The following is a 49277-nucleotide window of genomic DNA, read 5'->3' on the forward strand; positions in this document are numbered from 1 at the left end:
CGGCCGGACGATCGCGGTCTCCGCGTTACTTCGCCTTCAGGAACTCGCCGACTTCGAGCAGGATCAACTCGTTGTCGTCGGCCTTCTTCGGGTCGCGCGAGGAGGAGAACGGCAGGTTGTTGTCGTTGCCGACTACGATGTGGGTGGCGTCGACGACGTCCACGTCCTCGATGGTGAAGAACGGGAAGGCGAGTTTGCCGTCGGTGAGCGGCTTGCGGGACTTCTTGTCCGGGTCGGCAATGGCCATCAGGTCGATATGGCCGATCTTGCGCACCAGCCCGCCGGCATTGGCGTCGGTCAGCTCGATCTTGTAGATGCGCTTGAACCTGGCGAGGTCGTGGAAGCAGTCCGGCCCCCTGGTGCCGGCGGCACAGGCCTTGTCGGCGGTGCCTTCGCCATTGTCGCGCTCGATGATCAGGCCGGTGGTGGCGTCGATCATGTTGAAATCGCCGATGGCGTTGCCGTTCTGCTCCAGCGGGTACTGCCAGATGCGGCCGGTCCACTTCTGGCCGGCGACGTCGAATTCGAGGATCGGCAGGAATTCCTTGCCCTCGGCGGTCTTCTGCCAATCCTTTTTCGCCGCATCCCACAGCGGGCCTTCCAGCAGCGCGTAGAGGAACTTGCCGTCCTTGGAGGCGGCCATGCCCTCATAGCCCTTGGAGCGGCGGGCGTTGAACTCGGCGGTGGCGTTCGGCGCGCCGGGTGAGGTGACGGCGTAATGATCGGGCGAGCGCACCGGGGTTTCCCCGGCCACCGTCTCGAAGACGCCGAGTACCTTGCCGCTCTTGTCGGTACGGATCAGGTAGGGGCCGAATTCCTCGCCGATCCAAAAGTCGTCGCCGATGATCTGGAAGCTCTCGGGATCGAAGTCGGCACCGGTGAGATAGCGCTTCTCGGTACCCTCATGGACGATGCGGAACGGCACCTTCTTGTCCGGATCGGTAAGGAAGACGGTCTCGAGGCGCTCGAACCGGCCGGTCTGCCAGTCAATCTTGTAGCGGTTGAGGTAGAGCGCCGAATCCGGGCTGTTGGCCTTGGCGCCCATGCCGTTGTCGGTGATGATCCAAAACGAGCCATCCGCCATCACCTTGATGCCGGAATGGCCCTGAAGCGGCTGTCCCTTGAACGGCACCGACACGCCGGTGGGGCGCCCGGCCGATTTGCCTTCCACTGTGCCGATCGCCTCGACCCGTTTGCCGGTGGTGTATTTGCCGGAGGTCTTGAGGTCGGCCGGAGCGTCGGCGGGCACCTCGATAAAGCTCTCGGCCGGCAGCACGGCATGGCCGGCGAGCGTGGCGGGAAAGGCCTGGTCGGCGTGCGCGGCCGGCGCCAGCGCGACCAGTGCCAGGGCGGCACCGGCGAGCAGGGACGCACGGAACGAGGTGCGGGTCATGGCAGGTCTCCTGAAGGAATGTGCGGCACGCGCGCCGCGATGTCCCTCCTGTGACGCCGGAGCATGTCGGTGACGTAACGCCCCGATGACGCGCCGGTGACGCCGCGCCCGCCGCTCAGGCCGCCTGCTGCGCCGGCAGGCAGGCGACGCAGATCTGCTCGATGTGCCGGTAGTCGGTGCCGCAGCAGCCGCCGAGCACCGTGAGATGGCGCATCCGCTCCCGCAGGCTGCGATATTGCTGGCCCAGCTGCACCGGATCACCGGCATCGAGATCGGGCGCCGCATCGAGCTCGGCATGGCTGCGGGAGGACGCGTTGGCCCGGACCCCGCGCACCCGGTCGAGCCAGTCGCCACCGGCGGCGATCAGGCTCTCGAAATGGGTCGGGTGGGCGCAGTTGATCATGAAATAGGCTGGCGCGCCGCCGCTCTCGGCATCCACCTGTTCCACCGCCTCGCGCAGGTTCTGGCCGGAAGGAAGCCGCCCGTCGGTCTCCAGCGTGAAGGAGATCACCGACGGTAGGTCCGCCGCCTTGGCGGCCAGCGCGATGCCGACCGCCTCCTCCACATAGTTGAGCGTATAGGCGCCCACCATGTCGGCCTCGCTGCCGGCGAAGGTCTCGATCTGCGCGGCGTGGTATTGCGCCGCCTGCTCGGCGGTCATGAGGATGCCGGTCTGGTAGCCGTCGCCGCGCGGCCCGACCACGCCGCTCACCACCATGCGCGAGGCGGGGGTCTCGTAGCGCTGCCGCAGCTCGACCAGCAGGTCGATGGCCCGGCGGTTCACATCGGCGAGGGCGGCGGCATCGAAGCCGAGCCTGGCGCCCCAATCGGCATTGGCCCGCCAGGTCGGCGCGTCGAGAACGAAGCCGACGCCCCGCGCGCGGGCGAGTTCGGCGTAGCGCGCATAATAGGCCCGCAGTCGCTCGCGGCCGTCCTCATCCTTCATCAGGTCGAAGGACGCGAAACAGGGCAGGTCGATGCCTTCGTGAAAGATGAAGGTGGTCTCCATGCCGCCATCCATGATGAAGACGTCGTCGGACAGCAGCGGCAGGGCGTGGCGATACTTGGACATTCTGATCCTCCCGGCGATCATTGGGCGGTGCGGCGCCCCCGGTTTCGCGGCGGATTATGCCGGATCGAGCCGCCGCGCCTAGCGTTCGCATGGTCCAGTGCCGGCCGGTTCGCGATTTCGCGCACCAGCACAGCTATTTACGACGACATCGCGCCCGTGGGCCGATTGCTTGCCCGCCGGGCGGGTGCGGCGAGCTTTACCTATGGTACAGTAAGCTCATGTCCTCGTCCCAATTCGAGCCACTGTCGCGACGGCGCAGCGTCGACACGCGCAAGCGCCTGCTCGATCTCGCCGAGCAGCAGGTGCTGGCGAAGGGATTCGTCGCCACCTCGATCGAGGAACTGGTGGCCGGGGTCGGCATCACCAAGAGCGGCTTCTTCTATCATTTCAAGGACAAGAACGACCTGGCGCGGGCACTGCTGGAGCGGCACATCGTGCGTGAGCGCGAACTGCTCGACGACCTGTTCCGCCGTGCGGACGAACTCAATGACGACCCTCTGCATGGCTTCCTGGTGGCGCTGCGCCTGTTCGCGGAAATGATGGCGGCGCTGCCGGAGGCGCATCCGGGCTGTATCGCCGCGACGCTCTGCTACCAGGACCAACTGTTCGACCGCACGATCCATGAACTGAACGCGCAGAGCGTGCTGTCCTGGCGGGTGCGGTTCCGCGAGCGGTTCGCCCGGATCATTGCGGCCTATCCGCCGGCGGAGCCGGTCGATCTCAATGCCCTCGCCGACATGATGTCGACGCTGATCGAAGGCGGGCTGGTAATGGGACGGGCACTGCGCGACCCCTCGATCCTGCCGCGGCAAGTGTTGCTGTTCCGCGATTTCGTGCGCCAGACCTTCCGCCCCTGAGGCGAGGGCCTCGACGCGGCGCCGTCGTTGGGGCTCTATGCAGCCATGAGTCTCGACCTTCCCCTCGCTCCGCCGCCGGCCCGCGCCTTTCTCGGCGTCGCCCGCTCGGCGACCGGCCGCTTCTGGCGCGATCGGCTCGATGCGCGCGGTACTTCGCTCGCGCTTGCCATCGCCCAGCGTCATGGCGTGCCGGAACTGCTCGCCCGCGTGCTCGCCGGCCGCGGCGTCGGCCTCGACGAGGTGCCGGCCTATCTCGACCCGACGGTCAAGCATCTGCTGCCCGATCCCGACACGCTGACCGACATGCCGCCGGCGGTGGCGCGGCTCGCCGATGCGGTGATGGGCGGCGAGAAGGTGGCGGTCTTCGGCGACTATGATGTCGACGGCGCCACCGCCACCGCGCTGCTGGTGGAGGTGCTGCGCGCCGGCGGGCTCGACCCGGCTTTCCATATTCCCGATCGCATCTTCGAGGGTTACGGACCGAACGTTCCGGCCATCGAGGCGCTGCGGGCCGCCGGGGCAAGCCTGCTGGTCACCGTCGACTGCGGCACCATGAGCTTCGAGCCCTTCGCCCGCGCCGCCGAGATCGGCCTCGATGTGGTGGTGGTGGATCATCATCAGGCCGGGGAGGCGCTGCCGCCGGTGGCGGCGCTGGTGAATCCCAACCGGGTCGACGACCTTTCCGGCCTCGGCCATCTCTGTGCGGCCGGCCTCGTCTTCGTCACCGTCGTCGGGCTGGTGCGCGAATTGCGCCGGCGCGGCTGGTGGACGACCGAGCGGCCGGCGCCGGACCTGCTCGCCATGCTGGACCTGGTGGCCTTGGGCACGGTGGCCGACGTGGTGCCGCTGACCGGCCTCAACCGCGCCTTCGTCACCAAGGGCCTCGCGGTGTTGCGCCGGCGCGACCGGCCGGGGTTGACGGCGCTGATGGACGCGGCGCGGCTCTCCGGCCCGCCCAGGGCCTGGCATCTCGGCTTCCTGCTGGGGCCGCGCATCAATGCCGGCGGGCGGATCGGCGACGCCGCGCTGGGCACGAGGCTGCTGCTGAGCCACGACCCGATCGAGGCGGGCGCGCTCGCCGCCGAACTCGACCGGCTGAATGCCGAGCGGCAGGTGGTGGAAAAGGCGATCGTCGCCCAGGCCGAGGCCGAAGCGGAGGCCGCGCTCGGCCGCGAGGGGACAAGCCCGGTGATCCTGGCGAGCGGGCAGGGCTGGCACCCCGGCGTGGTCGGGCTGGTGGCGGCCCGGCTGAAGGAGAAGTTCGGCCGCCCGGCCCTCGCCATCGCCTTCACCGGTGCGCATGGCGCCGGCTCGGCGCGCTCGATTCCCGGCGTCGATATCGGCCGCGCCGTGCGCGGGGCGGTGGAGCGCGGGCTGCTGGTAAAGGGCGGCGGCCACGCCATGGCGGCCGGGCTCACCGTGGAGCGCGAGCAACTCGGGGCGTTGCGCGCCTATCTGGAAGAGGAACTGGCAAGCCCGGTGGAGCGCGCGCGCCATATCGACGAGACGGTGGTCGATGGTGCCCTGTCGGCCGGCGCGGCGACGCCCGAACTGATCGAGCTGGTCGAGCGCGCCGGTCCCTATGGTGCCGGCAATCCGTCGCCGGTCTTCGCCTTTCCCGCGCATCGCATCGTCTATGCCGAGGCCGGCAGTGCTGACCAGGTGCGGGTGCGTCTGCGCGCCGCCGACGGTTCGGTGCTCTCCGGCGTGGCCTTTCGGGCGGCGGCGACGTCGCTTGGCGAGGCGTTGCTGGGCAGCCGGGGGGAAACCCGCCACGTCGCCGGCATGCTGGAGGTCGACAGCTGGCAGGGGAGGGCGCAGCCGAGCCTGCGCATCTGCGATGTCGCCGACCCGCAAAAGACGTGACCGGCCAAGGGGCTGCCGGGAGACGCGGAATCAGTTCCTCCGCGGCCGCCGCTCCGGCGTTGCGCGGCGGAGGAGCGCTCCGAGCCGCCGCTGCCAAGCCTTTGGTTCGTCTCGATGAAGCCTGCCCGCCCGCCTCTGCCTGCCTTGTCCTGATTCAAAGCTTCAGCCGATGGTGCCAATGACCGGAAACGACTCGCCTTTCACCGCCCGTCCCGTCGTGTCGATCATCGGCGCCGGGCCGGCCGGCCTCCTCGCGGCCGAGGTGCTCGTCCAGGCGGGGGCGCAGGTGACGGTTCACGACCGGATGGCGGCCCCGGCGCGCAAATTCCTGATGGCCGGTCGCGGCGGCCTCAACCTCACCCATTCCGAGCCGCGCGAGCGCTTCCTCGCCCGCTATGGCACGGCGACGGACTGGCTTGCCCCGATGATCGATGCCTTCCCGCCGGCCCGCCTGCGCGGCTGGATGGAGGACTTGGGCGAGCCGAGCTTCGTCGGCTCCAGCGGCCGGGTGTTTCCGAGAAGCTTCAAGGCCTCGCCGCTGCTGCGCGCCTGGCTGCGGCGGCTCGACGGGCTCGGCGTGACCTTCGCGCCGCGCCAGCTCTGGCTGGGGTGGGACGAGGCCGGGCGACTGCGTTTTTCGACCCCCGAGGGCGAGATCGCGCTGGCCGCCGACGCCACGCTGCTGGCGCTTGGTGGGGCGAGCTGGCCGCGGCTCGGCACCGATGGCGGCTGGGTGCCGCTGCTGGCAGAGATGGGAGCCGAACTGCGACCGCTGCGGCCGGCCAATGCCGGCGTGGTGGTGGCGTGGAGTGAGATGTTCCGCCAGCGCTTCGCCGGCGAGCCGCTGAAGCGCATCGGCCTCGCCGCCGGCGGGCGGCAATTGCGCGGCGAAGCGGTCATCACCGCGCAGGGGCTGGAAGGCGGCGGCATCTATGCGCTCACCGACCGGCTGCGCGACGCTTTGGCGGCGGGCGAGGCGACGCTTACCCTCGATCTGCGGCCCGATCTCGCCGCCGAGGTGCTGGCGCAGCGCATTGCCGAGGGACGCAAGGGCGAAACGCTGTCCAACCGGCTGCGCAAAGCCGGGCTGCCTGCCGTGGCGCTGGGACTGATGCGCGAGGCCGCGTCGCAGCTCCCCGCCGATCCGGCCGGCCTCGCCGCGCTGGCCAAGGCGGTGCCGCTGCGGATCGCCGCCCTCGCCGGTATCCAGCGGGCGATCTCCTCTGCCGGTGGCGTCACCCGGCCGGCCCTGACCGACGAATTGATGCTGCGGGCGCGGCCGGGCGTGTTCGCCGCCGGCGAGATGCTGGACTGGGAGGCGCCTACCGGCGGCTATCTGCTGCAGGGCTGCTTCGCCACCGGCTGGCGAGCGGCGACCGGCATGGCGCATCGGCTGGGCCTGCCCGCACCGGCGGCGTGGCAAGGAGATTGGGATGCGGCCGACAGCCAGGGGAGCGAAGGAATGGCGCGGGACGGCAGCTGAGGGAGCGCGTGCCACCGTCCCGCGCAGCTCACGAGACCAGCCGGGAAAACGGCCTCGCGAACGGTTCGATCCAAGGTCCTCTTCAGCGGTCACGGTGCCGTCGAGGACTTGATGATTTGATTACTCGACGATTCCGGCAGGCACAATGATTATCTTCAACGATTATTATAGTTCTAAACTGGATTCCGAGTTTATTACTTTGACCTGTTCCAGTAACCGCGCCGTCGCTTGCGGTGCAGCGAGGGTGGGCTTACCTGTTTGATCAATGGCGCCGGTTGCCGGCTGGCGGCGCGGCGTGGCGGGAGGAATGCATGGCGCGGCTGTTTTTCCGGAGCGGACGTTCCGCCGAGGCGGCGCCGGACGCGGCGCGGGAGCTTGCGGCGAAGGCGCGGCGGCTGCTGGGCGCCGACGACGACACCACGATTTCCATCAGCGAGATCGCCTGCGGCGATCCGGCGTGCGGCGGTGCAGAGACCGTCATCCTGATCATGCGCCCCGGCCGCCGGACCGAGGCGGCGAAGATATTGCGGCCGCTGGCCGAGGTGATCGAGGGCGACCTCGTCGAAGCGCTGGCGGACTTTGCAGCGGGTAAATAATTTGACGCGCCGTAGTATTTGATGTCGTTTCAAGGAATTTTGCTGCTGACCTAAGGTAGCTATAGAGTATAATGGTTCTAAGGTAGATTTGACATCTTGCGATTGCTTGGTGCGGTGGCGTAGGACTCGCGTCCATGGACAGGGGCCGCCCTGTGGCGGCGGGAGGAAATCCGAATGCGAGCCAGTCTCACGAAATTCGTCGCGCCGAAGAAGTTCACCACGGTGCTGATGGCGGCGGTCGCCTTCGGGGCGCTGGTTGCCGCCGGTCCGGCCGACGCCCAGCCGGCGCCGAAGGTGCGCGACGTCGTCGTCACCTACGCCAATATCGCCGAGGCGATGTATTCCGACGCCCTCACCACCGCCAAGGCGCTGCAGGTGGCGGTCGACGCCTTCATCGCCGAGCCGACCCAGGCCAATCTCGACAAGGCCCGCACCGCGTGGAAGGCCGCCCGCGTGCCCTATCAGCAGACCGAGGGCTTCCGCTTTGGCAACGCGCTGGTCGATGACTGGGAGGGCCGGGTGAATGCCTGGCCGCTCGACGAAGGGCTGATCGACTATGTCGACAAGGGCTACGGCACCACCTCCGACGAGAACCCGCTCTACACCGCCAACGTGATCGCCAACACCAAGATCCGCGTCGGCAAGAAGACCATCGACGCCACCAAGATCAACGCCAAGCTGCTCGAAAGCCTGCAGGAGGCCGGCGGCGTCGAATCCAACGTCGCCATCGGCTACCATGCTATCGAGTTCCTGTTGTGGGGGCAGGACCTGAACGGCACCGGGCCGGGCGCCGGCAACCGTCCCGCCAGCGACTACGACACCAAGAACTGCACCAACGGCCATTGCGACCGGCGTGCCGCCTATCTCAAGGCCGCCACCGACCTGCTGGTCAGCGACCTGCAGGACATGACCAAGGCGTGGGGTGCCAAGGGCAAGGCCCGCGCGGTGGTGCTGAAGCAGAAGGACAAGGCGGCGCTCGGCACCATTCTGACCGGTCTCGGCTCGCTCTCCTATGGCGAACTCGCCGGCGAGCGCATGAAGCTCGGCCTCATCCTGCACGACCCGGAGGAGGAGCATGACTGCTTCTCCGACAACACCCACAACTCGCATTTCTATGACGAGCTGGGCATCGCCTCAATCTATCGCGGCAAATACACCCGCGTCGACGGCAGCGTCGTCGAGGGACCGTCGGTCGCCGCCTATGCCGCGGCGCTGGCGCCGAAGCCGGCCGAGGAGGCCGAAGGCAAGATCGACGCCGCCCTGGCGGCGCTCAAGGCGATCAAGGACGAGGCCGACAGCGGCAAGCAGGCCTATGACCAGATGATTGGCGAGGGCAACACGGAGGGCAACGCCCTGGTGCAGAAGGGCGTCGATTCGCTGGTCGCCCAGACCCGCGCCATCGAGGGCGTGGTCGCGGCGCTGAAGCTGAAGATCAAAGTGGAAGGCTCCGACAGCCTCGACGATCCCTCCAAGGTCGGCGAGTGAGGAAACGGCAATGACAGCGGGCGCGGCCATCTCGCGCCGCGCCCTGCTGGCCGCAGGAGCGGCCGTCGGCATCGGCGGGACGCTGATGCCGGCACGCACCGGGCTCGCCCGCGTGCCGGCGGCGTTCGAGCCGACGCAGCGTCTCACCCTTTCCGCCGGCGAGACCGAACTGCGGCTGCTCGGCCCCGACAGGCCGGCGACGCGCATCTATGCCTATGACGGCGACCAGTTCCGGCTGGTGCGCGTGCCGCGCGGCACGCGGCTGGAGGCGCGTTTCGAGAACGGCCTGTCCGAGGCCTCGACCGTGCATTTCCATGGCATCCGCATGCCGAACGAATATGACGGCGTGCCGACGCTGACCCAGCCGGTGGTTCAGCCGGGCGGCAGTTTCACCTACCGCATTCCGTTCGACGACCCCGGCACGTTCTTCTTCCACCCGCATTGCGACGAGACCGGGCAGGCCGGGCGCGGCCTTGTCGGGGTGCTGCTGGTCGAAGACCCGCGCGATCCGGCCTTCGACACCGAGCACGTGCTGTGCCTGAAGGATTGGCGGCTGGACGACCGGGGCGGGTTCCTGCCGATGTCCGAGCCGGACGGCGCCGCCAAGGCCGGCACCTTCGGCGCCACCCGCACGGTGAACGGCCGGGTGCATCTCGACCTGACCGCGCCGGCCGGCGGCGACGTGCGGCTGCGCATTCTCAACGTCGATTCCACCCGCGTCATGGATATCGGCGTCGAGGGCGCCGAGGCGTGGCTGATCGCCATAGACGGCCACGCTTTGCCGCCGGTGCCGATGGACACGCTGCCGGACGGCATCTGGCGGATGGGGCCGGCGCAGCGCATCGACGTGCAGGTGCGGATGCCGATGGAGGGCGGCCCGGTAACCATCGGCGATTATCGCGCCTCCGACGTCTTCACCTTCGCCACGATCGCCGCGGCGGGGCGGGTGCGCCGGCCTCGGCGCGGGGGCCCGCTCGCCTTGCCGCCACCGAAGCTGCCGCTGCCCGATCTCAAGGCGGCCGAGTTCCACTCCTTCACGCTGCAGCAGGCGACCGATGCGGCGGTGAAGGACACCGGCCTGCCGCCGGAAGATCCGCTGGCCAAGGCGCTGATCGACAGCCTCTGCGTCGGCGGGGCGACTTACTGGTCGATCGCCCAGCAATCCTGGCCGACCGGCGAGGCGCGTCATCTGCCGCCGCCGCTGGCACGGATGGAGGCGGGGAAAAGCTACCGGATCGAGATCAAGAACGAGACGCGCTACCCGCATCCGGTGCATCTGCACGGCCATGCCTTCGCGGTGCTCGGCTCCTCGAAAGGGCGGCTGCCGAAGCATTTCGCCGATACCGTGCTGACCCAGCCGGGGGAGGCGGTGGAGATCGCCTTCGTCGCCGCGCCGGGCGACTGGGTGTTCCACTGCCACATCCTCGAACATATGGAGACCGGCATGATGGGCTGGTTCCGCGTGGTCTGAGATGACGGCATGGGCGGTTGCCGCCGCCGCAGCACTGCTGATGCTCGGCACCGTGCCGGCGACCGCGGAGGAGGCGGGCCTCGACCGCGCCATCGGCAAGGCGCTGTTCGAGCGGCCCTGGGTGCCGGCGCCGAACTCCACCCGCGCCAATGACGGGCTCGGCCCGCTCTTCGACGCCCGGTCCTGTTCGGCCTGTCATCCGGGGGCGGGGCCGGGCGTGACCCGCACCGACGCGCACGGCCTGCCCGAGGGGCTCGGGCAGGTGCTGTCGCTGTTTCGTGCCGACGGCTCCGGCGATCCGGTCTATGGCCACCGGCTGGAGACGATGACGCTGCCGGGCGTGCCGGCCGAGGGAAGCTTCCGTGTGGCGACCCGGAACGGCCGGCCGGTGCCGCAGCCTCAGTCACTCGGCTATGGGCCGTTCGATCCGGCGACGCACGTATCGCTGAGGGCGGCACCTGAACTGCGTGGGCGCGGCCGGCTCGAACAGGTGCCCGACGCGGCGATCCTGGCGCTGGAGGACCCCGAGGACCGCGACGGCGACGGCGTGCGCGGCCGGGCGCGCCGCTTCGACACGCCGGAAGCCGGCTCGCGCATCGGACGCTTCGGCTGGAAGGCCAGCCATCCGACGCTGGCCGGCCAGACGGCCGAAGCCTTCGCGCTCGATCTCGGCCTGTCGACGCCGCTGCGGATGGAGCCCTGGGGGGATTGCACGGAAGCGCAGACCGCCTGCCGCAGCGCGCCGCACGGCCCCGACGCCGAGGGCGAGCCGGAGATTTCCGCCGCTATCGTCGAACGTATCGTCGCCTATCTGCGCGGCCTGAAGGTGCCGGAGGCGCAGCCGGATGCCGCCGGCGCCCGCCTTTTCGCCGCGACCGGCTGTGCCGCCTGCCATCGGCCGGCACTGCCGACGGCGGATGGCGGCACGGTGGCGCTGTTCACCGACGTGCTGCTGCACGACATGGGCGAGGGGCTGGCCGATCCGGCCGGCGTGCCCGGCGCCGCCGCTGCCGAGTGGCGCACCGCGCCGCTTGCCGGCCTGTTGCGTACGCTGGAAAAGCGCGCCGGCCTGCTGCATGACGGCCGCGCCGCCGATGTTGCCGCCGCCATCAGCTGGCATGCCGGCGAGGCGGCGGGCGCCCGTACGCGTTTCGATGCGCTCGGCGCCCGCGACCGCCAGCGCCTGATCGACTACGTTTCTCGTTTGTGACCGCCTTCCGCGAACCGGGGATTTCCTCATGCGCCGTTCACCCTTCGCCCTGGTCCTCGCCTTCGCCTCGCAAATGGGGCATGTGGCGCATGGCGTGCCTGCCGCCGCCGTGGCGGCCGCCTCGCTGCTGACGACCATCTTCGTCGGCCGCGCCAATGCCGCCGCCCCCTCGGCGCCGGAGGTGGTCGAAGCCTGGCTGCTGCCGCGCTACGACGCGCTGGTCGCGGGCGCCCGGGCCAATCGCGAAGCATGGCAAGGTTTCTGCGCCGCGCCGAGCGAGGCCGGGATCGCGGTACTTCAGCAGCGCTTCGGCGCGGTCTCGGATGCGTGGGCGGCGGTGGAGTTCATCACCTTCGGGCCGGTGATGCTGTCCCTGCGCCCCGACCGGATGAACCTGTTTCCCGAACGGCGCAATGCCATCGGCCGCTCGGTGGCGGAACTGATCGGCGACCCAACCGACGAGCGGCTCAAGCCGGAGCGCTTCGGGCGGCTCAGCGCCGCCGCGCAGGGCCTGCCGGCGCTGGAGCGCCTTCTCTTCGACGACGGCGCCGCGGCGGCGCTGCTGGCGGGACCGGAAGCCGGACGCCGTTGCGCCATCGGGCTGGCGATCGCCACCAATATCGAGACCATCGCTACCGAGATCCGCCAGGGCTGGGGAGACCGCAAGGACGGCCTGCTCGCCCAATTGGTCGCCGGCACCTCGGACCCGGTGTTCTTTCCCGATCCGACGGCACTGATGAGCCAGATCGTGACCGATCTCGCCGGTGCCTATCAGCGGGTGGTCGACCAGCGCCTGCTCGCCGTTCTCGGCAAGACGCCGGACGACGCCAAGCCGCTTGCCGCCGACCGCCGCCGCAGCGGCCGCTCCAAGGAGACCATCGTGGCGATGATCGCCAGCGCCGATTCACTCGGGCGGCAACTGGGCGCCGCGCTCGATCCCAAGGGACGTGCCGCGCTCGACAAGGCACTCGATGCCGCCGACGCGGCCGCCGCCGGGCTACCGGACGATATCGGCGAGGCCGCCCAGTCCGCGGCGGGGCGCAAGGCGCTTCAGGAGGCCGCCGCGACCTTCAAGGCGGCGCAGGCGAGCATCGCCAACCCGCTCGCCGCCGGGCTAGGTGTCGCGCTCGGCTTCAATGCCCTCGACGGCGATTGAGGAGGTCACATGCCCGCCACCCGCCGCTCCCTGCTCGCCGGCCTCAGCGGCCTTGCTGCCATGCCCCGCTTCCTGTTCGGCGCCGCCCATGCACAGGACCACCTGCTCGATGCCGAATGGCTGGCGACCGCCGGTGTCGAGGGCGGCTTTGCCCCGGTGGTGCTCTCCGCCGGCTTCGACGCCACGGCCGTCGGGCATGGTGCCCAGCGCCTGCACTGGGTGGAGCCGAGCCCGGATGGGCGCACCGCCGTGGCGGTGGCGCGCCGCCCCGGCACCACGGCGGTGCTGTTCGACCGCCGCGCCGGCAAGGTGCTCGCCAGTTTCGAGCCCGGCGCAGGCCGGGTGTTCTCCGGTCATGGCCGCTTCGTCGAGGCCGGCCGGCGCTTCTACGCCGTCGAGATCGAGCGGGCGAGCGGCCAGGGGATCGTTTCGCTGCGCGAGGTGGCGGACGGATTTTCCGTGGTGGCGGAATGGGCGTCCGCCGGCATAGGGCCGCATGACATGCTGCCAGGCCTCGGCGGCCTGGTGGTCGCCAATGGCGGCATCGAGCCGCATACGCCGGAAGCATTCGGCGCCGAGGTGGCGCATGCCGGCGTCGCCATTCTCGATCCGGGCAGCGGGCAGACCCGCGCCGTCGGCACGCTGGAGGGCGATCTCGTCTCGCTGTCGCTGCGTCATCTGGCGCGGGCGGAGGATGGGCTGGTGGTGGTTGCCGCACAGGACTTGCTGAACGATTCCATCGCCCGGCCACTGGTCTATGCGGTGGATCCGGATGGACGGCTGCAGGCCTTCGATGCGCCGGACGAGGAATGGCGCGGCTTCCGCACCTATGTCGGCTCGATCGCGGTCGACCGCTCCGGCCGCTATGTCGCCGCCGCCAGCCCGCGCGGCAACCGCGTGGCGATATGGACGCGCGAGGGGCGGTTCCTCGGCGGCGTGCCGCTTGTCGACGGCTGCGGCCTTGCCGCCACCCATGAGGGTGGGCGCTTCCTCGCCACGTCCGGCCTCGGCGAGGTGATCCTCATCGCCGCCGATGAGGAGGGGGTAGGGGTGGTCGCGCGCCGTTCCGGCGGGCCACGGTTCGACAATCACGCGGTGCTCGTTGGAGCGTGAGGCGGCGCCCCGACGGCGGCCGCGACCGGGACGGCTCTTCACTTTTGCCGGCGACAGTCCGATAAGACAGTGGCGCGATGTCAGATCGCCTGGATTCACGTGGACGTTCTGTAGATGAATTCGATCTTTGCCGGCCTTTCCACCACCGTCTTCGAGGCCATGTCGCAGCTGGCACGCCAGCATGGAGCGGTGAATCTCGGTCAGGGCTTCCCGGATGATCCCGGCCCGCGCGACGTGCGCGAAAAGGCGGCCGAAGCGGTGCTGGACGGCTGGAACCAGTATCCGCCGATGATGGGCGTGCCGGAGCTGCGACAGGCGGCGGCAGCGCATTATCGTCACTGGCAGGGGCTGGAGCTCGACCCGACAACGGAGATCATGGTGACCTCCGGCGCCACCGAGGCGCTGGCCGGCGCGCTGCTGGCGCTGATCGAGCCGGGCGACGAGGTGGTGCTGTTCCAGCCGCTCTACGACGCCTATCTGCCGCTGGTTCGGCGTGCCGGCGGCGTGCCGCGCCTTGCCCGCCTTACGCCGCCGCGCTGGCGGCTGACCGAGGAGGTGCTGGCCAGTGCCTTCACGCCCAAGACCCGCGTCGTGCTGTTCAATAACCCGCACAACCCCACCGGCCGCGTCTTCGAGAGCGAGGAACTAGAACTGCTGGCGGCATTCTGCCGGCGCTCCGGCGCGGTGCTGGTGGCCGACGAGGTGTGGGAGCATGTGGTGTTCGACGGCCGGCGGCATGTCTCGGTGCTGTCCTTGCCGGGCCTGCGCGAACGCAGCGTCAAGATCGCCTCCGCCGGCAAGATCTTCGGCATGACCGGCTGGAAGGTCGGCATGGTGTGCGCGGCGCCGGAGCTGATGAAGGGTCTCTCCAAGGCACACCAGTTCCTCACCTTCACCACCCCGCCGGCGTTGCAGCACGCCGTCGCCTATGGGCTGGGCAAAGAACCGGTCTGGTTCGAGGGCATGCGCGCCGGGTTGCAACGCTCGCGCGACCGGCTGGCGGACGGCCTCGCCGCGCTCGGCCTGACGCCGCTGCCCAGCGCCGGCACCTATTTCCTCAATGTCGATCTCGCCGCCCTCGACCCGCGGCTCGACGACGAGGCGTTCTGCCGTGACATGGTGGAGCGCCACGGTGTCGCCGCCATTCCCGTCTCGGCCTTCTATGCGCGCGAGGCGGTCACCAGCGTGGTGCGCTTCTGTTTCGCCAAGACCGACGCCACCCTTGACGAGGCGCTGGGACGGTTGGAGCGACTGCACCGGGCGGCCTGAGCCGTCCGCTCGGCCTGCCGACCGTTTGTGCGCGTCGTCCCCTTTCGCATACAGGGCGCATAGGCAGGCAGCATTTGCTCAAATTTTGATCTAATCGGCGACTAATGCTTCCAGCTGCGTCATTCGACGTATTGCATTTCCCAAAACGGGTTTTGGCACGGGCGTTGCAACCCCGCCTGTCTGGCACGCGGACGGGGGTCCTGCGTGTGAACTCCAGAAGGGAACGAATATGTCTAATCTGTTCTCCCATGCGCGCCGGCTGGCTGGCCGCGCGGTGGCCGGCGCGGCTGCGCTGGCGATCGCCGGTGCCGCCCTGCCCGCCGCAGCCCAGGAAACGATCAAGGTTGGCGTCCTCCACTCTCTGTCCGGCACCATGGCCATTTCGGAGACGACGCTGAAGGACACCGTGCTGTTCATGATCGACCAGCAGAACGCCGCGGGCGGCGTTCTCGGCAAGAAGCTGACGCCGGTCGTCGTCGATCCCGCCTCCAACTGGCCGCTCTTCGCCGAGAAGGCGCGCGAGCTGCTGGCCAAGGAGAAGGTCGCCGTGGTGTTCGGCTGCTGGACCTCGGTCTCGCGCAAGTCGGTGCTGCCGGTATTCAAGGAACTCAACGGCATCCTGTTCTACCCCGTCCAGTACGAGGGCGAGGAGAGCGAGCGCAACGTGTTCTACACCGGCGCCGCCCCGAACCAGCAGGCGATCCCCGCCGTCGATTACCTCGCCGAGAACGAAGGCGTGAAGCGCTGGGTGCTGGCCGGCACCGACTACGTCTACCCGCGCACCACCAACAAGATCCTCGAGGCCTATCTGAAGTCCAAGGGCGTCGCCGCCGAGGACATCATGATCAACTACACGCCGTTCGGTCATTCCGACTGGCAGACCATCGTCGCCGACATCAAGAAATTCGGCTCGGCGGGCAAGAAGACTGCCGTGGTCTCCACCATCAATGGCGACGCCAACGTGCCGTTCTACAAGGAACTCGGCAACCAGGGCATCAAGGCGACCGACATTCCGGTCGTGGCCTTCTCGGTGGGTGAGGAAGAACTTGCCGGCATCGACACCAAGCCGCTGGTCGGCCATCTCGCCGCCTGGAACTACTTCCAGTCGGTCGACGTGCCGGAGAATGCCGACTTCATCAAGAAGTGGCGCGCGTTCATCAAGAACGACAAGCGCGTGACCAACGACCCGATGGAAGCCACCGTCATCGGCTTCAACATGTGGGTCAAGGCGGTCGAAAAGGCCGGCACCACCGATCCGGACGCCGTCATCCCGGCGCTGATCGGCGTCTCGGTGCCGAACCTGTCGGGCGGCTTCTCCACCATGATGCCGAACCACCACATCACCAAGCCGGTGCTGATCGGCGAGATCAAGGATGACGGCCAGTTCGACATCGTCGAGCAGACCCCTGGCCTGATCGTCGCCGAGGAATGGTCCCCCTATCTGGAAGGCTCCAAGGACCTGATCGCCGATTGGCGCGCGCCGATGAACTGCGGCAACTTCAACGTCAAGACAGGTAAGTGCGGCGCCCAGTGAGGCGAGGCCGATGAGGTGTATGGTCAGATCGGATGTCGCCCGGGGCGGCTGACCTGACCCACCTTCCCGATCGACCCGGCGGCGGGCGGCGTGCCCGTCGGCCGCCGGGCGACCCGCCGCCGGAACGCTTCCGGCTCCATCCGCACTCGCACCGACGGATGACGATGATTTCCCCTGGCCTCCTCAGCCGTCCCGGCTGCGTGCTGCTCCTCGCCCTCGGCCTCCTCGCCGGCGCCCTGCTGCTGCCGCGAGCCGCCTTCGCCCAGGGATCGGCGCCCGATATCGGCGCCCCGCTGGCACAGTTCACCACCGACAAATATGACGACACCGAAGCGGCCCTCAACGCGCTCGCCGTCAGCGGCAGTCCCGCGGCCGCCGGCATCGTCGCGGCCCTGGCCGACGGCCGGCTGTTCTTCAGCCCGGCGACCAAGCAGGTGCTGATCCGCACCGCGGCGGGCGGCTATATCGACGCCGCCGGCGGGCAGCCGGTCGCCGAGGCGCCGCCGGGGCTGAAGGCTGTGCGTGTCAACAACCGCATCCGTCGCGCCATCGAGGCGGCCAGCGGTGCGCTGGCGCTGGTCAGCCCCGATCCGGCCAAGCGGCTGGAGGCGGCCGGCGCGGTGATGCGCGCCCGCGACGAGGCGGCGCTGCCGGCGCTCGACGCCGCGCTCGCCAAGGAAACCGACGCCAAGGTGAAGTCGGCGCTGACGCTCGCCCGCGCCGCCATCCTGATCGGCAAGGCCGGAGTCTCCGACGCCGACCGCATCGCCGCCATCGAGACCGTGGGCGAGGAGGGCAACCAGGACGCGCTCGCCGTGCTGCGCAGCGTGCCGGCCGGGGCCGCCCCGGCGGTGAAGGCGGCCGCCGATGCCGCCATCGCCGGCATCGAATACAATCTGGCCATCTGGTCGGTCGGCCAGAACGTCTGGTACGGCGTGTCGCTCGGCTCGGTGCTGCTGCTCGCCGCCATCGGCCTCGCCATCACCTTCGGCGTGATGGGCGTCATCAACATGGCGCATGGCGAGATGGTGATGCTCGGCGCCTACACCACCTTCGTGGTGCAGGAGCTGATCCGCACCTACAACCCGGCGCTGTTCGACGCCTCGCTGCTCATCGCCATCCCGATCGCCTTCGTGTTCACCGGCCTCATCGGCATCCTCATCGAGCGCACGGTGATCCGCTTCCTGTATGGACGGGCGCTGGAAACCCTGCTCGCCACCTGGGGCATCTCACTGATCCTGCAGCAGGCGATCCGCACCATGTTCGGCCCGACCAACCGCGAGGTCGGCGCGCCGAGCTGGATGTCCGGCGCCTTCGAACTCGGCCAGCTCTCCATCACCTATGGCCGGCTATGGATCATCATCTTCGCCATGCTGGTGTTCGTGGCGCTGCTGGCGACGCTGCGGCTGACGCGCATCGGGCTGGAGATGCGCGCGGTGACGCAGAACCGCCGCATGGCCGCCTCCATGGGCATCCGCACCAACTGGGTGGACGCCATGACCTTCGGCCTCGGTTCCGGCATCGCCGGCATCGCCGGGGTGGCGCTCAGCCAGATCGACAACGTGTCGCCCAATCTCGGCCAGAGCTACATCATCGACAGCTTCCTCGTCGTGGTGTTCGGCGGGGTGGGCAATCTGTGGGGCACGCTGGTCGGCGCGATGTCGCTCGGCATCGCCAACAAGATGCTGGAGCCCTATGCCGGCGCGGTGCTGGGCAAGATCGCGCTGCTGGTCATCGTCATCCTGTTCATCCAGAAGCGGCCGCGCGGCCTCTTCGCTCTCAAGGGCCGGGCGATCGAAACATGAGCACCGCCACCACCACCCAGCCGGCGCTGCTCGGCAAGAGCGGCCTCATCTTCCTCGCCGTCGTGCTCGGCGCCGCCGTGCTGGTGCCGGCGCTGAACCTTCTGACCTCGCCGGACTCGGCGCTGCACGTGCCGACCTATGTTGTTTCGCTGCTCGGCAAATACCTGACCTATGCGCTGCTCGCGCTCTCGGTCGACCTGATCTGGGGCTATGTCGGCATCCTCTCGCTCGGCCAGGGCGCCTTCTTCGCGCTCGGCGGCTACGCGATGGGCATGTACCTGATGCGGCAGATCGGTCCGCGCGGGGTCTATGGCGACCCGGTGCTGCCCGATTTCATGGTGTTCCTGAACTGGAAGGAACTGCCGTGGTTCTGGTACGGCTTCGACATGTTCCCGTTCGCGGCGCTGATGGTGGTGCTGGCGCCGGGCCTCCTCGCTCTGGTGTTCGGCTGGTTCGCCTTCCGCTCGCGGGTCACCGGCGTCTATCTGTCGATCATCACCCAGGCGATGACCTTCGCGCTGCTGCTGGCGTTCTTCCGCAACGACATGGGCTTCGGCGGCAATAACGGCCTCACCGACTTCAAGGACATTCTCGGCTTCAACATCCAGGCCGACGGCACCCGGCTCACCCTGTTCGTGCTCTCGGCGCTGGCGCTGGTGCTCGGCTATGTGCTGTGCCGCTTTCTGGTGCGCTCGCATTTCGGCAAGGTGCTGATCGCCATTCGCGACGCCGAGACGCGGGTGCGCTTCACCGGCTACCGGGCAGAGAACTACAAGGTCGTCGCCTTCGTGGTCTCGGCCATGCTGGCGGGCATCGCCGGGGCGCTCTACGTACCGCAGGTCGGCATCATCAACCCCAGCGAATTCTCTCCGGCCAATTCGATCGAGATCATCGTCTGGGTGGCGGTGGGCGGGCGCGGCACGCTGATCGGCGCGGCGCTCGGCGCGGTGCTGGTCAATTATGCCAAGACCTATTTCACCTCCGGCATGCTGGCGCCCTACTGGCTGTTCATGCTCGGCGGGCTGTTCGTGGCGGTGACGCTGTTCCTGCCCAAGGGCATCGTTGGCACCTTCTACGACTGGCGCAGCCGGCGTTCGCCCGCGCCCTCCGATCTGGCGCCTTCCGATCTGGCGCCGCCCGGCAAGGCGTTGCCCGAACCCAAGCCGGCCGAGTGAGGGGACCGACATGAGCGCAGCCGACACGCTTGAACCCGACGCCCCGGAATCGAATGACCCCGTCTTGGCCATCGCCAAGAAGGATCTGACCGAGGCGCTGCTCTATCTCGACGGCGTCACCGTGACCTTCGACGGCTTCCGGGCGCTGAACGCGCTGTCCTTCACCGTCGATCCCGGCGAGATGCGGGCGATCATCGGCCCGAACGGCGCCGGCAAGACCACGATGATGGACGTGATCACCGGCAAGACCCGCCCCGACAAGGGCGACGTGTTCTTCGCCGGCGGCACCACCGACCTGACCAAGCTGGACGAGACGCAGATCGCCACGCTCGGCATCGGCCGCAAGTTCCAGAAGCCGACCGTGTTCGAGATGCACACGGTGATCGACAATCTGCGTCTGGCGCTGAAGGGGCAGCGCGGCGCGCTGGCCAACATCTTCAAGCGCGAGACCGCCGCCGAGCGCGACAAGATCGACGAGATCTTCGAGACCATCAAGCTGAGCGAGCATCGCGACCGGCTCGGCGGCGCGCTGTCGCACGGGCAGAAGCAGTGGCTGGAGATCGGCATGCTGCTGGCGCAGGACCCGAAGCTGCTGCTGGTCGACGAGCCGGTCGCCGGCATGACCGATGCCGAGACGGCGCAGACCGCCGAATTGCTGCGCGAGATCAACGCCAACGGCCATTCGGTGGTGGTGGTGGAGCACGACATGACCTTCGTGCGCGACCTCGGCGTGCGGGTGATGTGCCTGCACGAAGGATCGGTGCTCGCCGAAGGCACGCTCGACCAGGTCAGCGCCAATGAGCGCGTCATCGAAGTCTATCTGGGGCGCTGAGTTCATGCTGGAAGTCCAGGATATCGACCTGTTCTACGGTGCGGCGCAGTCGCTGCGCGGGGTCTCGCTGAAGGCGGAGCCGGGCAAGGTGACCTGCGTGCTCGGCCGCAACGGGGTGGGCAAGACCAGCCTGATGCGCGCCATCGTCGGCCAGCAGCCGGTGGCGAAAGGGGCGATCCGCTTCGACGGCGAGGACATCACCGCGATGAAGCCGGCCGATCGCGCGCGGCGCGGCATCGCCTTCGTGCCGCAGGGCCGCGAGATCTTCCCGCTGCTCACCGTCTCGGAAAACCTGCAGACCGGCTTCGCGCCGCTGAAGCGCCCCGAGCGCTTCATCCCCGACGACGTGTTCTCGCTGTTCCCGGTGCTGGATTCCATGCTGCGCCGGCGCGGCGGCGACCTCTCCGGCGGCCAGCAGCAGCAGCTCGCCATCGGCCGGGCGCTGGTGATGCGGCCCAAGGTGCTGGTGCTCGACGAGCCGACCGAGGGCATCCAGCCCTCGATCATCAAGGACATCGGCAACGCCATCCGCTACTTGCGGAGCAAGGGCGATATGGCCATCGTGCTGGTCGAACAGTATTTCGACTTCGCCAAGGAACTCGCGGACCATTTCATCGTGATGGAGCGCGGGGCGGTGGTGATGTCGGGCGATGGCGCCGCCCTCGAGGATCCGGATGTACGTAACCGCATTGCCGTGTGAACCCGCCGCCGGGGAGACCATCCCCGGCGAGCTGCGTTCACGCGGCCGACTGCTCCTTCATGCCCGTTTTGCCGACGGACGCACGATTCCCGACCGCATCGAGGAACAAGGCCCCACCCGCATCCGGTTTCCGGCGGCGGCGCGGCGCGGCCGCTCGCTGGAAGGCATCATCCTCAACACCGGCGGTGGCATCGCCGGCGGCGATCACGTCGCGGCCGCCATGCGGGCGGGCGAGGGCGCGCGGCTGGTGCTCACCTCGCAGGCGGCGGAGAAGTGCTACCGCTCCGATGGCGGACTGTCGCGCCTGTCGGTCGAGCTCGCGGTGGAGGCCGGCGCCTCGCTCGACTGGCTGCCGCAGGCCACCATCCTGTTCGACGGCGCCCGCGTCGCCCGGACCATCCGCGCCGAGGTGGCGGAGGGCGCGCGGCTGCTGCTGATGGAATCGGTAGTGCTCGGGCGCACCGCGCGCGGCGAGCGCTTCACCTATGGGCGGCTGACCGATTCGTGGCGGATCCGCCGCGGCGGCCGGCTCATCTATGCCGACGGTCTCAGCCTCGACGGCGCGGTGGGCGGCGTGCTCGGCCGGCCCGCCTGCGCGCAGGGTTGGGCGGCCTTCGCCACCGGGCTGCTGGTGGCGCCCGACGCCATGGGTCGGCTCGACGCGCTGCGGGAGGTTGCCGAGGCGGTCCACGCGGCGCGGACGGATGTCGAGATCGGCGTCAGCGCCTGGGACGGCATGGCGTCCGTGCGGCTGCTGGCGCGCGACGGCGCCGGGCTCGAAGCGGCCATCCGCCGCCTCATCGCGCCGCTGGGCGTTGGCGATCCGCCGCGCATCTGGCATTTCTGATGCATTCCATCCTCGCCCGACCTTGTCTCGCCCGTATCCTTCCGGAGGTGACCGATGAACCTGAGCCCGCGCGAAAAGGACAAGCTGCTCGTCGCCATGGCGGCGATGGTGGCCCGCCGGCGGCTGGAACGGGGCGTGAAGCTCAACCATCCCGAGGCGGTGGCGCTGATCACCGACGTGGTGGTCGAGGGCGCGCGTGACGGCAAGACGGTGGCCGAGCTGATGACGCTCGGCGCCACCGTGCTCACCGCCGAGCAGGTGATGCCGGGCGTCGCCGACATGATCCACGACGTGCAGGTCGAGGCGACCTTCCCGGACGGGACCAAGCTCGTCACCGTGCACGAGCCGATCCGCCGGCTGTTCGCCGGCCCGGTGCCGGGCGAGATCCTCACCGAGGAGGGCGAGATCGAGCTGCTCGCCGGCCGCGCGACGGTGACGCTCACCGTCGCCAATACCGGCGACCGGCCGATCCAGGTCGGCAGCCATTACCACTTCTTCGAGACCAACCCGGCGCTCGCCTTCGACCGCGAGCTGGCGCGCGGCAAGCGGCTCGCCATCCCCAGCGGTACGGCGGTGCGCTTCGAGCCCGGCCAGTCGCGCGAGGTCACGCTGGTGGAGCTTGCCGGCAAGAAGGAGGTCTACGGCTTCCGACAGGCGGTGATGGGCCGTCTCTGACCGCACCCGCCCGTCTCGCCCGTCCCACACCCCGATCGGATTCAGTTCATGGCCCTCAAGATTTCCCGCGCCTTCTATTCCGAGCTGTTCGGCCCGACCACCGGCGACCGCATCCGCCTCGCCGACACCGCGCTGGTCATCGAGGTGGAGAAGGACTTCACCGTCTATGGCGAGGAGGTGAAGTTCGGCGGCGGCAAGACCATCCGCGACGGCATGGGCCAGGCGCAGACCACCCGCGCGCAGGGCTCGGTCGACACCGTCATCACCAATGCGGTGATCCTCGACCATTGGGGGATCGTGAAGGCGGATATCGGCCTGCGCGACGGCCGGATCCACGCCATCGGCAAGGCCGGCAACCCGGACATCCAGCCGGGCGTCGACATCGTCATCGGGCCGGGCACCGAGGTGATCGCCGGCGAGGGCAAGATCGTCACCGCCGGCGGCTTCGACAGCCACATCCATTTCATCTGCCCGCAGCAGATCGAGCACGCGCTGATGAGCGGCGTGACAACCATGCTGGGCGGCGGCACCGGTCCTTCGGCGGGCACCAACGCCACCACCTGCACCCCCGGCGCCTGGCACATCGAGATGATGCTGCGCGCCTTCGACTCATTTCCGGTGAACCTCGCTCTGTCGAGCAAGGGCAATGCCTCGCTGCCGGGCGCGCTGGTCGAGATGATCGAGGCCGGCGCCTGCGCCATGAAGCTGCACGAGGACTGGGGCACCACCCCGGCCGCCATCGACAACTGCCTCACCGTCGCCGACGAATACGACGTGCAGGTGATGATCCACACCGACACGCTGAACGAGAGCGGCTTCGTCGAGGACACCGTCGCCGCCTTCAAGGGGCGCACCATCCACGCCTTCCATACCGAGGGCGCCGGCGGCGGCCACGCGCCGGACATCATGACGGTGGTCGGGCTGCCGCATGTGCTGCCGTCCTCCACCAACCCGACCCGGCCGTTCACGATCAACACGCTCGACGAGCATCTCGACATGCTGATGGTGTGCCACCATCTCGACCCCGAGATCGCCGAGGACCTCGCCTTCGCCGAGAGCCGCATCCGCAAGGAGACCATCGCGGCCGAGGACATACTGCACGATCTCGGCGCCATCTCGATGATGAGCTCGGACAGCCAGGCGATGGGCCGGCTCGGCGAGGTGATCACCCGCACCTGGCAGACCGCGCACAAGATGAAGCTGCAGCGCGGCCTGCTGCCGGGCGACAGCGAGCGCAACGACAATGCCCGCGCCAAGCGCTATGTGGCGAAATACACCATCAATCCCTCCATCGCCCATGGCGTCTCCCGCCATATCGGCTCGGTGGAGCCGGGCAAGCTGGCCGACCTCGTGATCTGGTCGCCGGCCTTCTTCGGCACCAAGCCGGACATGGTGATCAAGGGCGGCGCCATCGTCGCGGCGCGGATGGGCGACCCGAACGCCTCGATCCCGACGCCGCAGCCGGTGCATTACCGCCAGATGTGGGGCGCCTATGGCAAGGCGCGCACCGCGACCTCGCTCACCTTCGTCTCCAAGGCGGCGGTGGAGCTCGGCGTCGGCGCCCGGCTGGGGCTGGAGAAGAAGGTGGTCGGCATCGAGAATGTGCGCGGCGGCATCTCCAAGGCCTCGATGATCCACAACGACGCCACCCCGCATCTGGAGATCGACCCGGAAACCTATGAGGTGCGGGCGGACGGCGAATTGCTGACCTGCGCGCCGGCCACCGAACTGCCGATGGCGCAGCGCTACTTCCTGTTCTAAGACTGGGGCAGAGCGCGTGGCTGGAGCATCCTTCGAGGCTCGCTCTGCTCGCAGCTCGGGATGAGGTTCGTCCTTTCGCGGCCACATCCCGAGGTGCCGGCCGAAGGCGGGCCTCGAAGGATGCCAGCCGGGCGCCATGTCAATTCAGGAGACGACCATGATCCGCGCTCGCACGCTTGTTCCCGCCGGCAGCTGGGATGCGTCCATCGCCGCCGACAAGGTGGTCCTGCCGCATGACGGGCGGCACCGCCGCCGCATCGCCATGCGCGGGGAGGGCGATGTCGTGTTCCTGCTCGATCTCGCCGAAGCCACCCGGATGAAGGACGGCGACGGCATCGCGCTGGAAGACGGGCGCATGGTGGCGGTGGTCGCCGCCGAGGAGCCGGTGGCGGAGATCATCGCCAGGGATTCGCATCATCTGGCGCGGCTTGCCTGGCATCTCGGCAACCGCCATGTGGCGGCGCAGCTGCTTGCCGACCGCATCCGCATCGCCCGCGATCCGGTGCTGGAGGAGATGGCGCGCGGGCTCGGCGCCACGGTCGCCATCGTCGAGGCGTCGTTCGAGCCGGAGGGCGGCGCCTATGAGGCCGCCGAGGCGCATGGCCACCACGACCACGGCCATCACGACCACGGTCACCATGATCATGACCATCACGATCATGGTCATCATGATCACGGTCATGCGCACCACGCGCATCATGATCACGCGCATGGCGAGGCCTGCGGCTGCGGCCATGATCACGGCGACCATGCGCATCATCACCAGCACGATGTGATCCATATCGGCAGCGCGCCGGCGAGCGAGGCGGGCCACGCACCTCACGACCACGATCATGCCCACGATCATGCCCACGCGCACGATCATGCCCATGGCGAGGCTTGCGGTTGCGGCCACACGCATCACGATCACGATCACGAGCATCACGATCATTCCCACGAGCCCGCTCACCGCAAGGGCCATGGCCACTCCCATGGCTGACGCCGCGGCGGCCGCCGGCCTCGCGCCGGCCGCCGCGCCCGACCTCATCGCCCTGTTTGTCTGGCTCTCGCCGGCCTATCCGGTCGGCGCCTTTGCCTATTCGCACGGTCTGGAATGGGCGGTGGAGGCCGGTGACATAAGCGATGCCGCCAGCCTTGCCGGCTGGGTCGACGACCTGCTGCGTCATGGCGGCCCGTTCACCGACGCCGTCCTGCTGGCTCGGGCCTGGCGGGCGGCGGGCGCCGGCGATACCGCCGCCTTCGCCGAGGTGGCCGAGCTTGCCGGCGCTTTCGCGCCCTCGCGCGAGCGGCAGATGGAGACGCTGAACCAGGGCGACGCCTTCCTCGCCGCGACGCGCGCCGCCTGGCCGTCGCCCGGCTTCGACCAGCTGTCGGCCGCCTGGAGCGGACGCCTCGCCTATCCGGTGGCGGTCGGCGCGGCGGCGGCGATCCACCGCCTGCCGCTGCCGGCGACGCTGACCGCCTTCCTGACGGCGGTTGCGGCCAACCTCGTCTCCGCCGCGGTGCGGCTGGTGCCGCTCGGCCAGACCGACGGCAACCGCGCGCTCGCCGGCTGCGCGGCGACGATCCGCGACATCGCCGCTGCGGCGCCGCATCTCGATCCCGACGCGCTCGGCGGCGCGGCCTTGCGCTCCGACATCGCCTCGATGCGCCACGAAACCCAATACACACGCCTGTTCCGCAGCTAGCGCCGGCCCGGCGGCAGCCGGCAGGCCCCGCCACGGAACCGGCATCCGCACGATCGAATCGAGAGGAGCGCATTCATGAACGAGGGCAACGGCCCGCTGCGGGTCGGCATTGGCGGCCCGGTCGGATCGGGCAAGACGGCGCTGATGGAGGCGCTGTGCCGCCTGTTCCGCGACCGCTACGATTTGTGCGCCATCACCAACGACATCTACACCAAGGAGGATGCCGAGATCCTCACCCGCGCCGGGGCGCTGCCGGCCGAGCGCATCATGGGCGTGGAGACCGGCGGCTGCCCGCACACCGCCATCCGCGAGGACGCCTCGGCCAATCTCGCCGCCATTGCCGAGATGCGCGGCCACTTCCCGCATCTCGACCTGATCCTGATCGAATCCGGCGGCGACAACCTCGCCGCCACCTTCTCGCCCGAGCTCGCCGACCTCACCATCTACGTGATCGACGTGTCGGCCGGCGAGAAGATCCCCCGCAAGGGCGGGCCGGGCATCACCCGCTCCGACCTGCTGGTGATCAACAAGATCGACCTCGCGCCGCATGTCGGCGCCTCGCTGGAGGTGATGGACCGGGATTCGGCGCGCATGCGCGGGCGGCGGCCCTATGTGTTCGCCAATGTGCGGGCCGGGCAGGGCGTCGAGGACGTGGCGCGCTTCATCGAGGAAGCCGGCGGGCTGGCGGCCGCGCCGGTCGCCGAGGCGTCACTTTCCTAAAGAGGCCGTCACTTTCCCAGATCGGAAGCCTCGGCCGGCGCCAGGTGCCGTAGGCCCTGTTCGAGATCGGCGATCAGATCGGCAGGGTCTTCGAGGCCGATATGCAGCCGCACCGTCGGCCCGCCCGGCGCCCAATGCGTGGCGCTGCGGTAGGTCGAGCAGTCGAACGGGATGGCGAGGCTCTCGAAGCCGCCCCAGCTGTAGCCGAGGCCGAACAGCGCCAGCGAATCGAGGAAGGCGTCGACGCTCGGCTTGGTTGCCGGATTGAGCACCACGCTGAACAAGCCTGAGGCACCGGTGAAGTCGCGGGACCAGATGGCATGGCCGGGATCCTCCGGCAGCGCGGGATGCAGCACCCGCCGCACTTCCGGCCGCCCAGCCAGCCAGCGGGCGACCGTCAGCGCCGATTGCTGGTGGCGGGCGAGCCGCACCGACAGGGTGCGCAGGCCGCGCGCCGCCAGGAAGGCGTCCTCCGGCGCCACGGTGATGCCGAGATCGCCATGGGTGGTGCGCAGCCGCCGGTAGCAGCGCTCATTCGCCGAGATGGTGCCGAGATTGAGATCGGAATGGCCGCCGAGATATTTGGTGCCGGCCTGGATGGAGAGGTCGACGCCGAAATCGTGCGGCCGGAAATATAGCGGCGTCGCCCAGGTGTTGTCGATCAGCGTGACGATGCCCGCTTTGGCGGCAGCGGCGGCGATGGCCGGCACGTCCTGAATCTCGAAGGACTGCGAGCCGGGCGATTCCATGAACACCGCCCGGGTGTTCGGCCGGAACAGCGCGGCGATGCCGCTGCCGACCAGCGGATCGTAGAAGGTCGTTTCGATATTGAGCCGGCGCAGCACCTCATTGCAGATCCGCCGGGTGGGCTGATAGGCGGTATCGACCATCAGCAGGTGATCGCCGGCCTCCAGCACCGACAGCAGCGCGATGCTCACCGCCGACAGGCCGGATGGCGTGAGCACCACGCCCGCGCCGCCCTCAAGTTCGGCCAGCGCCGTTTCGAGCGCCTCGACGGAGGGGTTTCCGCGCCGCCCATAGGTGTATCGCCCGGTGTGATGCTCGAGATCGTGTACCGTCGGCGACAGCACGGTCGAGCCGCGCACCACCGGTACATTCACAAAGCCGTCAAATCTCTGTGGATCACGACCGGCATTGACGAGGGTCGTATCGGGCGCATAGGCGGGCCGGTTGGTGCCCTGGGGCTGTTTCGACATGGACTGCAAGGGTTCTCTTCGGTCGGGGGCGTCATTGAGAGGAAGCGCCGGGTCCGCGTCAAGCGCTTGACCGCATCAGAATACATCGTTCTGATGACCCTACGGCCGCACGACACGTCATGCGAGCAGCCGTGCGTCTAGACGAACGGCGCACGCCCTTGCGGCATGTCCAGGTGTCGAGCGGCATGCGACTTGCTTCGCTCTCCATTCGCATCATCTGCGACCCAGATATGCGCCCGATCAAAAACCGATGAACAGGGCTGACATTATGAAACGCCTCCTCTCCACTTTCGCCCTTGCCGGCGCCTTCGGCCTCGCCGCGGTCGGTGCCCAGGCCGCGAAGCTCGATCAGGTGAAGGCCAAGGGCTTCATCCAGTGCGGCGTCAGCCAGGGCCTGCCGGGCTTCTCCAACCCCGACGACAAGGGCAACTGGACCGGTCTCGACGTCGACTTCTGCCGCGCGGTGGCGGCGGCGGTGTTCGGCGACCCGACCAAGGTAAAGTTCACCCCCCTGTCGGCCAAGGATCGCTTCACCGCCCTGCAGTCGGGCGACATCGACATCCTGTCGCGCAACACCACCTGGACGATCTCGCGCGACACCTCGCTTGGCCTCAACTTCACCGGCGTGACCTATTATGACGGCCAGGGCTTCATGATCCGCAAGGACAAGAAGGTGAACTCGGCGCTCGAACTGTCCGGCGCCTCGGTCTGCACCCAGACCGGCACCACCACCGAGCAGAACGTCGCTGACTTCTTCCGCGCCAACAACATGCAGTACGAGGTCATCGCCTTCGCCACGGCCGACGAAACCATCAAGGCGTATGATTCCGGCCGCTGCGATGTCTACACCACCGACCGCTCCGGCCTCGCCGCCGAGCGCCTCAAGCTGACGAACCCGGACGACCACGTCGTCCTGCCCGAGATCATCTCCAAGGAGCCGCTCGGCCCGGTGGTCAGCCATGGCGACGACCAGTGGTTCGACATCGTCAAGTGGGTGCTGTTCGCGCAGGTCAATGCCGAGGAACTGGGCATCACCTCCAAGAACGCCGACGAGATGCTGAAGTCGAACAACCCCGAGATCAAGCGCGTGGTCGGCACCGAGGGCAAGTTCGGCGAAGGCCTCGGCCTCGGCAATGACTGGGCGCTCCAGATCGTCAAGCTGGTCGGCAATTATGGCGAGATGTACGACCGCAATGTCGGCCCGGACACCCCGCTGAAGCTGGCGCGCGGCACCAACGCGCTGTGGACCAAGGGCGGCCTTCAGTACGCTCCGCCGATCCGCTGATCGACAAGGTGTCCCCCGGCGCAGGCCGGGGGACGCTCTGCGACGGAAGTGCGGGAACATAACCCGGCTCGAGATCGGGTCCCGACGCTTTCATGAAATGGGGCCTCCACGAGGCGAGGGGATTTATGGCGGATTGGGTCGAGCCGGCGGCCAAGCATGGTCGTACGTCGTTCATGAACGACCCGAAGGTACGAAGCATCGTCCTTCAGGTCGTCGCGTTGGTACTGGTGATCGTCCTCGGCTGGATGTTCATCGACAATGCGCGGGAGAATCTCGCCGCGCAGAAAATAGCCACCGGCTTCGGCTTCATGGAGAACACCGCCGGCTTCGGCATCAGCCAGACGCTGGTCAGCTACTCCGAGACATCGACCTATGGCCGCGCCTTTCTGGTCGGCATACTCAACACCCTTCTGGTGGCGGTGATCGGCATCTTCTTCGCCACCATCATCGGCTTCCTGGTCGGCATCGGCCGGCTGTCGAAGAACTTCGTCATCCGCCTGATCTGCAGCTGCTATGTCGAACTGCTGCGCAACCTGCCGCCGCTGTTCCAGATCCTGTTCTGGTACCTGGCCGTGCTCAGCGCCATGCCGAACCCGCGCCAGAGCATCTCCATCTTCGGCGAAGCCTTCATCTCCAATCGCGGCATCGTCGTGCCGCGTCCGCTGTTCGGCGAGGGCACCGGCCTGGTCCTGTGGACCTTCGGCTTCGCCGTGCTGGCGACGGTGCTCATCGGCGCCTGGGGCCGCCAGCGCCGCGAGGAGACCGGCCGGCCGTTCCCGATGCTGTGGATCGGCCTCGGGCTGATCGTCGGGCTGCCGCTGGCCGCCATGATCGCCACCGGCTTTCCCATCACCTTCGAGGCGCCCGAGCTCAAGGGCTTCAACTTCGTCGGCGGGGTGCGGGTCGTTCCGGAATTCGTGGCGCTGACGGTCGGCCTCGCCACCTATACCGCCGCCTTCATCGCCGAGAATGTGCGCGCCGGCATCAAGTCGGTGAGCCACGGCCAGACCGAGGCGGCGAACTCGCTCGGCCTGCGCGCCGGCTACACCATGCGGCTGGTGGTGATCCCGCAGGCGATGCGGGTGATCATCCCGCCGCTGACCAGCCAGTATCTCAACCTGACCAAGAACTCCTCGCTGGCGGTGGCGATCGGCTACCCCGACCTCGTCGCGGTGTTCGCCGGCACCACGCTGAACCAGACCGGCCAGGCCATCGAGATCATCGCCATCACCATGGGCGTCTATCTGGTCATCTCGATCATCACCTCGGTGATCATGAACGCCTACAACAAGCGCGTCGCGCTCGTGGAACGGTGAGGAGCGCGCGATGAGCCTGACCTTCGACGACGGTACCTTCATCCGTTCGCAGATGCAGACGCCGCTGCCGCCGCCCAGCCGCAATGTCGGCGTGATCGGCTGGGTGCGGCAGAACCTGTTCTCCTCCATCACCAATGGCGTGCTGACCATTCTCGGCATCCTGCTGGTGGCGTGGGTGCTGCCGCCGATGATCCGCTTCCTGCTGATCGACGCGGTGTGGACCGGCGACAGCCGCGAGGCCTGCCTCGGCGCCCAGGTGGGCGCCTGCTGGCCGTTCATCAAGGCGAAGTTCGCGCAGCTGATCTACGGCTTCTACCCGGCCGACGAGCGCTGGCGCGTCAACCTCGTCTTCTTCCTCGGCGTCGTGCTGCTGGTGCCGCTGCTGGTGCTGTCCTGGCCGCACAAGCGGTTGAACTCCTTCCTGTTCTTCGTCGCCTATCCGATACTCGCCTTCATCCTGCTCACCGGCGGCAATATCGGCGCCTCGAATTTCCTGCTCGGGCATTTCGGCCTGATGCAGGCGGTTGCCGGCGATGCCACCGTGGCGGGGCTGCGGCTGGGCTTCTGGCTGGACTTCCTCATCACCACGGCACTGTGTGTCGCGGTGGCCTATCTCATCGGCAGGCTGGCCACCGGCAGCGGCCGCGGCGCGGCGACGATGACCGCCTATGTCTTTGCCGGGTTCGGCATCATCACCCTGCTCTGGGACATCGATTTCGGCCTCGAGCGGGTGGAGACCCGGCAATGGGGCGGGCTGCTGGTGACGCTGGTGATCGCGGTGACCGGCATCGTCGCCTCGATGCCGCTGGGCATCGCGCTGGCGCTCGGCCGGCGCTCCAAGATGCCGATCGTGCGGCTGCTCAGCGTGATCTTCATCGAGTTCTGGCGTGGCGTGCCGCTGATCACCGTGCTGTTTTTCGCCACCTACATGCTGCCGCTGTTCCTGCCGGTGGGAGTGAACCCGGACGGGCTCCTGCGCGCGCTGGTCGGCGTCGCGCTGTTCACCGCCGCCTACATCGCCGAGGTGGTGCGCGGCGGTCTTCAGGCCATCCCCAAGGGCCAGTACGAGGGCGCGATGGCGATGGGCCTGACCTGGAGCCAGATGATGCGGCTGATCATCCTGCCGCAGGCGCTGACGCTGGTGATCCCCGGCATCGTCAACAGCTTCATCAGCCTGTTCAAGGACACCACGCTGGTGCTGATCGTCTCGATCTTCGACTTCCTCGGCCAGCTGCGCGCCGCCTTCACCGACCCCAACTGGGCGACGCCGGTCACGCTCTATACCGGCTTCGCCTTCGCCGGCATCGTCTACTTCATCTTCTGCTTCGGCATGTCGCGCTACTCGCTGTTCGTGGAGCGCCGGCTGAACACCTCCCACAGACACTGAACGACGGAGACCGCCATGACCGAAGCCCATTCCATCGTTCCCAGCGACGAGCTCCCCGCGGTGCATACCCCGCCGGGACGCGAGGTCGCGGTGGAACTCGTCGGCGTCCACAAATGGTACGGCGAGTTCCATGTGCTGAAGGACATCAACCTCAAGGTGAAGCGCGGCGAGCGCATCGTCATCTGCGGGCCGTCCGGCTCCGGCAAATCGACCATGATCCGCTGCATCAACCGGCTGGAGGAGCACCAGCAGGGCTCGATCGTCGTCGACGGCGTCGAGCTCACCAACGACCTCAAGCGCATCGACGAGATCCGCCGCGAGGTCGGCATGTGCTTCCAGCACTTCAACCTGTTCCCGCACCTCACCATTCTGGAGAACTGCACGCTGGCGCCGATCTGGGTCCGCAAGATGCCCAAGAAGGACGCAGAGGAACTGGCGATGCACTTCCTGAAGAAGGTGAAGATCCCCGAGCAGGCGGGGAAGTATCCCGGCCAGCTCTCCGGCGGCCAGCAGCAGCGCGTCGCCATCGCCCGCGCCTTGTGCATGAAGCCGAAGATCATGCTGTTCGACGAGCCGACCTCGGCGCTCGATCCGGAAATGGTGAAGGAAGTGCTGGAGACCATGGTCAGCCTCGCCGAAGAGGGGATGACCATGCTGTGCGTGACCCACGAGATGGGCTTCGCGCGGCAGGTGGCGAACCGGGTCATCTTTATGGATGCCGGGCAGATCATCGAATCGAACGAGCCGAACGCGTTCTTCTCCAACCCGCAGCACGAGCGTACCAAGCTGTTCCTCAGCCAGATCCTGCACTGAAGGCGCCGCGACCCCGCGGGAGCCGGAACGCGAACGGCCGCCAGGAGGCGGCCGTTTTCGTTGGTGGTCGCTGGTGGCGGCAGGTGCCTGGTGTGGCGCTCGCCAGAGGCCGGAGCGGGCTCACCCCTCGCAAACCCGCTTCGCGGGCCACCTCTGCCCAACGGGGAGAGGGCAGGAAGGGCGGGCTCGGGATGGGGGCAGTGATGGCTCGTAGACGGGGCTCCGAGGCGAGAATGTGGACTCGACAGCTCGGAGGTAAGGGCTCTCTCGGTTCGCCAGAAGACCGGTTGCCGGCGGTCAGGCCGGCCCGATGGCGATCAGCCGCTCCGAGGAGCCCCATTCGGCCCAGGAGCCGTCATAGAGCGCCACCGGCGGGGTGCCGAGACTGTCCAGCGCCATCCAGAGGATGGCGGCGGTGACGCCGGAACCGCAGCTGGTGATCACCGGCTTGCCGGTGTCGACGCCCGCCGCGGCGACGACGGCGCGCAGCTCCTCGGCATCGCGCAGCCGGCCATTCGCCACCACCTCCGAGGACGGCAGGTTGAGCGCGCCCGGTATGTGGCCGGCGCGCACGCCCGGCCGCGGATCCGGCGCCTCGCCGCGAAAGCGGTCGCCGGGACGGGCATCGAGGATCTGCGCCCCGCCATTCTCGCTCACCTGCGCCATATCGTCGGCGCCAGCAACCCGGCTGCGGTCAAGGCGGGCGGTGAAACGGGCCGGCGGACGCTGTACCTCGCCGCTTTCGAGCGGCCGACCCTCGTCCCGCCATTGCGGCAGCCCGCCCTCGAGCACGAAGACGTTGGCGGCGCCGAACACGAAGAAGGTCCACCAGCCGCGCGCGGCCGAGAACAGGCCGAGGCTGTCATAGACCACGATGGTCATGCCGTCGCCGATGCCCAGCGCACCGACCGCTTCGCTGAATGCCTGTTCCGTGGGCAGCATGTGCGGCAGGCCGCTCGACCGGTCGGCGACGGCATCGATGTCGAAGAACACCGCGCCGGGGATATGAGCGTCGAGATATTCGGCCCGCGCCGCGCGGCCGGCGGTCGGCAGATGCCAGGAGGCATCGACGACGACGACATCGGGAGCATTGAGGTGCTCGGCCAGCCACTGGGTGGTGACGAAGCGGCTGTTGGTCGGGACGGCCGAAGCGGTGGTCATGGGCGTGATCCCTGTGTGGTCCTATGGGGCGAGCGCTGCAACCGCGCTCAGGCGAGGGTGAGCCGGACGCGGCGGTTCTGCTGGCCCTTCTTCTCGATCTTGCTGACGATAACCGGCCCGATCTCGCTCAGCCGGCGCACATGGGTGCCGCCGCAGGGCTGCAGGTCGATCGGTTCGGCGTCAATGTCGCCGATCCGCACCAGCCTTACCCGGCCCGAGCCCCGCGGCGGCTTGACCGACAGGGTCTTCACCAGACCCGGATTAGCGTCGAGCTCGGCGTCGGTGATCCAGCTCTCGGTGACGGCGGCATCGCTGGCGATCAGCTCGTTGACGCGGGCGGTGACGGCATCCTTGTCGAGGCCGGCATCGGGAATGTCGAAATCGAGCCGGCTTTCCCGCTCGCCGATCGAACCGCCCGTCACCGGATAGGGCAGGGCGACCGACAGCAGGTGCAGCGCCGTGTGCATGCGCATGCGGTTGTAGCGCGGCACCCAGTCGAGGCGGGCGACCAGCGTGTCGCCCGGCGCCGGGCGGGCAGCATCGGGCGCCAGGAGATGGACGATGTCCTGCTTGTCCGCCGACCAGACCGCGCCGGCGACCGCGGTCTCAGTGCCATCGGCGCCGACCAGCCAGCCCGTATCGCCCGGCTGGCCGCCGGCGGTGGCATAGAACACCGAGCGATCCAGCACGATGCCACCTTCCGGCGTCAGCCCGACCACCGTCGCCGGGGTCTCGGCGAGATAGGCGTCGTGGCGGAACAGCAGCTCGGTCGGCATCACAGCATCACGTCGGGTATGTCGACCCCACGCTCCAGCCAGCCGGGAACCGGCAGGCCCTTCTCGCGCAGGAAGCTCGGGTTGAACAGCTTCGACTGGTAGCGGGTGCCGAAGTCGCACAGGATGGTCGCGATGGTGTGGCCGGGGCCGAGCTCCTTCGCCAGACGGATGGCGCCGGCGATGTTGATGCCCGAGGAGCCGCCGAGGCACAGGCCCTCGAACTCCAGGAGGTCGAACACGATCTGCACCGCCTCGGCATCGGGGATCTGGTAGGCGATGTCGATGGGAGCGCCTTCCAGATTGGCGGTGATGCGGCCCTGGCCGATGCCCTCGGTGATGGAGGAGCCTTCGGATTTCAGCTCGCCGGTGGTGTAGTAGCTGTAGAGCGCGGCGCCGAACGGATCGGCCAGCGCGATCTTGACCTTCGGGTTGCGCTCCTTCAGCGCGATGGCGACGCCGGCCAGCGTGCCACCGGTGCCGACCGCGCTGACGAAGCCGTCGACCTTGCCGTCGGTCTGCGCCCAGATTTCCGGGCCGGTGGTCTCGATATGCGCCTGCCGGTTGGCGACGTTATCGAACTGGTTGGCCCAGACGGCGCCGTTGGGCTCGCTCGATGCCAGCGCCTCGGCGAGGCGGCCGGAGACCTTCACGTAATTGTTCGGATTGGCGTAGGCCACGGCGGGCACCTCGACCAGCGTGGCGCCGGCCAGCCGCAGCATATCCTTCTTTTCCTGGCTCTGCGTCTCGGGAATGACGATCACCGAGCGGAAGCCGAGCGCGTTGCCGACCAGAGCGAGGCCGATGCCGGTATTGCCGGCGGTACCCTCGACGATGACGCCGCCGGGCTTGAGCTGGCCCTTGTTCACCGCATCCTGGATGATGAACAGCGCCGCGCGGTCCTTTACCGACTGTCCGGGATTGAGAAATTCCGCCTTGCCGAGAATGGTGCAGCCGGTCTCCTCCGAGGCGCGCTTGAGTTTGATGAGCGGCGTTTTGCCGATCGCCTCGACAAGACCGTTCCGGATATCCATGGTGCTGATTTCATATGTCGGTTCAAGGGGCTCCAAAAATAGTAGCGGGAAACCGGCTCGGCAACCTTTGTCGCCGTCATTCCTCGCCGCTGCGTTGATAAGTGGCGAGAGCCCGCTCGCGTGCGGCCCCATGTTCCACCAGCGGGTGCGGGTAGCTGGCGCCGAGGGTGACGCCGGCCCGGGCCAGCACCTCCGGCTTCGCCCGCCAGGGCTGATGGATGACATCCGCCGGCAGCTCCGCCAGCTCCGGCACGAAACGGCGGACATAGGCGCCGTCGGGGTCGAATTTCTCGCCCTGCAACACCGGGTTGAAGATGCGGAAATAAGGGGCGGCATCGGCGCCGGAGCCGGCGACCCATTGCCAGCTGGCGGGATTATTGGCCGGATCGGCATCGACCAGCGTATCCCAGAACCAGGCTTCGCCGCGCCGCCAATCGACGAGGCCGTGCTTGATGAGGAAGGAGGCGGCGATCATCCGCACCCGGTTGTGCATCCAGCCGGTCTGCCACAGCTGGCGCATGCCGGCATCGACGATCGGATAGCCGGTGCGGCCGCGCCGCCAGGCCCGCTCGAAGGCGCGGTCGTCGCGCCATGCGAAGCTGTCGAAGCGATCGTTGAAGTTCTTGGTGGCGAGGTCCGGGTTGTGGAACAGCAGGTGGTAGGAGAATTCCCGCCAGTACACTTCGCTGCGGAACTTTTCGACGTCGCGGCCCTGCGCCTCGCCTGAATCGGCGGCATGGCGGAGGGTGGCCAGCGCCTGCACCGGCGAGAGATTGCCGAAGCGCAGGAAGGGCGACAGCCGCGACGTGTGCGCGCTGTCCGGGTGGTCGCGCCGGTCGGCATAACCATGGATGCCGTGATCGAGAAAGCCGAGCAGCGCCTCATGCGCGCCGGCTTCGCCCGGTTGCCAGGTTGCGCGCAGGCCGCCGGCCCAGTCGGGCCTCGCGGGTTCGAGTTGCCACGCCGCGAGCGCCTCGCCGGGCAGGTCTGGGCCGGGCAGCAATGTTCGCGGCCGGGGGACGATCGCGCGCGGGCCGAGCGGCGCGGCGGCACGGTAGAACGGGGTGAAGACGCGATACGGTCCGCCGGTTTTGGTCCGCAGCGTCCAGGGTTCGTGCAGCAGCGTGGCCGAATGGCTGGCCACCTCGACGCCGGCCCGCGTCAGCTCGGCCTTGAGGCGGCTGTCGAGGGCGATGGCGCCGGCCTCGTAGCGCCGGTTCCAATGCACCGAGGCGACGCCGGCCTCGCGGACGAGATCGCGCAGCACCTCGTCGGCCGGGCCACGCCGCAGCAGCAGGTGTCCGCCGGCCCGTTCGATGTCGGCGGCGAGGGCCGCCAGCGAGCGGCCGAGCCACCAGCGGGCGGCGCCGCCGAGGGGACGCAGGCCCGGCGTCTCCTCATCCAGCACATAAAGCAGGATCAGCGGCCGCTCCTGCGCCAGCGCGGCGGCGAGCGCCGGATTGTCGGCGAGGCGCAGATCGTCGCGGAACCAGACGAGAGCAGGGGCGGAAGCGGTGTGGCTCATGTGCGGTCCATTGGCGCGGAACAGGCGGGAGCTTCTACGCGGCGGCCGGTCGGATGGATCGTGCGATGGCGAAAAGCGGGTGACGGGGCGGCTTGCGGATTATTCATGTCGATCATACTGTAAATCCGAACCCGGCGGTGCGCCGCCATTTCCCGTGAGGCTATCATGTCGTCCCCCATCCCATCCGGCACCGCCCTCGTCACCGGCTCCTCGTCCGGTATCGGCAAGAGCTACGCGCAGCAGCTCGCCCGCCGCGGCCACGATCTCGTCCTCGTCGCCCGCGACGCGGCGCGGCTGGAGGCGCTCGCCGCCGAGCTTCGCGCCGAGACCGGCCGCAAGGTCGATGTGCTGCCGGCCGATCTCGCCGTGGCCGGCGATGTCGAACGCGTCGCCGCCCGGATCGAGGCCGATCCGACGATCACGCTGGTCGTCAACAATGCCGGCATCGGCACCGGCAGAGGCGTGACCAGCGGCGACCTCGCCACCACCATGGCGATGGTGCAGCTGAACGTGACGGCGCTGACCCGGCTGTCCTTCGCCGCGGTGAACGCATTCGCCGCGCGGGGCAACGGCACGCTGGTGAACGTCGCCTCGGTGGTGGCGCTGGCGTCAGAGGCGTTCGCGGGCGCCTATGCCGCGACCAAGGCCTATGTGCTGTCGTTCACCCAGTCGCTGAACGGCGAACTGAAGGACGGGCCGGTGCGGGTGCAGGCGGTGTTGCCGGGCTATACCCGCACCGAATTCTTCGATCGTGCCGGCATCGATCCCGCCCGGCTGCCGGCCGATATGGTGATGCCGGTCGACGACCTCGTCGCGGCGGCGCTGAAGGGGCTCGAGCTCGGCGAGCTGGTGACCATTCCCTCGCTCCGCGACCTCGACAAATGGAAGGCGTTCGAAGCCGCACGGTCGGCGCTGCATCCCGAATTGTCGCTTGCCAGCCCGGCGGAACGCTACCGCGCCGCGTGATCGGCGGTCGGTCGGTGCCGGCCGCCCGGTGGTCGCCGGCCAGGGCCTTCGCCGCTCAGTAGTCCCACTGGGCGCCGATGCCGACTTCCGCCGCGCCACCGGCCGAGGTGGCGCCCTGCAGGCGGATGTTCTTGGTGACGTCGACATCGACCGTCACCTTGCTGGAGTTGGCGCTCGTGCCCTGCCGCACGCCGAGATAGATGTTGTCGTTGAGCCGCCGGCCGACGCCGACCTGCCCGCCGGTGCCGGCAGCGTCGGTGCCGACCACGAGGCTATCGACCCCGAGCGAGCGGCGCACATCGTTGAGCACCCCCGAGCCGCCGGAGAACTGGGCGACGGTCTGGGCGATCTGCAGTGCCTGACCGGATGAGAGCTGGCCGACCGAGCGGCCGAACAGCAGCCGCGACAGCACTTCATCCTGCGGCAGGGTGGGGGTGGAGGTGAAGTCGACCTCCGGCGCCGAGGCCGGGCCGGTGACGATGATGCGGGCGGTGACGTCGCTGGCCGTGGTCTCCGCCACGAAATCGAGCTCGGGATCGGTGGTGCCGGTGAAGGTCACCCGGCCGCGGGTGAAGGAAAGGCGGCGGCCGACGAAATCGAAATTGCCGCGCCGCATCTCGAAGCCGCCCATTGCCACGGGTGCCCTCGAGGTGCCGCGCAGCTGGATGTCGCCGCCGAGCTCGGCCTCGATTCCCATGCCGCGCACAAACACGTTGTTCGGCGCCGAAATGGTGAGATCGAGCGGGATGCCGGCATCCGCCGCCCGCGCCTCGCGCCGTGCGGCGCGGGCGGCGCCGGGCACCGAGCGCTTGCCGGCATTGACGTGACGAACATTGAGGCTTTGCACGCCGCCCGGCAGCCGGTCGGGGATGTTGACGTCCAGCGCGCGCACCACCATCCGGCCGGTGACGCGCGGATTGTTGAGGAAGGCGCCTTCCACCGCGATCCGCCCCTCGGTGACCAGCCGCATCAACTCGCTGTTCACCAACTGGGCGTTGGTCATGTCGATCTCGATCCGTCCGGGAAAGCCGGCGGCGGGATCGAGGCCGATAGTGCCGCGACCGACGAGGCTGCCGCCATTGCCGGTGCGGGCGGAGAAGGAGGTGAGCGTGACGGTACGCTGGTTGCCGGTGAGCACCGCCTCGATGCGGTCGAGATTGATGCCGGTGAGGCTGTCGACATAGCGCCCGCTGGTGATGCGGATGGTGCCGCCGGCATTGGGCGCGCTCGCCGTGCCGGTGACGGTGGCGTTGATCGCCGCATTGCCGACCACCTGGGCGCCGGTGGTCGCCAGCATCGGGTTGAGGATGCCAAGATCGACTCCGCCGCGAATGGCGAGATCGAGCGTGCCGGCACCGAGCGGCACCGAGCCGTTGATGGTCAGCGCCTGAAGAAACCGGCCCCTTATCTCCGAGCGCACCGTGGCGCGGCCGCCGCCGAGATCGCCGCGCGCCGTGATGTCGAACGGGCCGGCGCCGCTGCGGGCGACGTCCGGCGTCGATAGCCGGGTGATGGTGAGCTGGTAGTTGCCGGTCGGCGCCGCCGCGGTGCCGGTGACGCGGGCATTGCCGGCCAGCGTGCCGGTAAGGTTCAGTCCCGGGGCGGCAAGCTCGGCGAGCGAGAGCGGGATCGCCCGCAGATCCGCTGTCAGATCAAGGCGTTCGCCGGCGCTGCCGGCCACGGTGACGGTGCCGCCGCCGGCGTTCAGGGCGAGGCGATCAATGGTCACCGTGCCACCGGCATAGGTGATGTTGGCCGGCGCGGTGGTGGCGATGGTGGTGCTGCCGCGGGTGGCGGAGAGGCGGTCGAGCCGTAGCCGGGCGCCATCGCCCTGCCGGGCCAGCCGGCCGGCGGCGCGCAGGGCGGTGTTCTGCACCGTCGCCTCGATTGTGAGATCGGTGGCGTCCGGACCGCCCTTGCCACGAATCGTCGCGTTCTCAATGACTTGGCCGGAGACATTGGCGCCGCGGATCTCGACGCTGCCGTCGAGGGCGGGCACGCCGATGGGGTCGATCACTGTGGCATCGATGCGGGCCATGGCGACGGACTGGCCGGCGGCGGCGACGCGCTCGGCATTGCCTTTCACCGCAACCCGTTGACGGCCCTCGCTTATATCGAGGGTGACATCGGCATTCAGGCTGCCGGCCAGCTCGGTGAGCACCAGCGGCGAGATGTCGGCGAGGTTGGGGGCCGCAAGCGTCAGGTGGCCGGTGGCGAGGCTGGCGTCGGTGATGGTGACGCCGCCGGTGGCCCGCGCCGATCCGATAGCGATATCAAGGTTTTGCACCTCGAACCTGTCGTCCGGGGCGCTGGCGAAGGTGCCGCTGCCGGTCGCCGGCTGCCCGGCAAGGGTACCGTTCAGGCGAAAGGTCGCGCTCGGGTTGCCAGTGATGTCGTTGCCGGTGACATCCAGCGTAAGCCCTTGAATCGGCTTGCCCATTGCCGTGCCGGAGGGGATCGACACCTGCGCGGTCGCCTTCAGGGCGTCGAGCGTGCCGGAGAAGGTGCCGCGCGCCTCCACGGCGCCGGTGATGCGGGGGTCGAGGCGGGCGAGGTCGGAGAGGTTCAGCGTCGCGTTGAGATCGGCGGCGGAGGTGTCGAGACGGCCGTCCACAACAAAGGCCAGTCCTTCCGCATTCATCCGCAAATTATTGATCGAAATCGCATTTTCGCCGGAGCGGGCAATGGTTCCGGTCAGCGTCGCCACCCGGCCGAAGAAGCCGTCGGCGGTGGGGACGCCGGTTTTCAGGCCCTGCGTGCGCCCGTCTATGGTCAGCGACAGGCGGGAGAGGTCGCTGCTGGCGTCGATGCCGACATCGATCTGCGCCTCACCGGAAATATCGCGCTCGATCAAGGGGATGAGCGTGGCGAGGTCGAGGCGCTCGATGTTCAGCCGCCCGTTCACCGCCTGCGGGTCGGCCTGCCCCGTGAAGCGGGCGGTCAGACCGGTGAGGTGTACGGTGAGGTCGGTCAGGCGCGAAAGCGCGAAATCGCCGGCCGGCACCAGGCCGGCCGCCTGGAAGCGGGCGGTCGAACCCAGCGCGGCGGCCACCTGCGGTTCGGTGGCGGTGAGGCCCTGCGCCTCGCCCTCGGCGGTGAGCGCCAGGTTGCCTTCCGTGTCGGGGCGGGTGGTGGCGTCGAGGGTCAGGGTGCCGGTGCCGTAGCCGGCGCCGGCGAGACCCGCCGCCACCACATGCACATCGACCGCCGGGGCGGCGATGTTGCCCTTCACCGTGCCTTCGAGAGTGCCGGATTGCCAGCTTATGCCGGGCGCCAGCGCCGCGAAGCGGGCATTGTCGGGGACGCGCGCCTGGAAGCTGAGATCGGCGATGCGGCTGTCGAGATCGAAGCTGCCCTTCACCGCGGCGCCGAAACCGGCCGCCCGCACGCTGGAGCTCTCGACGGCGAGGCGGTTGGCGGTATCGAGCGTGGCGGCGGCGGCAAGCTCGGTGCGACCTTCGAACAGCGGTGCGATATCGGCGGGCAGCAGCCGGGCGATATCGGCATCGATGGCAGCGGTGAAGCGATGGCCCTCGGTGACGGCGCGGATGCCGGCGGCGCCGGACGCCTGTGCCAGAGTGCCGGCCTGAAGCGCGAGATGGCCATCCCATTGGTCGAGCGTGCCGCTGCCCTTGAGCGAGGCGGTAAGTTCCGGCAGGCCGTCCATCCCGGCGGCGCGGGCAATGAGGCCGCCGCTGGGCTCGTCGGCGGAAAGGTCGAGGTCGAGCTGCCCGCTCTCCGGCGCATAGGCGGCGGTGCCGGCAATGCGGCCGGGGGCGTCGCGGCGATCGATCTCGAATTTCAACGCGACCGCGCGGGTCGCCGCCGAGAGATCCGCCGAGGCGGTGAGGCCGAGCGTGGCGGCGTGGCCGAGCACCGGCGCGGCGAGGATGATCTCGTCGATGGCGAGCCGTTCAAGCCGCACCGGCAGCCGCGGGAAGCCGGACGAGGAGGAGGGCGGCGGCGCGGGCTGTTCCGCCGGCGGCAGCGGGCGGCGCAATATCTCGACCTTGGCGGCTTCCAGCGCCGAGACCTCGATGGAGCGGTTGATCAGCGCCAGCGGGCTCCAGGAGAGCCGGGCGCCGGAAATGCTGGCGAACGGGCCTTCCTCATCGGACAGGATGATGCGCTCCATCCCGATATCGGAGGGGACGAAGCCGGTTATGCCCTCGATGCTGACGGCGACGCCGGGGGTGGAGGCGAGCGAGGAAGCGAGGCGGGCCAGCACCGCCTTGCCCGGCGGGGTCTGGATGGCGCCGAAGGCGACCAGCACCAGCAGCACCAGCCCGAGCAGGGCATAGATGAGAAAGCCGAGAAAGCGCACCACCATCAGAAGGCCTGCCCCAAGCTGACATAGATGCCGTAACTGCCGTCGTCCGGCCCCGGATTGAGCGGGAAGGCGACGTCGAACCGCAACGGGCCGATCGCGGTGTAGTAGCGAAGGCCGATGCCGGCCGAATATTTCATCTCATCGAAATCCGGCGCTTCGCTGGCGAAAGCCGAACCCATGTCGAAGAACGGCACCACGCCGATGGTGTCGGTGACCCGGATGCGCGCCTCGAAGGAGGCCTCGAAATAGGAGCGGCCGCCGATGATGATGCCGTCCTCGTTGCGCGGCGAGGCGGACTGGTAGTCATAGCCGCGCAGCGAGCCGCCGCCGCCGACATAGAAGCGCCGCTGCGGCGGGATGTCGTACAGATCGGCGCCGAGCATGCTGCCGGCGGCGACGCGGCCGGCGAGGATGTATTTCTTCGCCTCGTCGAGTGCGTAATAGGTCGAGAAGCGGGCATTGAGCAGCGTCGGCACGCCATTGGCGTCGCCGAGCTGGGCGAAGGGCTCGGCAGTGCCGGTGAAGCGGAAGCCCTTGGACGGGTCGAGCCGGTTGTCGGTGTTGTCGTAATTGAACTCGAACGGCACGCCGGCGATGAAATAGTCGTTGATGCCGGTGGTGTCCTCCACCCGCGACTGTTCGAGATCGATGCTGACCTGCAGCGACGCCTCGTCGTTGAAGCGATGGCGGATGCCGGCGAGGAAGGTGCCGGCCTCGCGCACATAGGCGTTGGTGACCTCGCGCAGCACCGCCGCCGAGGCGAGGAGATCGTCGCGGGCGGTGATGATGCCCGGCTTCATGAAGGTGGCGGCGACCTTGTAGCCGAAGGGATCGGCGTCCGGCACCGCCTCCGACTTCTGGCCGAACCAGGAGACCTGCGCATCGAGGCGCAGGGTTTCGCCGCCGCCGAATAGGTTGCGCGCCCCCCAATAGCCGTTGATCGCCGAGCCGTCCGTGGAGGAATAGCTGGCCGAGAAGCCGATATAATGCGGCTTGCGGGGCGATACCTCGATGGTGACCGGCAGCGAGCCGTCCGGATCGAGATGGTCGGCCTCGATGATCCGCACGCTGGCGATGGCTTCATATTCCAGCAGCCGCCGGCGCAGCCGGTTCAGCACATCCGGCGAATAGGGCGTGCCGGGGGCGATGTCGATGCGGTCCTCGATGAAACGCGGCGTGAGGAAATCGGCGCCGTTGACGGTGAAGCGGCCGAAGGTGGCGCGCGGGCCGGGCTCGACATAGAAGCTGACATCGAGCTGGCGCATGGCGTGGTCGGCGACCACGTCCTTGTCGACCACGCGGGCGAAGGGATGGCCGGCATCGCGCCAGTGATTGGTGAGCACCGTCTCGCTGCGCACCACCGTGGTGGCGAGCGCCGGCTCGCCCGGCTGCAGCCCCAGGCTGGCGAGGCTCGGCGCGTCGGCCAGCGGGCGCCGCGTCTTGGCGTCGAGAATGGCGATGCGGCCGAAATGGAACAGCGGACCGGGATCCACCGTCACCACCACCGGCACCGGGCCACGCTTGCGCGAGGCTTCCACGATGTCGAAGATGTTCGGCGCGTCCGGCGAGTTGCCGGCCACGGTGATGCGGATATTGCTGCCGTAATAGCCGATGGAATAGAGCGCGGCGTTGATCGCCGGCCCGTCCGACAGGGCGCGGCGGATGAGCCCGGCGGCGCCGGCCGGCGGGCGCGCCTTCAGCCGCTCGAGATTGGAGGCGTCCTCGACGGTGCTGCGCACCTCGCGGTCGGTCGATTTCACCTCGAAGCTGAGATGATAGGGCGTGGCGTCGATGGTCGGCGGCTCGCGGGCAGCGACGCGCGAGGGATTGAACAGATCGAGGATCGGCCCGAGCAGGCCGGATTGCGGCGCCTCGTTGGTCGGCTGGGTCGCCGGCTGGGCGGTGCCGGAAGCCGGCGGCGGCTGCTGCGACGATTGGGCGAGAGCCGGCGATGCGGCGAGCAGGGCCTGCGGCGCAACGACGGTGACCAGCATGACAGCCAGCCGAAATCGCCTCACTCCCGCTGTTCCATGCCCCTGCAACGCCACCCTCGCTACCCGTCGTGCTGTCCCGCAGACCCTGCGAGGACCACCGTGCGGCCCGTGCGGGGGCCTAGCTTCATGTCCGGGCAAGCTAAAGGAATAGCGTGAACAGAAGCTTGCCGCGTGCCCGCACATTTCTGATTGCCGGCTGGAGCGGCATACGTCAACCGCCGGCGGGCATTTTCACGGCAGCCGCGGGAGGTTGCGGTATGACGATGCGTCACGCACCGATGATGTGGTGGATCTCGGCGGCGAGCGCCTGCACCTCCGCCGCGCCCTTGGAGCCCGGCGCCGTCTCCTGAATGGTGCGGCCCGCGCCCATGGAGGCGGCGAAGGCGACGCGGTTGCCGAGCCGGCTCTGCGCCGCCGGGTGGCCGAGCGCGCTGATGGCTTCGGCGATCTCCTGCGTCAGCGCGACGCGGGGCAGGACGCGGTTGATGACGAGGAGGGACGGCGTGCCTTCCTTGGCGATCATTTCCAGCGTCGCCTGCGTCGCCCACAGATCGACCGGGGTCGGTTGCACCGGCACGGCGACCAGGCTGGCGGCCTCGATGGCTGGGCGGGATTCGATGTCGGATTTCGGCGGGGTGTCGATGACGACGAAATCGTAGTCGCGGGCGAGGCTGCGCGCCTCGCGGCGGGCGCCCCAGCCGGAGGCGGTGCGGAAATCGAGGCCGGTGGCCTCCTCCCCGAGGCTTTCCTCGCGCTTCTCGAACCATTCGCCGAGGCTGCCCTGCGGGTCGCAATCGAGCAGGGCGACGCGCACGCCGTCGAGCGCCAGCGCCACCGCGAGATGGGCGGCGAGCGTGGTCTTGCCCGAGCCGCCCTTCTGCTGGGCGATGGTGATGATCCGGCCCGCCATGGCGCGTCTTCCCCCGGTCGCGACGGATTCGCAAAAGGCAAGGTCGCATTGGGACCGGCGGGCAGCAAGTGCAATGCGGAAGGACGCGGGATGAAAACGCCGCCAGCGGGCGGGGCGGCGGCGAAATCCCGTCCTCTGCGCCGCCGAGACGCCGCGGCATGTGTTATCGGGAGAAGCCTGGCCGGGAAAAGCCTGGCCGGGGCAGCCTAGCCGGGGGACGTGGCGACGTTCGGCGCGTGGTGGCCGGTCCGCCCAACCCCTCTCCCCCGGCGGGGAGAGGGAGCCGCCGCCTCGGTTCAGGCGGCGGGGGAGGCTCTCAGACCTGCGCGCCGGAGCCCAGCACCACCACCGTGGTGCCGACCGGCACGCGGTTGTAGAGGTCCATGGCGTCCTGGTTGATCATGCGGATGCAGCCGGAGGAGACGTTGGTGCCGATGGTCTTCGGCTCCAGTGTGCCGTGGATGCGGTAGAGCGTGTCCTTGTTGTTCTGCCACAGATACATCGCCCGCGCGCCGAGCGGGTTGGCGAGGCCGCCGGGCACGCCGATGCCGCTCTGCAGCTTGGTGAGCTGCGGCTTGATGTCCGGGCGGCGGGCGATCATCTCCGCCGGCGGGTACCAGTCCGGCCATTCCTGCTTGGAATTGATGGTGGCGGTGCCCGACCAGCCGAAGCCTTCCTTGCCGACGCCGACGCCGTAGCGGATCGCCGTGCCGCCGGGCTGCACCAGATAGAGAAAATGGTTCTTGGGATCGATGACGATGGTGCCGGGCGCCTGCTTGCCGTCATAGGGCACCTGCCGGCGCAGATAGACCGGGTTGATGCTCGACGTATCGAAGGCGGCCACCGGGAAGCGGTCCTGCACCGCGCCATAGCTGGGCGTGGGGGCAAAGGACATCACCGGCAGCGCCGGCTCGGGGGCGGACGCGGTCTGGGTGTTCTTGCACCCGGCGAGCGCCAAGGAAAGCCCGGCCATGGACAGGCCGGAAAGAAGAACGCGACGATCTATGGACGGCATGGTCCGCTTATCTCCCGCACGAGGCGCCTGGATGGCCGGCGCTTCGTTCCCCGAAAAATCCCGAATCGCAGCGGCCTGTCCAGGACACATTGCGACATTCACCTTAACGAATCGTTTGCCATAAATGTTCACGAATTCAGGCGGACGTGATCGGCGTTGGCCCGTGCTCAGGCGCTCGTGAACGACTGGCCGCCCGGACGGGGCAGCGTGTGGATCTCCTCGACGGCGGCGTAGTCGAAATAGCCGCAGCGGGCGAGGGAATTGAGCTTCTCGATGCGCAGCACGCCGCCCTCGACGAAGGCCTCGTCGATGTGGATGCCGACGATCTCGCCGAACACCAGCCAGTTGCCGGTGCCGGCGCCGGAGCGGCCGACCAGCTCGCGGGCCTCGACCAGCACGCATTCCAGCGCGCAGGGGCTGGCGGCGACGCGCGGCGGCTGCACCAGGCGCGAGGGCGCGCGGGCGAGGCCGGCGAGGTCGAACTCGCTCTCCTCGCGCGGCAGCACCGCCGAGGTGAGGTTCACCTGCGCGATCAGCTCGCGGGTGGCGAGGTTGCAGACGAACTCGCCGGTGTCGAGGATGTTGCGCACCGTGTCCTTCACCCCGGAGGAGGAGAACATCACCATGTCCGGGCTCTCGCTCACCAGATTGAAGAAGGAATAGGGGGCGAGATTGGCGACGCCGGCCGGCGACAGGCTGGAGATCCAGCCGATCGGGCGCGGGGCGACGATGGCCTTCAGCGGATTGTGCGGCAGCAGGGTCCGGTCGCGTCCGGTCGGCTCGTAGAACATCGCGGCCTCTCAGAAGCGGGTGACGATGTCGGTGAGCGCCGGGCGGGGGCGGTCCTCCTGCGGCCTGGCCAGCGTGCCGATATGCACGAAGCCGACGATGCGCTCATCCGCCCACAGGCCGAGCGCGGTGCGCACGCGGGCGTCATAGGCGTACCATTCGGTGAGCCAGGTCGCGACATAGCCGAGCGCGTTGGCGGCCAGCACCAGCAGCGTGCAGGCGGCGGCGCCGGACATGAGCTGCTCCCATTCCGGGATCTTCACATGGGGCGCGGCCTTCGACACCACGGCGACCACCAGCGGCGCGCGCGCGAGCCGGGTGCGCTCTATGTTCACCCGGTCGGCATCGGCCTCGGGCACGTCCTGCCGGAACACGGCGGCGATGAGCTCGCCCGCCCGCTCGCGTCCCTCGCCCTCGAAGACGATGAAGCGCCACGGCGCCAGCTTGCCGTGATCGGGCACCCGCGAGGCGATGGTGAGCATCTCGTCGATCTCGGCCGGCTTCGGGCCGGGGGCGACGATGTCGAAGATCTTCGGGCTCTTGCGCAGCTTGAGCAGCCGCAGGGCATCGGGAGCGGTGGTGGAGGCAGTCGCGGAGGCAGTTGTCATGGCGATGTTCCCCTGTCGCATCTGCGCCTAGCACGCGACGGGAGGCTGGGCCAAGGGGCGGGCCGTGCACGACGCAGCGTCAGCGTTTTCAATTTGCCGCACGCGATGGCGGCGGCGGCGGGCGGCGACAGGCGGACTTGAATTTGCCCACGTTCGCGGGCACCAAGAGGCCATGTTCGCGACCCCCTCCCGCTTCGCCTGCTACCCCTTCCTTCCGCGCCGCGCCGGGGCGCGGCTGGCCGCCCTGCTGATGGCGCTGTGCCTGGCCTCGCCCCCCGCCTTCGCGGCGATGGCAGGGAGTAATGGGGCGGGAAGCGACGGGGCGGGAAGCGATCGGGCGGGGGGCGGCGATGCCTCGGTGTTTTCCGCCGGCTCGCTGGCGCAATCCATGCCGTTCATCGGCAACCAGGCGCCGGGCGTCGGCGCGCCGCGGCGGCTGGCGCCGCAGACGCCGGCCCCCGCCGCCCCGGCCAAGGGACCTGCGGCGGCCGCGCCGGCCGGCACGGCGAGCGACCCGCACACCATCCTGCCGCAGCCACCGGCTGGCAAGGCGGCGATCGGCATGAGCGCCCGCTTCGGCGCCAACCTGCCGCAGATTCCGCGCGGGGTGGTCTGGCGGGTGTTCGACGACCGGCCGGAAGCCTCCGGCGCCTATCCGCTGGTCGCCGAGGCGGCCGAGCCGGCGCCGGTGTTCTTCCTCTCGCCCGGCGGCTATGTGGTGCACGTCTCCTATGGCCTCGCCAGCGTCGCCCGCCGCATCGTGGTCGGCGAGGACTCGCGGCGCGAGCAGATCACCATTCCCGCCGGCGGGGTGAAACTGCAGAGCGATGTCGGCGACAAGCCGATCCCGGCCTCCAAGGTCAGCTACGACATTTTCGAGGGCAGCTTCCTGCAGGGGCGCGCCTCCAGCCGCCCGTTCTATCGCGGGGCGGAGCCGGGCGACCTGGTGGTGCTGCCGGCCGGCGACTATTACGTCGTCTCGACCTATGGCGAGGGCAATGCGGTGCTGCAGGCCGACATTGCGGTGCAGCCCGGCAAGGTGACCGATGCCACGCTGCACCATCGCGCCGCCGAGATCACCTTGCAGTTGGTGGCACAGGCCGGCGGGGCGCCGCTGTCGGGCACGCAATGGTCGGTGCTGACGCCCGGCGGCGACTCGATCAAGGATTCGTCGTCCCCGACGCCGGCCTTCGTGCTGGCGGAAGGCGAATACACCGCGCTGGTGCGCTATGAGGGCAAGACTTTCACCAAGACCTTCAACGTCGAATCCGGCTCGGACACGCGGGTGGACGTGCTGGTGGGCGAGCAGGCCGCGGCGCCGGAGGGGTCCGGCGACTGAGGGCTTGGGCGCCTTAGAGCGCCTAACAAAACCGTTTGTTAACCATGTCGGCTTGAGTTTGGCTTCATGGTGAAGAAGCTGCTTCCGGATGATTTGTGGGCGGAGAT

The 49277-nt window shown here is 68.8% G+C and carries 40 protein-coding genes; 27 read left to right on the forward strand and 13 right to left on the reverse strand.

Features of this window, described 5'->3' with window-relative positions; genetic code table 11:
• Nucleotides 1-25: 25 nt before the first annotated feature.
• Entirely contained in the window at nucleotides 26-1393 is a 1368-nt protein-coding gene (locus J2X65_RS24830; protein ID WP_310207501.1) for an esterase-like activity of phytase family protein, read from the reverse strand.
• Between the two features lie 115 nt (nucleotides 1394-1508).
• Entirely contained in the window at nucleotides 1509-2465 is a 957-nt protein-coding gene (locus J2X65_RS24835; RefSeq protein ID WP_310207504.1) for a homocysteine S-methyltransferase family protein, read from the reverse strand.
• A gap of 218 nt (nucleotides 2466-2683) precedes the next feature.
• On the opposite strand from J2X65_RS24835, the gene J2X65_RS24840 reads away from it, so the two are divergent.
• The 21 genes from J2X65_RS24840 (at nucleotide 2684) to ureG (ending at nucleotide 26708) form a co-directional block, all read left to right on the forward strand.
• Nucleotides 2684-3322, forward strand: a complete 639-nt coding sequence (locus tag J2X65_RS24840; RefSeq protein WP_310207506.1) for a TetR/AcrR family transcriptional regulator — start codon at nucleotides 2684-2686, stop codon at nucleotides 3320-3322.
• A 45-nt stretch (nucleotides 3323-3367) separates the two neighbouring features.
• A complete protein-coding gene (gene recJ, locus J2X65_RS24845) occupies nucleotides 3368-5188 on the forward strand; it encodes a single-stranded-DNA-specific exonuclease RecJ (RefSeq protein ID WP_310207508.1) in 1821 nt (606 codons plus the stop codon).
• A gap of 169 nt (nucleotides 5189-5357) precedes the next feature.
• Nucleotides 5358-6671 carry a TIGR03862 family flavoprotein gene (locus J2X65_RS24850; protein WP_404977796.1) on the forward strand — a complete coding sequence of 438 codons (1314 nt, stop codon included), beginning with the start codon at nucleotides 5358-5360 and terminating at the stop codon, nucleotides 6669-6671.
• A gap of 311 nt (nucleotides 6672-6982) precedes the next feature.
• Complete coding sequence (locus J2X65_RS24855) at nucleotides 6983-7267, forward strand: hypothetical protein (protein ID WP_310207514.1); 285 nt, start codon at nucleotides 6983-6985, stop codon at nucleotides 7265-7267.
• Between the two features lie 174 nt (nucleotides 7268-7441).
• The gene (locus tag J2X65_RS24860) at nucleotides 7442-8752 is read left to right on the forward strand and encodes an imelysin family protein (RefSeq protein WP_310207517.1); all 1311 of its coding nucleotides are present in this window, start codon (nucleotides 7442-7444) and stop codon (nucleotides 8750-8752) included.
• Between the two features lie 10 nt (nucleotides 8753-8762).
• Nucleotides 8763-10223 (forward strand): multicopper oxidase family protein, encoded by a 1461-nt coding sequence (locus J2X65_RS24865; RefSeq protein WP_310207520.1) that lies wholly within the window; start codon nucleotides 8763-8765, stop codon nucleotides 10221-10223.
• Between the two features lies 1 nt (nucleotide 10224).
• The gene (locus J2X65_RS24870) at nucleotides 10225-11433 is read left to right on the forward strand and encodes a di-heme oxidoredictase family protein (protein WP_310207523.1); all 1209 of its coding nucleotides are present in this window, start codon (nucleotides 10225-10227) and stop codon (nucleotides 11431-11433) included.
• Between the two features lie 28 nt (nucleotides 11434-11461).
• A complete protein-coding gene (locus tag J2X65_RS24875) occupies nucleotides 11462-12589 on the forward strand; it encodes an imelysin family protein (protein ID WP_310207526.1) in 1128 nt (375 codons plus the stop codon).
• 9 nt (nucleotides 12590-12598) lie between these two features.
• Nucleotides 12599-13702: a DUF1513 domain-containing protein gene (locus tag J2X65_RS24880; protein ID WP_310207529.1), complete on the forward strand. Its 1104-nt coding sequence runs from the start codon at nucleotides 12599-12601 to the stop codon at nucleotides 13700-13702.
• Between the two features lie 114 nt (nucleotides 13703-13816).
• Nucleotides 13817-14971 carry an aminotransferase gene (locus tag J2X65_RS24885; protein WP_310207532.1) on the forward strand — a complete coding sequence of 385 codons (1155 nt, stop codon included), beginning with the start codon at nucleotides 13817-13819 and terminating at the stop codon, nucleotides 14969-14971.
• 229 nt (nucleotides 14972-15200) lie between these two features.
• On the forward strand, nucleotides 15201-16505 hold the full coding sequence (urtA, locus tag J2X65_RS24890) for an urea ABC transporter substrate-binding protein (RefSeq protein WP_310207535.1): 1305 nt from the start codon (nucleotides 15201-15203) through the stop codon (nucleotides 16503-16505).
• A gap of 164 nt (nucleotides 16506-16669) precedes the next feature.
• Complete coding sequence (gene urtB / locus J2X65_RS24895) at nucleotides 16670-18310, forward strand: urea ABC transporter permease subunit UrtB (protein ID WP_310207540.1); 1641 nt, start codon at nucleotides 16670-16672, stop codon at nucleotides 18308-18310.
• A complete protein-coding gene (gene urtC, locus J2X65_RS24900) occupies nucleotides 18307-19485 on the forward strand; it encodes an urea ABC transporter permease subunit UrtC (RefSeq protein ID WP_310207543.1) in 1179 nt (392 codons plus the stop codon). Before urtB ends, urtC begins: the two co-directional genes overlap by 4 nt.
• 10 nt (nucleotides 19486-19495) lie before the next feature.
• A complete protein-coding gene (gene urtD / locus J2X65_RS24905) occupies nucleotides 19496-20317 on the forward strand; it encodes an urea ABC transporter ATP-binding protein UrtD (protein ID WP_310207547.1) in 822 nt (273 codons plus the stop codon).
• Between the two features lie 4 nt (nucleotides 20318-20321).
• On the forward strand, nucleotides 20322-21017 hold the full coding sequence (urtE, locus tag J2X65_RS24910; RefSeq protein ID WP_310207621.1) for an urea ABC transporter ATP-binding subunit UrtE: 696 nt from the start codon (nucleotides 20322-20324) through the stop codon (nucleotides 21015-21017).
• On the forward strand, nucleotides 21007-21864 hold the full coding sequence (locus J2X65_RS24915; RefSeq protein ID WP_310207550.1) for an urease accessory protein UreD: 858 nt from the start codon (nucleotides 21007-21009) through the stop codon (nucleotides 21862-21864). Before urtE ends, J2X65_RS24915 begins: the two co-directional genes overlap by 11 nt.
• Before the next feature lie 54 nt (nucleotides 21865-21918).
• Nucleotides 21919-22539, forward strand: a complete 621-nt coding sequence (locus tag J2X65_RS24920) for an urease subunit gamma (RefSeq protein WP_310207554.1) — start codon at nucleotides 21919-21921, stop codon at nucleotides 22537-22539.
• Nucleotides 22540-22587: 48 nt separating this feature from the next.
• Nucleotides 22588-24300: an urease subunit alpha gene (gene ureC / locus J2X65_RS24925; protein WP_310207557.1), complete on the forward strand. Its 1713-nt coding sequence runs from the start codon at nucleotides 22588-22590 to the stop codon at nucleotides 24298-24300.
• A gap of 157 nt (nucleotides 24301-24457) precedes the next feature.
• Nucleotides 24458-25279 (forward strand): urease accessory protein UreE, encoded by an 822-nt coding sequence (locus J2X65_RS24930; RefSeq protein WP_310207560.1) that lies wholly within the window; start codon nucleotides 24458-24460, stop codon nucleotides 25277-25279.
• The gene (locus tag J2X65_RS24935; RefSeq protein ID WP_310207563.1) at nucleotides 25272-25988 is read left to right on the forward strand and encodes an urease accessory protein UreF; all 717 of its coding nucleotides are present in this window, start codon (nucleotides 25272-25274) and stop codon (nucleotides 25986-25988) included. Before J2X65_RS24930 ends, J2X65_RS24935 begins: the two co-directional genes overlap by 8 nt.
• Nucleotides 25989-26063: 75 nt before the next feature.
• Nucleotides 26064-26708: an urease accessory protein UreG gene (gene ureG / locus J2X65_RS24940; RefSeq protein WP_310207567.1), complete on the forward strand. Its 645-nt coding sequence runs from the start codon at nucleotides 26064-26066 to the stop codon at nucleotides 26706-26708.
• 8 nt (nucleotides 26709-26716) lie between these two features.
• Here the strand turns inward: ureG and metC are convergent, their stop codons facing one another.
• Nucleotides 26717-27925: a cystathionine beta-lyase gene (gene metC / locus J2X65_RS24945; protein WP_310207570.1), complete on the reverse strand. Its 1209-nt coding sequence runs from the start codon at nucleotides 27923-27925 to the stop codon at nucleotides 26717-26719.
• Nucleotides 27926-28193: 268 nt separating this feature from the next.
• Here metC and J2X65_RS24950 point away from each other — a divergent pair, with 268 nt between their 5' ends.
• From J2X65_RS24950 to J2X65_RS24965, 4 genes are all read left to right on the forward strand, one after another.
• Nucleotides 28194-29210, forward strand: a complete 1017-nt coding sequence (locus tag J2X65_RS24950; protein WP_310207573.1) for an amino acid ABC transporter substrate-binding protein — start codon at nucleotides 28194-28196, stop codon at nucleotides 29208-29210.
• Between the two features lie 125 nt (nucleotides 29211-29335).
• Entirely contained in the window at nucleotides 29336-30526 is a 1191-nt protein-coding gene (locus J2X65_RS24955) for an amino acid ABC transporter permease (protein ID WP_310207575.1), read from the forward strand.
• Between the two features lie 10 nt (nucleotides 30527-30536).
• Complete coding sequence (locus J2X65_RS24960; RefSeq protein WP_310207578.1) at nucleotides 30537-31913, forward strand: amino acid ABC transporter permease; 1377 nt, start codon at nucleotides 30537-30539, stop codon at nucleotides 31911-31913.
• Nucleotides 31914-31928: 15 nt separating this feature from the next.
• Nucleotides 31929-32726: an amino acid ABC transporter ATP-binding protein gene (locus tag J2X65_RS24965; RefSeq protein WP_310207581.1), complete on the forward strand. Its 798-nt coding sequence runs from the start codon at nucleotides 31929-31931 to the stop codon at nucleotides 32724-32726.
• A 297-nt stretch (nucleotides 32727-33023) separates the two neighbouring features.
• Here J2X65_RS24965 and sseA read toward each other — a convergent pair whose 3' ends face one another.
• From sseA to J2X65_RS24985, 4 genes are all read right to left on the reverse strand, one after another.
• Nucleotides 33024-33887 carry a 3-mercaptopyruvate sulfurtransferase gene (gene sseA, locus J2X65_RS24970; RefSeq protein ID WP_310207584.1) on the reverse strand — a complete coding sequence of 288 codons (864 nt, stop codon included), beginning with the start codon at nucleotides 33885-33887 and terminating at the stop codon, nucleotides 33024-33026.
• 47 nt (nucleotides 33888-33934) lie between these two features.
• A complete protein-coding gene (locus J2X65_RS24975; protein WP_310207588.1) occupies nucleotides 33935-34663 on the reverse strand; it encodes an alanyl-tRNA editing protein in 729 nt (242 codons plus the stop codon).
• Nucleotides 34663-35694 carry a cysteine synthase A gene (locus J2X65_RS24980; protein WP_310207590.1) on the reverse strand — a complete coding sequence of 344 codons (1032 nt, stop codon included), beginning with the start codon at nucleotides 35692-35694 and terminating at the stop codon, nucleotides 34663-34665. Before J2X65_RS24980 ends, J2X65_RS24975 begins: the two co-directional genes overlap by 1 nt.
• Nucleotides 35695-35770: 76 nt before the next feature.
• Nucleotides 35771-37219, reverse strand: a complete 1449-nt coding sequence (locus J2X65_RS24985; protein ID WP_310207593.1) for a deoxyribodipyrimidine photo-lyase — start codon at nucleotides 37217-37219, stop codon at nucleotides 35771-35773.
• 165 nt (nucleotides 37220-37384) lie between these two features.
• Between J2X65_RS24985 and J2X65_RS24990 the strand changes: the two genes are divergently transcribed.
• Nucleotides 37385-38185 (forward strand): SDR family NAD(P)-dependent oxidoreductase, encoded by an 801-nt coding sequence (locus J2X65_RS24990; RefSeq protein ID WP_310207595.1) that lies wholly within the window; start codon nucleotides 37385-37387, stop codon nucleotides 38183-38185.
• Nucleotides 38186-38240: 55 nt separating this feature from the next.
• Here the strand turns inward: J2X65_RS24990 and J2X65_RS24995 are convergent, their stop codons facing one another.
• The 6 genes from J2X65_RS24995 to J2X65_RS25020 form a co-directional block, all read right to left on the reverse strand.
• Complete coding sequence (locus tag J2X65_RS24995; RefSeq protein ID WP_310207599.1) at nucleotides 38241-42515, reverse strand: translocation/assembly module TamB domain-containing protein; 4275 nt, start codon at nucleotides 42513-42515, stop codon at nucleotides 38241-38243.
• Nucleotides 42515-44509 (reverse strand): autotransporter assembly complex family protein, encoded by a 1995-nt coding sequence (locus J2X65_RS25000; protein WP_310207602.1) that lies wholly within the window; start codon nucleotides 44507-44509, stop codon nucleotides 42515-42517. Before J2X65_RS25000 ends, J2X65_RS24995 begins: the two co-directional genes overlap by 1 nt.
• Nucleotides 44510-44777: 268 nt before the next feature.
• On the reverse strand, nucleotides 44778-45419 hold the full coding sequence (parA, locus tag J2X65_RS25005; protein WP_310207606.1) for a ParA family partition ATPase: 642 nt from the start codon (nucleotides 45417-45419) through the stop codon (nucleotides 44778-44780).
• 316 nt (nucleotides 45420-45735) lie between these two features.
• Nucleotides 45736-46434: a L,D-transpeptidase gene (locus J2X65_RS25010; protein WP_310207609.1), complete on the reverse strand. Its 699-nt coding sequence runs from the start codon at nucleotides 46432-46434 to the stop codon at nucleotides 45736-45738.
• A gap of 167 nt (nucleotides 46435-46601) precedes the next feature.
• Entirely contained in the window at nucleotides 46602-47225 is a 624-nt protein-coding gene (locus J2X65_RS25015) for a flavin reductase family protein (protein WP_310207612.1), read from the reverse strand.
• Between the two features lie 9 nt (nucleotides 47226-47234).
• Nucleotides 47235-47831 (reverse strand): nitroreductase, encoded by a 597-nt coding sequence (locus tag J2X65_RS25020; protein ID WP_310207615.1) that lies wholly within the window; start codon nucleotides 47829-47831, stop codon nucleotides 47235-47237.
• 172 nt (nucleotides 47832-48003) lie between these two features.
• Between J2X65_RS25020 and J2X65_RS25025 the strand changes: the two genes are divergently transcribed.
• Entirely contained in the window at nucleotides 48004-49170 is a 1167-nt protein-coding gene (locus J2X65_RS25025) for a hypothetical protein (protein ID WP_310207619.1), read from the forward strand.
• Nucleotides 49171-49277 lie beyond the last annotated feature (107 nt).

It is taken from the genome of Ancylobacter sp. 3268 (assembly GCF_031456575.1).
Lineage (GTDB): Bacteria > Pseudomonadota > Alphaproteobacteria > Rhizobiales > Xanthobacteraceae > Ancylobacter.

Bases quoted from the DNA above. Each gene is read 5' to 3' on its own strand.
- J2X65_RS24830 (WP_310207501.1), bottom strand. From the start codon at position 1,393: ATGACCCGCACCTCGTTCCGTGCGTCCCTGCTCGCCGGTGCCGCCCTG.
- J2X65_RS24835 (WP_310207504.1), bottom strand. From the start codon at position 2,465: ATGTCCAAGTATCGCCACGCCCTGCCGCTGCTGTCCGACGACGTCTTC.
- J2X65_RS24840 (WP_310207506.1), top strand. From the start codon at position 2,684: ATGTCCTCGTCCCAATTCGAGCCACTGTCGCGACGGCGCAGCGTCGAC.
- recJ (WP_310207508.1), top strand. From the start codon at position 3,368: ATGAGTCTCGACCTTCCCCTCGCTCCGCCGCCGGCCCGCGCCTTTCTC.
- J2X65_RS24850 (WP_404977796.1), top strand. From the start codon at position 5,358: ATGGTGCCAATGACCGGAAACGACTCGCCTTTCACCGCCCGTCCCGTC.
- J2X65_RS24855 (WP_310207514.1), top strand. From the start codon at position 6,983: ATGGCGCGGCTGTTTTTCCGGAGCGGACGTTCCGCCGAGGCGGCGCCG.
- J2X65_RS24860 (WP_310207517.1), top strand. From the start codon at position 7,442: ATGCGAGCCAGTCTCACGAAATTCGTCGCGCCGAAGAAGTTCACCACG.
- J2X65_RS24865 (WP_310207520.1), top strand. From the start codon at position 8,763: ATGACAGCGGGCGCGGCCATCTCGCGCCGCGCCCTGCTGGCCGCAGGA.
- J2X65_RS24870 (WP_310207523.1), top strand. From the start codon at position 10,225: ATGACGGCATGGGCGGTTGCCGCCGCCGCAGCACTGCTGATGCTCGGC.
- J2X65_RS24875 (WP_310207526.1), top strand. From the start codon at position 11,462: ATGCGCCGTTCACCCTTCGCCCTGGTCCTCGCCTTCGCCTCGCAAATG.
- J2X65_RS24880 (WP_310207529.1), top strand. From the start codon at position 12,599: ATGCCCGCCACCCGCCGCTCCCTGCTCGCCGGCCTCAGCGGCCTTGCT.
- J2X65_RS24885 (WP_310207532.1), top strand. From the start codon at position 13,817: ATGAATTCGATCTTTGCCGGCCTTTCCACCACCGTCTTCGAGGCCATG.
- urtA (WP_310207535.1), top strand. From the start codon at position 15,201: ATGTCTAATCTGTTCTCCCATGCGCGCCGGCTGGCTGGCCGCGCGGTG.
- urtB (WP_310207540.1), top strand. From the start codon at position 16,670: ATGATTTCCCCTGGCCTCCTCAGCCGTCCCGGCTGCGTGCTGCTCCTC.
- urtC (WP_310207543.1), top strand. From the start codon at position 18,307: ATGAGCACCGCCACCACCACCCAGCCGGCGCTGCTCGGCAAGAGCGGC.
- urtD (WP_310207547.1), top strand. From the start codon at position 19,496: ATGAGCGCAGCCGACACGCTTGAACCCGACGCCCCGGAATCGAATGAC.
- urtE (WP_310207621.1), top strand. From the start codon at position 20,322: ATGCTGGAAGTCCAGGATATCGACCTGTTCTACGGTGCGGCGCAGTCG.
- J2X65_RS24920 (WP_310207554.1), top strand. From the start codon at position 21,919: ATGAACCTGAGCCCGCGCGAAAAGGACAAGCTGCTCGTCGCCATGGCG.
- ureC (WP_310207557.1), top strand. From the start codon at position 22,588: ATGGCCCTCAAGATTTCCCGCGCCTTCTATTCCGAGCTGTTCGGCCCG.
- J2X65_RS24930 (WP_310207560.1), top strand. From the start codon at position 24,458: ATGATCCGCGCTCGCACGCTTGTTCCCGCCGGCAGCTGGGATGCGTCC.
- J2X65_RS24935 (WP_310207563.1), top strand. From the start codon at position 25,272: ATGGCTGACGCCGCGGCGGCCGCCGGCCTCGCGCCGGCCGCCGCGCCC.
- ureG (WP_310207567.1), top strand. From the start codon at position 26,064: ATGAACGAGGGCAACGGCCCGCTGCGGGTCGGCATTGGCGGCCCGGTC.
- metC (WP_310207570.1), bottom strand. From the start codon at position 27,925: ATGTCGAAACAGCCCCAGGGCACCAACCGGCCCGCCTATGCGCCCGAT.
- J2X65_RS24950 (WP_310207573.1), top strand. From the start codon at position 28,194: ATGAAACGCCTCCTCTCCACTTTCGCCCTTGCCGGCGCCTTCGGCCTC.
- J2X65_RS24955 (WP_310207575.1), top strand. From the start codon at position 29,336: ATGGCGGATTGGGTCGAGCCGGCGGCCAAGCATGGTCGTACGTCGTTC.
- J2X65_RS24960 (WP_310207578.1), top strand. From the start codon at position 30,537: ATGAGCCTGACCTTCGACGACGGTACCTTCATCCGTTCGCAGATGCAG.
- J2X65_RS24965 (WP_310207581.1), top strand. From the start codon at position 31,929: ATGACCGAAGCCCATTCCATCGTTCCCAGCGACGAGCTCCCCGCGGTG.
- sseA (WP_310207584.1), bottom strand. From the start codon at position 33,887: ATGACCACCGCTTCGGCCGTCCCGACCAACAGCCGCTTCGTCACCACC.
- J2X65_RS24975 (WP_310207588.1), bottom strand. From the start codon at position 34,663: ATGCCGACCGAGCTGCTGTTCCGCCACGACGCCTATCTCGCCGAGACC.
- J2X65_RS24980 (WP_310207590.1), bottom strand. From the start codon at position 35,694: ATGGATATCCGGAACGGTCTTGTCGAGGCGATCGGCAAAACGCCGCTC.
- J2X65_RS24985 (WP_310207593.1), bottom strand. From the start codon at position 37,219: ATGAGCCACACCGCTTCCGCCCCTGCTCTCGTCTGGTTCCGCGACGAT.
- J2X65_RS24990 (WP_310207595.1), top strand. From the start codon at position 37,385: ATGTCGTCCCCCATCCCATCCGGCACCGCCCTCGTCACCGGCTCCTCG.
- J2X65_RS24995 (WP_310207599.1), bottom strand. From the start codon at position 42,515: ATGGTGGTGCGCTTTCTCGGCTTTCTCATCTATGCCCTGCTCGGGCTG.
- J2X65_RS25000 (WP_310207602.1), bottom strand. From the start codon at position 44,509: ATGCTGGTCACCGTCGTTGCGCCGCAGGCCCTGCTCGCCGCATCGCCG.
- parA (WP_310207606.1), bottom strand. From the start codon at position 45,419: ATGGCGGGCCGGATCATCACCATCGCCCAGCAGAAGGGCGGCTCGGGC.
- J2X65_RS25010 (WP_310207609.1), bottom strand. From the start codon at position 46,434: ATGCCGTCCATAGATCGTCGCGTTCTTCTTTCCGGCCTGTCCATGGCC.
- J2X65_RS25015 (WP_310207612.1), bottom strand. From the start codon at position 47,225: ATGTTCTACGAGCCGACCGGACGCGACCGGACCCTGCTGCCGCACAAT.
- J2X65_RS25020 (WP_310207615.1), bottom strand. From the start codon at position 47,831: ATGACAACTGCCTCCGCGACTGCCTCCACCACCGCTCCCGATGCCCTG.
- J2X65_RS25025 (WP_310207619.1), top strand. From the start codon at position 48,004: ATGTTCGCGACCCCCTCCCGCTTCGCCTGCTACCCCTTCCTTCCGCGC.